Source organism: Streptomyces sp. NPDC093984 (assembly GCF_044764595.1).
GTDB lineage: Bacteria > Actinomycetota > Actinomycetes > Streptomycetales > Streptomycetaceae > Streptomyces > Streptomyces cynarae.
Window position 1 is genome coordinate 1051385 of sequence record NZ_JBIWIM010000001.1, and the last position, 57076, is coordinate 1108460.

Consider the following 57076-nt stretch of genomic DNA (forward strand, 5'->3'; position numbering starts at 1 on the left):
GTTGGCCCGGTCCCAGGGGGGTTTTTTCTCGTCATACCGCCGGATGGTGCGGCCGCTGCTGCGGGGTGTGACCCCGGGAGAGGTGGGTGGGGGGGCGGGGTCTGGTGACCCGGCCCGCCCACCGTCGTCTTCGTCTTGCTCAGTACGTCGGTTTCAGCCACGGCGGCGCAGGCCGGCCGCCGTGACCGCGGCACCCAGGCCCCCGGCCAGGATCCCCGCGCCGATACGCGTCCGGTTGCGGGACAGCCACTCCTCCACGCTGTCCGGACGGGACTCCGCGTCGAATCGGCCGTGGGCACCGTAGTCGTGGCCGTGCGGTCCGTCCGCCGGCGACCACAGGTTGCCCGCGGTGCCCTGCTGGCCCTCGTCGCGCTGCGAGTCGAACCCCGTACGGGCGAGGTAGCGGTCCAGCAGCCCCGGGAACACGGCGTTGGCGACAAGGGTGGCCGCCGTGGACCCGCCCACCCAGTACTCCCGGCGCCGCGGGTGCCCCGCCGCATGGACGATCGCGCGCGCGGCGACCTCCGGCTGGTAGACCGGCGCCACCGGCCGCGCCCGGCCCGGCATCCGGCTGAGCACCCAGTCGAACTGCGGGGTGTTGAGCGCCGGCATCTGCACCATCGTCGTGCGCACCTTCGAGCCGTCGTGCAGCAGCTCGCAGCGCAGCGACTCGTTGAAGCCCTGGATCGCGTGTTTGGCCCCGCAGTACGCCGACTGCAGCGGGATGCCCCGGTAGGCCAGCGCGGAGCCGACCTGGACGATCGTCCCGTGGTCCGCGGGCAGCATGTGCCGCAGCGCGGCCCGGGTGCCGAACACATAGCCCAAGTACGTCACTTCGGTGACCCGGCGGAACTCGTCCGGAGCGACGTCCGTGAACCGCGCGAAGACACCGGCGAACGCGTTGTTGACCCAGACGTCGATCCGTCCGAACTCCTCGACGACCTGCTCCGCCGCGTCCTCGACCGCCCGCGCGTCCGACACGTCGACGGGGACGACGAGCGCCTCACCCCCGGCGCGCCGCACCTCGTCCGCGGCCGCGGCGAGGCCCTCGCGTCCCCGGGCGAGCAGAGCGACCCGGTCGCCCCGCTTGGCGAAGGCCACGGCGGTGGCGCGGCCCACGCCGCCGCTGGCCCCGGTCACCACGACTGCCCTGCGGCGCTTCGGCAGGGCTCCCGACCATGCCCTCGCCATGCGGCTCACCGGGCCCGGTGCTGCGGCGCCCGGGGGTCCGCTCCAGGACCCGCGGTACCCGGCGCGGCCGGATCGGTGACGCCCGGCGTGGGCGGGGTGTGCGGCATCGGCGGGTACGGCGTCCCGAGCCCGCTCTGCGGGGCGGCGGGCGGCGTGGTGCGGAGGCCGTGGGCGGCGTGGTGCGCCCCGGTTCCGTGCCCGCCGGCGCGGGCGGCGCCGCGCAGCAGGAAGGCGGCCACACCGAGCACCGCCGCCGTGATCAGCGCGGCGGCCCAGCCGGGCAGGGCCAAGGCCAGCGCCAGACCGAGGGCGAGTGCCACCCCGGCGCCCGCGTACAGTCCGGTGGCGCCCGAGGCCGCGTAGAACGCGGCCGTGCGGCGCTGCTTGCGGGTCTGCTCGCGCAGCTCGTCGCGCACGGCCTCCCGGGCCACCTGCGCCAGCTCGTCGACCAGATGCTTGTCCAGATGTTCCAGGTGATCCAAGCGGTTCATGTCCGCCGGGTACCCGTGCCCGGGCACGCGTAACGGCAGGTGCACGCGCGGATCGGTGCGAAACGATCTCCCGCCCGGCCGACCGCAACTAGGCTCGTCCGCATGGAGATTCTGGGAGCCACGCTGCGGATCTGCGTCGACGACCTGGAGGCTTCGGTCCCGTTCTACGAGAGACTGACGGGCACCCGCGCGCTCCGCTTCGAACGCGGCGGCGTCTCGGTGGCCGCGGTCGGCTTCTTCCTGCTGATGAGCGGGCCCGAGTCCGAACTGGAGATCCTGCGCAAGGTGGCGGCGACGATCGCGGTGGAGGACGTCGAGGAGGCCCACCGGGTGCTGAGCGACCTCGGCGCGCGTATCATCGCCGGCCCGGTGCCGACCCCGGTCGGCCGCAACCTGATCGCCGTGCATCCGGACGGTTCGGTGTACGAGTACGTGGACCGCCGCCAGGCGGAATGACGCACTCCACCGTCGTAAAGCCATCGAAACGGCCGGGAAACAACGCGGCGGGACTCTTCCGTGCAACAGCAACAGCACTGCCCCGCTCGTCGGGGAGGTGACGCGAGCTCGCGGAAGAGGGAAGGTTCATGACGGACATCGTCGACAGGCAGACGCCGCCGGACACCACGAGCCGGACGTACAACGGCTGGACGCGGAACGACACGCTCGAGGACTACTCGCTGCGGTACGCGCCGAAGTCCTTCCGCCGCTGGACGCCGTACGTGGTGGCCACCACGGCCCTGGGCGGCATCGCCTACCTCGCGGACTTCGCCATCGGCGGGTCGATCGCGATCTCCAACGGCTTCTCCAGCGCCATGGTGGCGATCCTGGCGGCGGCGGTGGTCATCTTCCTCACCGGCATCCCGGTCTCGTACTACTCGGCGAAGTACTCCATCGACATGGATCTGCTGACCCGGGGCGCCGGTTTCGGCTATCTGGGCTCGACCCTGACCTCGGTCATCTACGCCAGCTTCACCTTCATCTTCTTCGCCCTCGAGGGCTCGATCATGGCGCAGGCCCTCGAACTCGGCCTGCACATACCGCTCGCGATCGGCTACGTCATCTGCTCCCTGATCATCCTGCCGTTGGTGGTCTACGGCATGACCGCGCTGTCGAAGATGCAGGTGTGGACCCAGCCGATCTGGCTGGTGCTGATGGTCGCGCCGTTCGTGTCCATCGCGATCCAGGAGCCGGGGAAGTTCTCGCAGTTCACCCACTTCGCGGGCAACTCGCCCACCGGGTCGAGCATCAGCATGCTGGGAGTGGGCGCTGGCGCCGGCGTGGCGCTGTCGCTGATCGCGCAGATCGGTGAGCAGGTCGACTATCTGCGCTTCATGCCGGACAAGACGCCCGAGAACGCCAGGCAGTGGTGGGGCGCGGTGCTGTCAGCCGGTCCGGGCTGGGTGGTGCTGGGCGCGGCGAAGCAGATCGGCGGGGCGTTCCTGGCCTTCTACATCGCCGGCAGCGTGGGGCTCGCGAAGGCGAACGAGCCCATCCAGCAGTACGTGCACGGGTTCAGGACGTTCGCGGCGCCGGTCGCCCTGGGGCTGGCGACGTTCTTCGTGATCCTCTCCCAGATCAAGATCAACTCGACGAACGCGTACTCCGGTTCGCTGTCCTGGTCGAACTTCTTCTCCCGGCTGACCCACCGTCACCCCGGGCGCGTCGTCTACATCTTCCTCAACGTCGGTGTCGCGCTCGCACTGATGGAGGGCGGCGTGTTCGGGTTCCTCAACACGGTGCTGGGCTTCTACTCGAACGTCGCCATCGCGTGGATCGGCGCTGTCGTGGCCGACCTGGTGATCAACAAGCCGCTGGGGCTCAGCCCGTCGTACATCGAGTTCAAGCGGGCGCACCTGTACAACTTCAACCCGGTCGGCTTCGGCTCGATGCTGATCGCCTCGGCGGTGTCCATCGCCGCGTACTTCGAGGCGTTCGGCCCGTACGGCAAGGCGTACTCGCCGTTCATCGCCCTGTTCCTGGCCATGGTGCTCTCGCCGCTGTTCGCGGTGGCGACCAGGGGCCGGTACTACATCGCCCGCGTCGACGCCCTCGACGAGCCGCTGCTGGACGAGCGGGGGCTGCCCTCGGCGGCGACGCTGACCTGCTCGGTGTGCGCGGACACCTTCGAGCGCCCCGACATGGCGGGCTGCCCGTTCCACTCCGGCGCGGTCTGCTCGCTGTGCTGCAGCCTGGAGAAGGACTGCCACGACGCCTGCAAGAGCGGCAGGCGCAGCGGGCCGGTGAGCCTCGCCGCGCCCACCGTACGGTCGGCGGACTGACGGCGCACCGCGCGCGGCCGAGGACGGCCGTACAGGGGCCGCACGGGGGCCGATTGAGGGCCGCGTGGGGGGCCATCACCGCTCAGGTACCGCGCAGGTACCGCTCAGGTGCGGAGCATCTCCGCGGTGATGGCCCAGCGCTCGTGGTCCCGCCAGGCCCCGTCGACGAAGATCATGTCGGGTGAGAAGCCCTCCAAGCGGAAGCCACAGCGTCGGGCCAGGCCGATCGATCCGGTGTTGAGGGGCTGCGCGTTGATCTCCAGCCGGTGCAGCCCCAGCGGCCCGAGCGCGTACCGCACCACGAGGTTCAGCGCCTCCGTCATCAGCCCGCGCCCGGCGGCGTGCGCGAAGGCGCCGTAGCCGAGCGCCCCGCTCTGGAAGCCGCCCCGGACGATGTTGTTGATGTTGATGAACCCGGCGATCGCCCCGGTGTCCCTCTCGCACACCAGGAACCCCGCCCTCGTCGGGTCGTCGATCAGCCGCCCCGCGTAGGCGGCGTACTCCTCGGGAGTGGTCGGCGGGAACAGCCACGGGTGGTGCAGCTCCCTGCTCTCCCGCGCCCGGGCGGTGAACTCCGCCGCGTCGTCGTGGGTGAAGGGGCGTATGCCCACGCGGGGGCCCTCGGCGAGGTATTCACGGGGATCGGACACGGCGACACCGTACGTGATCCGCGGTCACCCGCGTCGGCTGACGAGAAGGGCCCCGCACAGCGCCCCGATCAGCCCCGTGCCGAGCAGCGCCAGCCACAGCGGCATGGTCACCAGGGGCACGAGCAGCCGGATCCGGGTGTGCTGGGTGTTCTCGAAGACGAAGACCAGTACGAGCGCGGCCAGCACCAGGACGGCGACCCTGCGCGGCGTGAGGCCCTGCCGCCCCCGGCGTGTCGCGCCGCTCGTCGTGGCCTCGCGGGAGGTCTTCGGGTTCATGGGCCCAGGATGGACGGCACGGCGCGGCGCCGCCCGCCGGGTGGAGCGGACGGGTGACCCGAGCGTTGAGTCCCGTCACGCCAGCGCCGGGACCTCCAGCGTCAGCGTCCCGGTGTCCGCGTCCAGTTCCGCGGCGACGCCGAGCGGCATGGTCAGGGCTCCCTCGCCGTGGCCGAACCCGAACCGCTCCACGACCGGTATCCCGAGCCCGCCGAGCCGGTCGGTGAGGACGGCGCGCAACAGCTCGTACGGGCCGCACTCCTCCCAGGAGCCGAGGGCGATCCCGGTGACCCCCTCGAGCCGGCCCGAGCGCAGGAGCTGGGTGAGGAGCCGGTCCACGCGGTAGGCCTCCTCGCCGATGTCCTCGAGCAGCAGCAGCCCGCCCGTCTCGCCGGAGCGGGCGTGTGGCGTGCCCAGTTCGGCCGCGATCAGGGCGAGGCATCCGCCGGAGGTGACGCCCCGGGCGCGGCCGGGCACGAGCGCGGTGCCGGAGGAGGTGATGGTCGTCACGGACTCCGGCTCGAAGAGGGTGGCCCGCAGGTGGTCCTGCGTCCGCGTGTTCTTGAGGAAGTCGGCGGCCGCCACCATCGGCCCGTGCAGCGTGACCAGGCCGAGGCGGGCCGCGAACGCCTCGTGCAGCGCCGTGATGTCGCTGAAGCCGACCAGCACCTTGGGCCCGGCGGCGCGCAGCGCGTCCCAGTCGAGCAGGTCCATCATGCGCTGCGCCCCGTACCCGCCGCGGGCGCACAGCACCGCGGACACCTCCGGGTCGCACCAGGCGGCCTGGAAGTCGGCGGCCCGGTCGGCGTCCGTACCCGCGAGGTAGGGGAACTCGGGGTGCCGGTCGAGCACGTGCGGGGCCACGACCGGATCGAGGTCCCAGCCGCGCAGGATGTCGAGACCGGCGGCGAGCCGCTCCTCGATGACGGGTCCGCTGGGCGCGACGACGGCGACGCGGGCGCCGGGGGCGAGTCTGGGCGGCCTGATCAGGTGGGTCACTCGGTGAGCTCCAGGGTGGGGATGCCGGGCGGGTTCAGCCCGAAGACCTGCGCGTACAGGGACAGCTCGGCCTCCAGGGCACGCACCATGGTCTCAGCCCGCCGGAAGCCGTGCCCCTCGCCCTCGAAGGCGAGGTAGGCGTGCGGGATCCGCCGGCCCCGGAGCCGGGCCAGGAACCGCTCGCACTGCGCGGGCGGGCAGATCGGGTCATCGAGCCCCTGCAGCAGCAGGAAGGGGACGGTGATCCGGTCGGCGTGCTCCACGGGCGACCGCTCGGCGTACCGGCCGGGCACCTCGGCATACGGTCCGACCAGTGTCTCCAGGTACCGCGACTCGAAGTCGTGGGTCTCCCCCGAGCCCCAGCTCGCCAGGTCCAGGACCGGGTAGACGATCGTGCCGCAGGCGTACACGTCGGTCGACGTCAGGGACGCGGCCGCCGTCCAGCCGCCGGCGCTGCCGCCGCGCACGGCGAGCCGGTCGCGGTCGGCGGTGCCCTCGTCGGCCAGGGCGAGCGCGACGGCCGCGCAGTCCTCGACGTCGACGACGCCCCACTGTCCGCGCAGGCGGTCGCGGTACGCGCGTCCGTAGCCGGTGGAGCCGCCGTAGTTCACCTCGGCGACGCCGATGCCGCGCGAGGTGAAGTAGGTGATCTCCAGATCGAGGACGAGGGGGGCGCGGCTGGTGGGGCCGCCGTGCGCCCAGACGACGTACGGCGGCGGTGCGCCCTCGGGCGCGACGCACTCGGGGTGGCGTGGCGGATGGATGTGCGCGTGGATCTCGCGGCCTCCGGGTCCGGTGAAGGTACGGATCCGGGGCTCGGGGTAGTAGGCGGGGTCGACGGGGTCCTCGTGCGCGGCGCCGATCACGCGGGCGTGGCCGGTGGCGGTGTCGAGTTCGACGACCTCGTGCGCGGTGCGGGGGCCGGCGCCGACGGCGACGACGCGGCTGCCGTGCACGGCGAGCGTGGCGGCGAACTCGGTCCAGGGTCCGGCCACGTCGACGACCTCGCCGCCGACCGGGTCGAGGATCCCGAGCCGGCCCGCTCCCCTGCCGTGCACCACTGCGATGGTGCCGTCGTCCAGGGGAGCGAACCACTGCAGTCCCACCTTCCACAGCGGCCCGCCGAACTCCTCCTCTCGGGGGCACAGCGGCGTTCCGTCCCGGTAGAGGTTCCACCAGCCGGTGCGGTCACTCACGTACAGCAGGGAGCCGTCGGGCGCCCACTCGGCCTGGGCGATCGACTCCTCGGGGCCGCCGGCGACCGTACGCGGCTCCCGCAGCGTTCCCTCGCCGGTGACCTCGGCGACGAGCAGCTCGGTGCCGTCCCACGGCATGCGCGGATGGTCCCAGGCGAGCCAGGCCGCGCGGCGCCCGTCCGGCGAGAGACGGGGGCCGGTGACGAACCGGTGGCGCGCGTCGGTGAGTTCGCGGACGGCGTCCCGGTCCTCGGCCGCCGAGCCGTCCAGCGGAACGGCGGCCGGCAGCCGCCGCACGTCCGTGGGTGCGTCTCCGGTGAACTCCTCCAGGACACACCACACTTCACCACGTTCCAGGTGCAGCCGGGGGTCGACCCAGCGCAGTCCGCCGCCCACCGGTGACAGCGGGGTGAGCGGGCGCGGCCGGCTGCCCGGCGCCGCGGGCTCGTAGGCGTACAGCCGCTGGTCCGCGAAGTGCACGAACACCACCAGCGGCCCCTCGGGGCGCATCGCTGCGGCCCAGGGCCGGCCGCCGTACTCCATGACCCGGCTGCGCACGTTCCACGGCGGGGGCAGGACCGACACCTCCAGGCCGGCCGCCGTGCGCCTGACCAGGGTGCGCCGGCCGCCCTCGGCGGGGCGGGGTTCGGTCCACCACGCCTCCTCGCCCACGAAGCCGACCGCCTCCGGCTGCCCGCCGTGCGCCGCGGCGAGCGCCGCGTCGACGGGCGAGGGCCATGCCCCGTACGGCAGGGTCCGCACCATCCGCCTTGTCCCTCCCTAGGCCGTGCGCAGAAAGCGGTCGAGGACGCGGACGCCGAAGTGCAGCGCCTCTACGGGCACGCGTTCGTCGACGCCGTGGAACATCGCCTGGTAGTCGTAGCCCTCGGGGAGCTTCAGCGGCGTGAACCCGTAGCCGGTGATGCCGAGGCGGGAGAACTGCTTGGCGTCCGTGCCGCCCGACATGCAGTAGGGCACCACGTGTCCTTCGGGCGCGAACTCCTCGACGGCGGCCCGCATCCGCGCGAACGTCGGCGAGTCCACGGGCGCCTGGAGGGCGACCTCCCGGTGGTGGAACTCCCAGTCCACGTCCGGCCCGGTGAGTTCGTCCAGTGTCGTACGGAACTCGTCCTCGGTGCCGTGCAGGTAGCGTCCGTCGACGTGGGCGACGGCCTCGCCCGGGATCACGTTGATCTTGTAACCGGCGCTCAGCATGGTCGGGTTGGTGCTGTTGCGGACGGTCGCCTCGACGAGCGCGGCGGCCGGGCCGAGCTTCTTCAGCAGGCCGTCCACGTCGTCGAGGTCGGCCTCGAGCCCGTACAGGGCGGCGAGTTCGGTGAGCGCGGCGCGCACGGTGGGGGTGAGCCGGAGCGGCCATTCGTGGGCGCCGATGCGGGTCACCGCGGCGGCGAGCCTGGTGACCGCGTTGCTGCGGTTGACCTTGGAGCCGTGGCCCGCCCGGCCGCGCGCGGTCAGCTTCAGCCATCCGGTGCCGCGCTCACCGGCCGCGATCGGGTAGATCTGCCGTCCGTCGCCGTCGTGGAAGGTGAACGCCCCCGACTCGCTGACGCCTTCGGTGCATCCCTCGAAGAGGTCCGCGTGCCGGTGCGCGAGGAATCCGGAGCCGTCCTCGGCGCTGGCCTCCTCGTCGGCGGTGAAGGCGATGACGAGGTCGCGGCGGGGCCTGGTGCCCGAGCGCGCCCAGTGCCGTACGACGGCGAGGATCATCGCGTCCATGTTCTTCATGTCGACCGCGCCCCGGCCCCACACGACGCCGTCGCGCACCTCGCCGGAGAACGGGTGCACGCTCCAGTCCGCCGCCTCGGCGGGCACCACGTCGAGATGGCCGTGGACGAGCAGGGCGTCGGCGGAGGGGTCGGTGCCCTCGATACGCGCGACGACGTTCGTCCGGCCCGGGGTGCGCTCCAGGAGCACGGGCTTTAGGCCGGCCTCGGCCAGGCGTTCGGCCGCGTACTCGGCGGCGGGCCGCTCACGGCAGTCGCCGCCGCCGCGGTTGGTGGTGTCGATGCGGATGAGGTCGGACGTGAACCGCACGACCTCGTCGAGTGCCTGCCGGTCAGCCATACTGTTCCTCCACCGCGGCCGAGACGATCGTGGTGACCGCCTTGAACGTCCGGATCCCCTCGTACATGGTCACGCTCGTGTACGCCACCTTCCGCTCGCCGATGCGGTCCACTCCCGGTACGACGGTGGCGGCCATCGCCAGATGCTCGGCGTCGAACTCCAACGCGATGGTGAACGGACCTCTTGCCACCGGCTCGTGACGCACCGCCAGGGACGCGGCTTCCTTGGCCGCCGCGCGGATGTCGGCGGCGGTCCTGGCCGGGGTGCGGCACACCGCCGCGTACCGTGACACATGGTCCTTGACGGCCACCTTGCGCGCCTCGGGCGCGTACCCGAGCGCGTCCTCGCAGGCCACGTCGTCGCCGGTGACGAGGACGACGGGCACGCCGTACTCGGCGACGACGTGCGCGTTCAGCAGGCCCTCGCTGGCGCGGACGTCATTGAGCCAGACCCCCGTGATGGAGTTGGCGAGGTAGGTGTGGGCGAGCACGCCCTCCATCCCTGCCCCCGCGTGGTAGCCGACGAACGCGACACCGTCCACGTCGCCGTGCTGCACGCCCTCCACCATGGACAGCGACTTGTGCCGTCCGGTGAGCATCTGCGCCCTCTCATCCAGCTGTTCGAGGAGCAGATTGCGCATGGTCGAGTGGGCCTCGTTGATCAGCACCTCGTCGGCACCGCCGTCGAGGAAGCCGAGCACGGCGGCGTTCACGTCGGAGGTGAACATCGCCCGGCACCGCTCCCACTGCGGCGTCCCGGGCATCACGTCGGCCGGCCAGGTCACACCGGTGGCGCCCTCCATGTCGGCGCTGATGAGGATCTTCATGCTCCGTCACGTTACGCGTCGCGGAGCAAGGGGGCCACGAAGGCGAGACGGCCGTCTCAGCCGTTCGGCACCTCCAGGGACAGCGGCCGTCATGCGCGGGCGGCCTGCTGCCGGGGGTGACCGAGGCGTGGCTCGCGGCGGGCGCCCGGCGCGTCCCGCCTCTGTCCACTCGGCGTGTCGAACCACGACCTCGCCCGGATCAGGGCGATCGGCCCCTCTTTCACATACACGTCGTCAATGTGTGTTGCCAGTGCGATAGTTGTGAAGCTCGGCCGGGATGATCCGGCCGATGGGCTGAGGGTCCTGGGGGGACTAGTGACATTCATTCGCCGTGCCGTTACAGCGGCCGCTGCCGCCGCCGTCGTGCTCGTGGTGACGTCCGCGGGCTTCGCGTTGGCCACCGACGAGCAGCAGTCGTACATCGCTGCAGACGGCACGATTCAGGGATGCGTGAACTCGAGCGGTCACCTGCGCCTCGTCGAGGGGGGCTCCGCCTGCCGGCCCGACGAGCAGTCCGTCACCTGGGCGCAGAAGGGCGAGCAGGGGCCCGCCGGACCGAAGGGGGACACCGGAGAGCAGGGGCCGGCGGGACCGGCCGGCCAGCGGGGAGACACCGGGCCGCAGGGTCCGGCCGGAGCGGCCGGACCCACAGGTCCGCAGGGACCCGCCGGAGCCCCCGGCCTGGCGGGCGTGCACGTGGTCACCGTGTCGAAGGACGTCGGGTCCCTGGACATGGTCGACGTCGACGCCACCTGCCCGGACGGGGAGGTCGCCACCGGGGGCGGCTGGTACCTGCCCGGCACCACCGCCCAATCGTATGGTTCGGAGCTGCACTCCAACCCGATTCTCTCCGGCACCACGCCCGTCGGCTGGACCGTCGGGTTCCTGAACGGCGGCTACGAGCCGCACTACACGGCCTCCGTCTACGCGATCTGCGCCAAGGCCGGTTGACCGATCGGATCAACGGCGCGTGACCGGTCCTCCGACCGGTCACGCGCCGACTTGACGATCCGGCGACGCCCGGCCGCTCAGCGGTAGAGCGCCGGGCGCTCGATCAGTTCGACTTCGACGCGCCGTCCCTCCGCCTGCGCGCGCACGCCCGCCTCGCAGACCGCCGCCGCCGCGTAGCCGTCCCAGACGCTCGGGCCGGTGACCTCGCCGCGCCGGGTGGCGTCGACCCAGGCCTGCACCTCGCGGTCGTAGGCCTCGGCGAAGCGCTCCACGAAGTCCGGGGCGATGGTGCCGCCCCAGCGGCCCGCCATGTTGGTGACCATGGCGTGCCCGTCGCCGATCCGGGCGGTGCCCGACTCGCAGACCACCTCGGCCTGCACCTGGTAGCCGAAGCCGCAGTTGACGAAGATCTCCACGTCGACGAGCGCGCCGCCGTCGGTCTCGAAGACGACGAACTGCGGGTCGGACAGCCCGTCAGGCGCGTTGCCCGACGGTGTCGGGCGCAGCACCGTCACCGCCGTGATCTCCTGGCCGAGCAGCCAGCGGGTGACGTCCATCTCGTGCACGACGGAGTCGTTGATGAGCATCGCCTCGGTGAAGCCGGGCGGGCTGCCCGCGTTGCGGTGCCGGTTGTGCAGCATCAGCGGCCGGCCCAGCTGGCCGCTGTCCAGCAGCGACTTGAGCTTGATGTACTCGGCGTCGTAGCGCCGCATGAAGCCGACCTGGACGCGCCGGTGGCCCAGCTTCTGCTCGGCCTGAAGGACGCGCAGCGCGGAGGCGGCGTCCGGGGTGAGGGGCTTCTCGCACAGCACCGGCAGGTCGTGCTCGAAGGCGGTGAGCAGTGCGGCCTCGTGGGCGGGGCCGGGTGAGGCGATCAGTACGGCGTCGACGTCGGCGGCGGCCATCGCGGCGGCCGGTTCGGTGTAGGCGGTGCAGCCCTCGACGCCGGCGGCGACGGACTTGGCGCGCTCCGCGTCGACGTCCACGACGGCGGCCACCCGCGCCCCGCTGATCACCTCGTCGATGCGGCGCACATGGTCGGCGCCCATCCTGCCCGTCCCGATGACGGCGACTCCGAGCGTTCCACGCTGAGTCATGGTCTTGCTGGTCCCTTCGGGGGTCAGGCGCCGCAGGAGCGGAGGAACTTGCGGGTGCGGACGGCGATGGGCAGCGGCTTGTCCGGCTCGCAGGGGTACATGTCCTGCTCGACGATGGCGAACAGGTCGACGCCCAGGCCCTGCGCTGCCGCCAGGACCGGCTCCAGCGCGGGCACGCCGGCCGGGGGCTCGCACATCACGCCGCGCTGCACGGCGGGCCCGAACGGCACCCCGCCCGCGACGACGTCGGCGAGGATCTCCGGGTCGACCTGCTTGAGGTGCAGATAGCCGATGCGCTCGCCGTAGGTCTCGATCAGCTTGACGCTGTCGCCGCCGCAGTAGGCGTAGTGCCCGGTGTCCAGGCAGAGGTTGACGAGGTCGGAGTCGGTGGAGTCGAGGAAGCGCTCGACGTGGTCCTCGGTGTCGATGTGGGTGTCGGCGTGCGGGTGGACGACGATGTCCAGGCCGTACGTCTCCTTGACCTCGTGGCCGAGCCGCTCCATGCCCTTGGTCAGGTGCGCCCACTGTTCGGCGGTGAGCTCGGAGGGCTCGAGGATCTCGGCGGTCTTGTCGTCCCGCCAGAAGGAGGGGATGACCACGAGGTGCTTCGCGCCCATGGCCTGGGTGAGGGCCGCGACCTGGCTGACGTGCTCCCAGGTGGACTCCCACACGGACGGTCCGCGGTGCAGGGAGGTGAAGACCGTGCCGGCCGACACCTTCAGGTCCCGCTTGTTCACCTCGTCGGTGAGCCGCGCCGGGTCGGTCGGCAGGTAGCCGTAGGGGCCGAGCTCGATCCAGGAGTAGCCGGCCTCGGCCACCTCGTCCAGGAAGCGTTCCCAGGGCACCTGCTGCGGGTCGTCGGGGAACCAGACGCCCCAGGAGTCCGGGGCGGAGCCCACCCGGATGCGGTCCAGGGAGGGGACAGTGGTCATGTCAGGAGTTCCCTTCGGGTGATGCCGCCACAGGTGCCTGGAGGTCCTCCGCTTCCGGGAGCCCCTCGACGTCGACGCCGCTGACCTGCGCCAGCTCGTGCTTGAGCGCGGCCAGTTCGGCGCCACCGGCCATGTGGTTGGTGAGTTCCTCGAGGCTGACCTCGCTGCGCGAGGCGGAGAGTTCGAGGGTGCCCAGGCGCAGCACGCTGAAGTGGTCGCCGACCATGTAGGCGTGGTGCGGGTTGTGGGTGATGAAGATGACGCCGAGACCGCGGTCGCGGGCGGCGGCGACGTACTTCAGCACCACGCCGGACTGCTTGACGCCGAGTGCGGCGGTGGGCTCGTCCAGGATGAGGACGCGGGCGCCGAAGTAGACGGCGCGGGCGATGGCGACGCACTGGCGCTGGCCGCCGGACAGGGTGCCGATGGGCTGCTCGAGGTCGTCCAGGACGATGCCCATGTTCCGCAGCTCTTCGTCCGCGGTCTTCTTCATCCGGGCGATGTCGAGGCGGCGGAAGGGCCAGGGGCCCTTGGTCATCTCGGAGCCGAGGAAGAAGTTGCGCCACACCGGCATCAGCGGCACGGTCGCGAGGTCCTGGTAGACGGTGGCGATGCCCTTGTCGAGGGCGTCACGCGGGGTGGTGAACCTCACCGGCTCGCCGTCGACGAGGAACTCGCCCTCGGTGTGCTGGTGCAGCCCGGAGATGATCTTGATGAGGGTGGACTTGCCGGCGCCGTTGTCGCCGAGGACGCAGGTGACCCTGCCGGGGTGGACGGCGAGGTCGACGCCGTGCAGGGCCCGGATGTTGCCGTACGCCTTGCCGGCGCCGCGCAGTTCCACGATGGGCGCCCGGTCCGCCGGGGTGGCCGTGCCGTTGTTCTGGTCGAGGTCAGCGGTCGTCATGGTGGTCACCTCCGGGTCGCGGACTTCTGGACCCACAGATTGATGAGCGTGGCGCCGAGGAGCATCACGCCGAGGAAGGCCTTGAACCAGTCGGGGTTCCAGCCGGCGTAGACGATGCCCTGGCTGACCATGCCGAACATGAAGGCACCGAAGACGGGACCGATCGCCGAACCGTAGCCGCCGGTGAGCAGGCAGCCGCCGATGACCGCCGCGGCGATGTAGATCAGCTCCTGGCCGACGCCCTCGCCCGACTGGACGGTGTTGAAGGCGAACAGCTGGTGCATGCCGACGAACCAGGCACCGAAGCCGACCAGCATGAACAGCGAGATCTTGGTGAACTTCACCGGCACACCGACGGCCCGCGCGCTGTCCTTGTTGCCGCCGACCGCGAAGATCCAGTTGCCGTACTTGGTGCGCAGCAGCACCCAGGTCGCCAGGGCCGCGAAGAACAGCCACCACAGGACGGTGATCTTGAACTGGACGCCGCCGATGGTGAAGCTCGACGAGAAGACCGCCTTGGCCTGGTCGAAGCCGTCCATGTCGCTGATGTCGTCGGTCGCCACGTTGCCGGTGACCAGCTTGGTGACGGCCAGGTTGATGCCCTGCAGGCCGAGGAAGGTGCCGAGGGTGACCAGGAAGCTGGGCAGTCCGGTGCGCACCATCATCCAGCCGTTGAAGGCGCCGATCCCGAGCGAGACCACGAGGGCGACGACCACGCCGACCCAGACGTTCATCGTCAGCTGGAAGCTGACCATGCTCGCGGTCAGCGCCGAGGTGATCACCGCGACACCGGCCGACAGGTCGAACTCGCCGCCGATCATCAGCAGGGCCACGGGCAGCGCCATGATCCCGATGGTGGACGACTGGTAGAGCACGGTGGCCATGGCGCTGCCCGAGCGGAACGTGGGGGCCATGGCGAAGAAGAAGACGAACACGGCGACGGCGCCGAGGAAGACGCCGACCTCCGGCCGGGCGAGCAGCCGCACCACGAGGGAGCGCTGCACGGTCCGGCCGTCGCGTTCCTTGGGGCCGGAGGCCGGCGGTGAGGTCACCGCCGGCACAGCCTGCTGAGTCATGGGATCACCTCGTGCCGTTGGCGGCGAACGTCGCGATGGTGTCGACGTTGGACTTGTCGACGAAGGCCGGGCCGGTCAACACCGGCTGCTCACCGCCGCCGCTGTAGTTGCCGTTGTTCTTGTACAGCCACAGGGAGTCGATCGCCAGGTAGCCCTGCAGGTAGGGCTGCTGGTCGACGGCGAACTGGATGTCGCCCTTCTTGATGGCGTTGGTCAGGTCCTTGTTCAGGTCGAACGTGGCGACCTTCGCCTTGCTGCCGGCGTCGGAGACCGACTGCACCGCGGTCAGTGCGTACGGCGCGCCCAGCGTGGCCACGTAGTCGATGGAGCTGTCCTGCTTGAGCTTCGCACTGATCGTCGACTTCACGGACGGCATGTCGGTGCCGTTGACATACAGGATCTGCGTCTTGCCGGTGAACGTCTTCTTCAGTCCGTCGCAGCGCTGGGTGAGGCCGACGTTCCCCTGCTCCTGGATCACGCACACGGTGTTCTTGGCGCCGAGCTCGTTGAGCCGCTTGCCGAACGCCTCACCCGCCACCGTCTCGTCCTGCCCGAAGAACTCCATCAGGCCGAGCTTCTTCCAGTCGCTCAGACCGGAGTTCAGGCCGACCACGGGTATCTTCGCCTGGGTGGCCTTGCCGATGACGTCCTTCATCGCGTCCGGCTTGGCGAGGGTGACGGCGATGCCGTCGACCTTCTGGTCGATCGCGTTCTGCACCAGGTTGGCCTGGTTGCCCGCGTTGGGGTCGCTGGAGTAGACGAGCTTGATGTTGTCCTTGGCCGCCGCCGCCTCGGCTCCCTTGCGGACGATGTCCCAGAAGGTGTCGCCCGGCGCCTGGTGGGTCACCAGCGCTACCGTCATACGGGGAGTGCTGGCCTTGCCGGCGGAGACGTTCGAACTCGCGTCCTCCGCCTTCTTCCCGCCCGAGCTGCTGGAGCAGCCGGCGACGAGCAGCGCGGAGGCGGCGGCCAGCGCGAGTACGGGGGCGACTCTGCTGGAGCGGCGAGGGTGAAACGTGCGGTCCATCTTTACCTGCACCTCACTGTGCGACCGGGGGAAGGGGAGGGACGGCGCCGCACGGGACCCCCCTCGGGGCCCGGACGGACGTCCGGGTCGTCTGCCGGTGAACCGGCGGTTTCGCTGGCACGGGATACAAACCCCTGTCGCACCCACCTGTCAATACTTTGTTAAGACATCATTTCAGAAGCAGGTCCGAATGTAAGTACAAAGCCTTGACAGGGACTCCTCGTGCGGCCTACACCTGTGAGGCATCCGGCGCCGGATGCCCGCCTTCCCGGCGCCCGGTCGCCCGCATCCCCCGCATGAGGAGCGTCGCACATGCCTGAGCCCGCCGAACATTTCGATCTCATCACCATGGGCCGCATCGGGGTCGATCTCTACCCGCTGCAGACCGGTGTGCCGCTCCCCCGGGTCGAGACCTTCGGAAAGTTCCTCGGCGGCTCGGCGGCGAACGTGGCGGTGGCCGCGGCGCGTCTCGGCCGCAACACGGCGGTGATCACCCGGACCGGGAACGACCCCTTCGGCACCTATCTGCACCAGCAGCTGAAGGAGTTCGGCGTCGACGACCGGTTCGTCACGCCGGTGGACGCCTACCCGACCCCGATCACGTTCTGCGAGATCTTCCCGCCGGACGACTTCCCCCTGTACTTCTACCGCCGCCCCAAGGCTCCCGACCTGGAGATCCACACCGACGAGCTGGACTTCTTCGCCATCCGCTCGGCCCGGATCTTCTGGATCACCGGTACCGGCCTGAGCGAGGAGCCCAGCCGCTCGGCCACGCTCGCCGCCCTCAAGGCCCGTGACAAGGCCGGCATCACGGTGTTCGACCTGGACTGGCGCCCCATGTTCTGGCACGACCCCGACACCGCCCGCCCGTACTACCGCGAAGCGCTGCGCCACGCCACCGTGGCCGTCGGCAACCTCGACGAGTGCGAGATCGCCACCGGCGTACGCGAGCCGCGCGCCTGCGCCGAGGCGCTGCTGGAGGCCGGTGTGGAGCTCGCGGTCGTCAAGCAGGGCCCCAAGGGCGTGCTCGCCGTGCACCGCGACGGGACGACGGCCGAGGTGCCTCCCGTGCCGGTGGAGGTCGTCAACGGGCTCGGCGCCGGGGACGCCTTCGGCGGCTCCCTGTGCCACGGACTGCTCGCAGGCTGGCCGCTGGAGAAGACCATGCGGTACGCCAACGCGGCCGGTGCGCTCGTCGCCTCCCGCCTCGCCTGCTCCTCCGCGATGCCGACCGAGTCGGAGGTCGCCGACCTCGTCGCCCGCGGCTGACCGCCGCCTCGAGGCCTCTCGCACGCGGCCCCACGGCCGCCACCCCTGAACGGAGCCTGTCTTGAGCATCAGCATCCCCGACCTCGCCACGGTGCGCGCCCGGCACCCGGAGGCCATCGCCGAGGCCGCCGCCCGCCGTGTCCGCCGCCCGCTGATCGGCGACAGCGGCCGCCTCATGATCGTGGCGGCCGACCACCCGGCCCGTGGCGCCCTCGGCGTCGGCGATCACCACCTGGCCATGGCCAACCGCGCGGACCTGCTGGAGCGCCTGTGCGTCGCGCTGTCCCGGCCCGGCGTGGACGGGGTGCTGGCCACCGCGGACATCCTGGAGGACCTGCTGCTCCTCGGCGTCCTGGACGACAAGGTCGTCATGGGCTCCATGAACCGCGGCGGTCTCGCGGGCGCGTCCTTCGAGATGGACGACCGCTTCACCGGGCACCGCGCCGAGGACATCGAACGGCTCCGCTTCGACGCGGGCAAGCTGCTGCTGCGCATCGACTACGACGACCCGGGCTCGCTGAAGACCCTGGAGTCCACGGCGAGGGCCGTGGACGACATGGCGGCGCGCCGGCTGCCGCTGTTCATCGAACCGTTCATATCCCGCCGTGTCGACGGCCGCGTGCGCAACGACCTGAGCGGCCAGGCCGTGACCCGGTCCATCGCCATCGCCTCCGGTCTCGGCGGCACCTCCGCCTACACCTGGCTGAAACTGCCCGTCACCGACGACATCGACGACATGGCCGAGGCGCTGGAGGCCTCCACGCTGCCCGCGGTGCTCCTCGGCGGCGAGGTCGGCAAGGACCAGGAGGGCGCCTACGAGAAGTGGCGCAAGGCGCTGCGCCTGCCCACCGTGCAGGGGATGGTCGTCGGCCGGTCCCTGCTGTACCCCGCGGAGGGCAGCGTGGAGACCGCGGTGGACACCGCGGTCGGACTGCTGTGACACCGCCCCGAGCCCCCGCCCCGAACGCCACGACGCCATGAACGTCCCGAAGCCACGAAGAAGGGCACCATGACCACCGCGAACCACCTCCCCGCGGGCAAAGCCGCAACCGGCGCCTACGCGGTCGACGTCACCCCCGAGTCGGCCGGCTGGGGCTACTCCAGCCTGAAGGTGCTCGAACTGCCGTCCGGCGGCTGGCACTCCTTCGACACCGGCGACAGCGAGTGGATCGTGCTCCCGCTGTCGGGCTCCTGCACCGTCGCCGTCGGCGGTGACACGTTTCGCCTGCACGGCCGCGAGAGCGTCTTCAGCGGCGTCAGCGACTTCGCGTACGTGCCGCGCGACGCACAGGTCGCGATCGCCTCCCGCGACGGCGGCCGCTTCGCGCTCACCGGCGCCCGCTGCGAGCGCCGGCTGCCCGCCCGCTACGGGCCCGCCTCGGCCGTCCCGGTCGAGCTGCGCGGCACCGGCAACTGCTCCCGCCAGGTCAACAACTTCGGGGCCGCCGGCGTCTTCGAGTGCGACAAGCTCATCGCCGTCGAGGTGATCACGCCGGGCGGCAACTGGTCGTCCTTCCCGCCGCACAAGCACGACGAGCACCGGCCCGGCGAGGAGTCGGAGCTGGAGGAGATCTACTACTTCGAGTTCGCGGCCCACGAGGGCACCCCCGGACTCGGCTACCAGCGGGTCTCCCCCTCCGGCCACGGCACCGGCACGGACGTGCTGGCGGAGGTGCGCGACGGTGACGTCGTGCTCATCCCGGACGGCTGGCACGGACCGTCCATGGCCGTGCCCGGCCACGACATGTACTACCTCAACGTCATGGCGGGCCCCGACCCCGACCGCGCCTGGCTGATCTGCGACCACCCCGACCACGCGTGGATCCGCGACACCTGGCCGGCCCAGCCGGCCGACCCCCGTCTCCCCCTCTACACGGCACCGGAGAAGCCCTGATGAGCAGCACTACCCGCCGTCTGACCGTCGCCCAGGCGCTGGTGCGGTTCCTGTCCGCGCAGTACACCGAGCGCGACGGCGTACGCCACCGCCTGATCGCCGGCACCTGGGGCATCTTCGGCCACGGCAACGTCGCCGGCATCGGCCAGGCGCTGCTCGAGGCCGGCGAGGGCACCATGCCCTTCCACCAGGGCCGCAACGAGCAGGCCATGGTGCACGCCGCCGTCGGCTACGCCCGCCAGCGGAACCGGCTCTCCGCACAGGCGGTCACCACCTCCATCGGCCCGGGCGCCACCAACCTGGTCACCGGCGCCGCGCTGGCCACGATCAACCGCCTGCCGGTGCTGCTGCTGCCCGGCGACTACTTCGCCACGCGCGCCGCCGACCCGCTGCTCCAGCAGCTGGAGCACCCGGTGGAGGCCGATGTGTCGGTCAACGACACGCTGCGCCCGGTCTCCCGCTACTTCGACCGGATCACCCGCCCGGAGATGCTGATCCCGTCCGCGCTGAACGCCATGCGCGTCCTCGCCGACCCGGCGGAGACCGGCGCGGTCACCCTGGCCATGCCGCAGGACGTGCAGGCGGAAGGCTTCGACTGGCCGGAGGAGTTCTTCGCCGAGCGCGTCTGGCACGTACGCCGTCCGGCCCCCGACCCGTTGGAGCTGGCGGAGGCGGTGCGCGCGATTCGCGAAGCCGAGCGGCCGCTGATCGTGGCGGGCGGCGGCGTCCACCACAGCGAGGCCGAGGAAGCCCTCAAGGCGCTGGTCGACGCGACCGGCATCCCGGTCGCCTCCACCCAGGCCGGCAAGGGCTCACTGCGCCACGACCACCCCGCCGACCTGGGCGGGATCGGCCACACCGGCACGGCGGTCTGCGACGACATCGCCCGCACCGCCGATCTGGTCATCGGCGTCGGCACCCGCTACAGCGACTTCACCACCGCGTCGAACACCCTGTTCCAGAACCCCGGTGTGCGGTTCGTGAACCTCAACATCACGGCCTTCGACGCCCACAAGCTCTCGGCCCTCACCGTGGTCGCGGACGCCCGGGCGGGCCTCTCCGCGCTCGCCGAGGGCCTGGCCGGCCATCGGGTGAGCGAGGCGTACGAGGCCGAGTACCGGGCGGGCAAGGAGCGCTGGGAGCAGGTCGTCGAGGCCGCCTACCGCGCCGGCGACGAGAACTCCGTGCCGACCCAGACCCAGGTCCTCGGTGCCCTGGACGCGGTCGTGGGCGACGACGACGTGGTGATCAACGCGGCCGGCTCGCTCCCCGGGGACCTGCACAAGCTGTGGCGGGCCCGTTCGCCGCGCCAGTACCACCTGGAGTACGGCTACTCCTGCATGGGCTACGAGATCCCGGCCGGCATCGGCGTCCAGCAGGCCGCGCCCGGTACACCGGTGTGGTCGCTGGTCGGCGACGGCACCTACCTGATGATGCCGACGGAGATCGTGACCGCCGTCCAGGAGGGCCTGCCGGTCAACCTGGTCCTGATCCAGAACCACGGCTACGCCTCCATCGGCGGCCTGTCGGAGGAGACCGGCGGTGAGCGGTTCGGCACCGCCTACCGCTACCGGGCCGCCGACGGCACTTTCACCGGGGCCCCGCTCCCGGTGGACCTGGCCGCCAACGCCGCCAGCCTCGGCATGGACGTGCTGCGCGCCAAGACCGTACGGGAACTGCGCGACGCGCTGGCCGCGGCGCGCGCCTCCGACCGGCCGACCTGCGTGTACGTCGAGACCGACCCGACGCCGACCGCTCCGCCCGCCGAGGCCTGGTGGGACGTGCCCGTCGCCGAGGTCGCCACCCGCGAGGCCGCCGTGTCCGCCCGCGAGCGCTACGACCGGCACGCCGCCGACCGCCGACGCCACCTCTGACTCCCCCGCTGAACGAAAGGTCCCACACCGCGCCATGAAGACCATCACCCACTGGATCGGCGGCAAGCCCGTCGAGGGCACCTCGGGCCGCTTCGGCCCGGTCTACAACCCGGCCACCGGCGCCCAGGAGAAGCAGATCGCGTTCGCCACGGTCGACGAGGTCGACGCCGCGGTCGCCACCGCCAAGGCCGCGTTCGAAAGCTGGGGACAGAGCTCGCTCGCCAAGCGCACGGCGATCCTCTTCAAGTTCCGCGAGCTGCTGGACGCGCACCGCGACGAGATCGCCGAGCTGATCACCGCGGAGCACGGCAAGGTCCACTCCGACGCGCTCGGCGAGGTCGCACGCGGCCTGGAGGTCGTGGAGCTGGCCTGCGGCATCTCCGAGAAGCTGAAGGGCGAGCTGTCCACCCAGGTCTCCACCCGGGTCGACGTCGCCTCGATCCGCCAGCCGCTCGGCGTGGTCGCCGGCATCACGCCGTTCAACTTCCCGGCGATGGTCCCGATGTGGATGTTCCCGATCGCCATCGCGACCGGCAACACCTTCGTGCTCAAGCCGAGCGAGAAGGACCCGTCGGCCTCCTACCGCCTCGCCGAGCTGCTCGCCGAGGCGGGCCTGCCGGACGGGGTGTTCAACATCGTCCAGGGCGACAAGGTGGCCGTCGACCGGCTCCTGGAGCACCCGGACGTCGCCGCGGTCTCGTTCGTCGGCTCCACCCCGATCGCCAAGTACATCCAGCTCAAGGCGGTCGAGCACGACAAGCGCGTGCAGGCCCTCGGTGGCGCCAAGAACCACATGCTGGTCCTCCCGGACGCGGACCTGGACTTCGCCGCCGACCAGGCGATCAACGCGGCGTACGGTTCGGCGGGCGAGCGCTGCATGGCCGTGTCCGTCGTCGTGGCGGTGGGCGACACCGGTGACGAGCTGGTGGCGAAGATCGCCGAGCGTGCGAAGAACCTCCGCATCGGCCCCGGAAACGACCCGGCCTCGGAGATGGGACCGCTGATCACGCGCGAGCACCGCGACAACGTGGCGTCGTACGTGACGAGCGCGGCGGAGCAGGGCGCCGAGGTCGTGGTCGACGGCACGGGCTATTCGGTCGAGGGCCACGAGAACGGCTTCTTCATCGGTGTCTCGCTGCTGGACAAGGTGCCGGTGACGGCGGACGCGTACAAGGACGAGATCTTCGGCCCGGTCCTGTGCGTGGTGCGCGCGGAGACGTACGACGACGCGATCAAGCTGATCAACAGCTCCCGCTGGGGCAACGGCACCGCGATCTTCACCCGGGACGGCGGCGCGGCCCGCCGCTTCCAGCTGGAGGTGCAGGCGGGCATGGTCGGCGTCAACGTGCCGATCCCGGTGCCCGTCGGTTACCACTCCTTCGGTGGCTGGAAGGACTCGCTCTTCGGTGACCTGCACATCTACGGCAACGACGGCGTCGCCTTCTACACCCAGGGCAAGGTGATCACCACGCGCTGGCCGGACCCGGCCGACGGCGGCATCAACCTCGGGTTCCCCAGCAACTCCTGATGAGAGCGGCGGCCGGTGCGGGAGGGGGCGTGTGGCCTCCCGCACCGGCCGCACTCTCCCTGATTGTCAGGACAAGATGATGACAAGTGTTCCGGTCAACCAGTCGGCGGCATATTCTCCCACCGTGACCACTTCCGCACCCGGCGCCCTCGATTTCGCCCTCGACCGCAGCAGCCCGGTGCCCCTCTACTACCAGCTGGCGCAACAGCTGGAGGCGGCGATCGAGCACGGCGTGCTGGGCCCGGGCAGCCTGCTGGGCAACGAGATCGAGCTCGCCGGGCGGCTCGGCCTGTCGCGGCCCACGGTGCGCCAGGCCATCCAGTCGCTGGTCGACAAGGGCCTGCTGGTCCGCCGCCGGGGCGTGGGCACGCAGGTGGTGCACAGCCAGGTCAAGCGCCCCCTGGAGCTGAGCAGTCTCTACGACGACCTGGAGTCCGCGGGGCAGAAGCCGGCGACCCAGGTGCTGCGCAACGAGGTGGTGCGGGCGTCCGCCGAGGTCGCGGCCGCGCTGGGGATCGCCGAGGGCGGCGAGGTGCACCATCTGGAGCGCCTGCGCCTCGCCCACGGAGAGCCGATGGCGTTCCTGTCCAACTACGTGCCGACGGGCCTGCTGGACCTCGACACCGACCGGCTCCAGGCCACGGGCCTGTACCGGATGCTGCGGGGCGTCGGCATCACCCTGCACAGCGCCCGGCAGACCGTCGGCGCCCGCTGCGCCACGGCAGAGGAGGCGGAGCGGCTGGGCGAGCCGGAGGGCGCGGCCCTGCTGACCATGCAGCGCACGGCGTACGACGACACCGGCCGCGCCGTCGAGTACGGCACCCACATCTACCGCGCCTCGCGCTACTCCTTCGACTTCCAGCTGCTGGTGCGGCCCTGACCGGCCGGGCTCACGCCAGGTCCACCCAGCCGCGCCGCTCGGCCGAGCGGCTCATGGCGTCCAGGGCGGCGGCGCTGCGCACGGCGTCCTCGAGGGTCGGGCCGTGGGCCGTGCCCTCCGCGACGGAGCGCAGGAAGTGGTACGCCTCGATGACCTTGAGGTCGTCGTAGCCCATGCTGTTGGCCGAGCCGGGCTGGAAGGCGGCGTACTCGCCGTGCCCGGGGCCGACGTAGAGGGTGCTGACGGGCTGGTCCTGGTACGCCGTACCGCGGCTGACGCCGAGTTCGCCCATGCGGCGGAAGTCCCAGAAGAGGGCGCCCTTGGTGCCGTGGACCTCGAAGCCGTAGTTGTTCTGTTCGCCGACCGAGACCCGGCTCGCCTCGAGCACGCCGCGGGCGCCGGAGGAGAAGCGCAGCAGGCAGCCCACGTAGTCCTCGTTCTCCACGGGGCCCGGCTCGCCGCCGGTCGCTCGGGCGTGGCCGGCGGTGGCCCCTGTGGGGCGGGCGCGTTCGGGGATGAAGACGGCGGTGTCGGCGGCCAGCGACTCGATCTCGCCGAGCAGGAAGCGGGCCAGGTCCACGCCGTGCGAGGCGAGGTCGCCGAGGACTCCGCTGCCGCCGCGCTCCCGCTCGTACCGCCAGGTCAGGGCGCCCTCCGGGTGGGCGGCGTAGTCGCTGAAGAGGCGGATGCGGACGTGGGTGACGGTGCCGATCTCACCGGAGGCGATCAGTTCGCGGGCGGTGGCGACGGCGGGCGCACCCCGGTAGTTGAACCCGACCGTGCCCTGCACGCCGGCCTTGGCGACCGCGCCCGCGACCGCGCGGGCGTCCTCGGCGGTCAGGCCGACCGGCTTCTCGATCCAGATGTGCTTGCCCGCCTCGGCCATGGCGACGCCGATCTCGCGGTGCAGGAAGTTCGGGGCGGCGATGCTCACCGCCCGCACCCGTGGATCGGCGGCGATGTCGCGCCAGTCCCGGACCGGGGTGGCGAAGCCGTACTGAGCGGCGGCCTCCTCCGCCCGGCCTGGAACCTCGTCGGCGACGGCGACCAGTTCGGGGCGCAGGGGCAGCTGCGGGAAGTGGTGCGGCAGGCGGACGTAGGCCTGGGTGTGCACCCGCCCCATCCAGCCGAATCCCACGACGGCGACGCCGAGCGTACTCACCATGACTGCCCCTCTTGGACCGTTCCAGAACGTGCGCGGCCCACACTGGAGGGCATATCCCCACTTGTCAATCCCTTTGACAAGCGCGTCCACCGTATGGAACGGTCCACGCATGAGACCGCCGACGATCCGCGATGTGGCCGAACGGGCCGGAGTGTCGAAGTCGCTGGTCTCCCTGGTGCTGCGCGGCTCCGACCAGGTGCGCCCGGAGAAGCGGCAGGCGGTGCTGGCCGCCGTCGAGGAGCTGGGGTACCGGCCCAACGCCGCCGCACGCAGCCTCAGCGAGCGCCGCACCCGTACGGTCGGCGTCCTGCTCAACGACATGCGCAACCCCTGGTTCGTGGAGCTGCTCGACGGCCTGAACTCCCGGCTGCACGACGCCGGTCTGCGCATGCTGCTGGCCGACGGCCACCTCAACCGGCGCCTCGGCGAGGACCTGACCCGCACCTTCACGGACCTGCGGGTCGACGGGTTGATCGCGGTCGGCACCCTGCCGCCCTCCGAGGCCCTGCGCCAGGCCGCCGCCCGGATCCCCACCGTCGTCGCCGGGGCCCGCGAGCCGGAACTGCCCGCCGTCGACATCGTCGCGAACGACGACGAGCACGGCGCCCGCCTCGCCACCGAGCACCTGATCGGTCTCGGCCACCGTCGCATCGCCCACATCGCCGGGCAGGGCGTGGTCGGCGCACTGCGCCGGCGCAGTTTCGAGACCGTGATGCGCGAGCACGGCCTCGCCGACTCGGCGATCGTGGAACAGGGCGACCTGACGGAGGAGGGCGGCTACCGGGCCGCGATCCGCCTGCTCAGCGCCCGCCGACGCCCCACGGCCGTCTTCGCCTTCAACGACATCGCCTGCGTAGGCGCCCTCTCGGCGGCGGAGGAGCTGGGGCTGCGGGTGCCGCGCGACCTCTCCCTCGTCGGCTACGACAACACCTACCTCTCGCGTCTGCGGCACCTGTGGCTCACCACGGTGGACAACGGCAGCCACGACGTGGGCCGCCGCGCCGCCGGGCGCCTCCTGGACCGCATCGCCGACCCGGCCCGCCCGGCGGAACTGGTCCTGACGACACCGGCGCTGGAGGTGAGGGGGACGACGAGCGGGCCGTCGGCCTGACACATGGCTTCCGGTAACGCGGCGGCCGGTCAGCGTCGGGCGGCGCGTGGCAGCGTCAGTTCGAACCAGACCGTCTTTCCGGCGCTCGTCCGGCTGGTCCCCCACTCGCGGGCCAGCGTGCTCACCACGCGCAGGCCGCGGCCGGACTCGTCACCGGGTCCGGCGCTGAGCAGCGTGGGCAGCGTGTGGTCGTCGTCGTCCACCTCGCACAGCAGGGTGTCGCCGCGCACGAGCCGCAGTTCGACCGGGCGGCCGTGGGAGTGCCGTACGGCGTTGGTGACCAGTTCGCTGACCATCAACTCGGCGTTGTGCGCGAGCGCGTCGAGCCCCCAGTCGTGGAGCTGTTCACGGACCACCGCGCGGGCCCGGCCCACCTCGACGGGGTCCAGGGTGAACCGCCACACGGCGACGTCCTCGGGTTCGATGCCGGCCAGCCGGGCCATGAGCAGCGCCACGTCGTCCTTGCGGCCGCCGCACGTGTTGAGGGCGCGGATGATCGTGTCGCAGGCGTCGTCCATGGAGGCCGCCGGGTGCGCGGCGGACTCGCACAGCGTGGCGAGCCCGACACCGATGTCCTCGCCGCGCACCTCGACCAGTCCGTCGGTGCACATCACCAGCCGGTCGCCGGGCGCCACCGGCACCCGTACCGACTCGAACGGCACCCCACCGACGCCGATCGGCGCACCCGTGGGCAGGTCGAGCAGTTCACTGCGCCCGTCCTCCGCGCGGACGATCACCGGTGGGATGTGGCCGGCGTTGGCGAGGTGCAGTTCGCTCGCGATCGGGTCGTAGACGGCGTAGAGGCAGGTCGCGAGGTAGGTGTCGCCGAGTCGCTGGGCGAGGTCGTCGAGGTTGCGCAGCAGCTGGGCGGGCGGCAGGTCGAGCGCGGCCATGGTCTGTACGGCCGTGCGCAACTGGCCCATCATGGCGGCGGAGTTGAGCCCGTGTCCCATGACGTCGCCGACGACGAGGGCGGTGCGGGCGCCGGGCAGTTTCACGGAGTCGAACCAGTCGCCGCCGACGCGTCCGAGCAGGGTGCCCGGGAGGTAGCGGGTGGCGATGTCGCAGCCCGTCATGCGCGGTGCGATGTGCGGCAGCATGCTGTCCTGGAGGGTCTCCGCGACGTTCTCCTGGTACGTGTACATGCGCGCGTTGTCCAGCACGAGGGCCGCGCGGGCGGCGAGTTCGGCACCCGTGACCCGGTCCATGTCGTTGAACTCGGGACGCTCCGGATGGCGCATCAGCGCCATGAACCCGAGGACCACCTGGCGCGCCTTCAGCGGCACGATCAGCATGGAGCGGTGGGTGATGAGAGGCCGGATGTCGCGCTTGTCGAACTGGGAGGCGATGGCGTGCCCCATCTCCTCGCTGATGCGCGGGATGACGACGGGCTGCCCGGTGGTCATGCACTGGAAGAAGGGCGTCTCCGCCGGGAACGGCATGGCCTCGCCGACCGGCACGACGTCTTCCCAGCGGCCCGGCTCGTCGGTGTGCTCCAGGGCGACCCGGTGCCACATGGTGGTGGTGTCGGGCACGCCGTCGGGGAACCCCTCGCCGGCGACGACCTGCTCGCGCAGATACGTGCAGGCCACGTCGGTGAAGCGGGGCACCACGGCCTTGCTGACCTCGATGATGGTCTGCGCCAGGTCGAGGGAGGTGCCGATCTTGCCGCTGACCTCGTTGAGGAACTCCAGCCGCTCGCGCACCGCGGCGTACTCGAGGTCCTCGCCCTCGTCCTGGACGTCCTGCGGCACCGGCTGCCCGGCCGCCACGGCGCGCGCCGCCCGCTCCCGGCGCTCCCTGCGCTCCGCGCGCCGGGGCACGCCCCAGTCGGGGGTGACGGGAACCCGGTCGTTCTGGCTGAACTCCAGGATCGGATAGCCGAGTTCGAGGACCTGCGAGACGATGCGAGCGCTTTCGCCCACGCTCATGCTGGGCAGGATCTCCGGCAGCCTGCGGGCGAGTTCCTCCGCGCCGGGGAAGTCGGTGTGCAGGGCGAAACCGGGCGCGATGCGCTCGACCGCCATGCCGTCGTCCTGGTGATGCAGCGCGCCCGCGTCGGCGGCCAGCACCAGCAGCCGCTCCGGGCCCGGACCCACCAGGGGGTACGCCCACCACAGCACGTCCACGCGCTCGGTGTCGGGCACGGAGAGCCGGGCGCGCCCCGCGGCCGGGTACGACAGCCGCCCGTCGAGCGAGGACTCCAGGCCGGGGCCGAGTCCGTCGTACGCCACGTACGCCCCGTAAGGCCCGGTGTCCTCACCTTCGGGCAGGGCGCCGGAGACGGGCAGCAGATCGACGGCGGGCCGCCCGAGCGCGTCCTCCCTGGGGATGCCGAACAACCTTCGCGCACCCCGGCTCCAGTGCGAGACCAGCCCCTCGCGGTCCACCACGACCACGGCCAGCGGGATACGGCCGGCCGCGGCGTACTCCGCCGCTCCGTGCCCGGCCGAGGCGCCCGTCTCGGTGCCATGGTCCATGGCCCAGGCCCTTTCTCCCCGCTTGCAAGATCTGTGCCGCCACCAACACGGTAGGGCCCCTACTGGTTGGGATGTGCAGCATTACGCGAATTGGTCCCACAGGGGCGCACAGGCACGCCCCAAGGGGCGCGCGGCGGTGACATTCTGCGGCTCCGCCGCGCGGGCGCGACCGGCCACGAACAGCCCGCGGCCGACAGACCTGTGAGCCCCCACCCCCTTAGTCCTCATGCCCCAACTGCAGATCACGCTCGGTCCGACCGCCCCCGGCGACCTGCAACACCGTGGCCACCGGCGGGTAACCGGCCGCGATGACCGTGTACTCCCCTGACGACAGATCGATGAATCGATAGGTCCCGTCGGCCCCGGTGGTCAGCGTGTCGACGACGTTGCCCGCGGCGTCCAGCAGCGTCACCCGCGCGTCCTCGACCGGCCGTCCGTCCCCCGCACGGACCGTGCCCCGCAGCACCGCGCCGCCCGCGAGTTCGACGTCCTGCCGGGTCTCGCGCGAGGCCTGCACGCTGACGGGGAGCGCGGCCGGGCGGAATGCGGGGGCGCTCGCGGCGAGGGTGTACTCACCGGCCACCAGCTCGGTGATGACGTAGCTTCCCTCGCGCCCGCTGCGGGTGGTCGCGACCACCTCTCCGTGCACGTTGGTGAGCGTGACGGCGGCGTCGCGCACCGGGGTGCCGTCGGCCGTGACCACGCTGCCCGCCAGCCGTCCCGCGCCGCCGAGCACGACGTCCAGTTCGACCGGGCGCTCCCCGACGGTCACCGAGACGGCCTGCGGCTGGTGGCCGCCGGCCGCGGCGATGAGGACGTAGGACCCGGAGCCGGGCGTGGACAGCGCGTACCGCCCGTCCTCGCCGCTCGCGCCCCGCCCGATCTGCACGCCCGCGACGTCGATGAGGGTGAGCGCCGCGCGCGGGACGACGGTGCCGTCGGGGTGCTGGACCGTGCCGCAGACGGGCACGCCGGCGGCGTACGGCGCGCGCGCCTGCGGGACCTGGACGGAGGGCGGGCAGTCGGCTGGGGCGTTGTGGGACACCAGTGGTTTCTCCTTGAGGAAGAAGGCGATGAGCAGGCCGAGGACGATCACCGGGACGAGGTAGAGAAAGATCCGCGGCATGGCCTCGGCGTACGCCTCGATGTACGCGTTCCGCAGCGTCGGCGGCAGTGCGTGGACGAGTTGCGGCGTGATGGACTCGGGGTCGGGCAGACGGGCGCCCGAGCTCGCCGGGAGGCGTTCGCGCAGGGCGTCCGAGAGCCGGTGGGCGAACAGGGTCCCGAAGACGGCGGCACCGACGCTGCCGCCGATCTGCCGGAAGTAGTTGTTGGCGCTGGTCGCGGTGCCGAGGTCGGCCGGGCGGACGGAGTTCTGCACGGCGAGGATCAGCACCGGCATCACCAAGCCGATACCTGCGCCGAGGACGGCCATCCACACGCTGTACTCCAGCCGGGGCGTGTCCACGTCGAGCCGGGACAGCAGCCACATGCCGATCGCGGCCAGGACGCTGCCGAGGAGCGGAAAAACCTTGTAGCGGCCTGTGTGGCTGATGAGCTGCCCGCTGATGATCGAGGCGCCGACGATTCCGGCCATCATCGGCAGCATCAGCAGCCCGGACTCGGTGGCGCTCGCCCCGTCGACCATCTGCAGGAAGGTGGGCAGGTAGCTGGCGGCACCGAACAGGGCGACGCCGATGACGAGACCCACGAGCGCGGTGACGTTGAAGACGGGGTCCCTCAGCAGCCGCAGCGGGATGAGGGGTTCGACGGCGAACCGCTCGACGACCAGGAAGAGGACGCATCCGAGGGCCGCGCCCGCGCCGAGGCCCAGGATGACCCGCGAGTCCCAGGCGTACTCGGTGCCGCCCCAGCTGGTCAGCAGCACCAGGCAGGTCGACGTCGCTGCCAGCAGCAGGGTGCCGAGGACGTCGAGGCGGGCCTTGACGGCGGGCCTCGGCAGTTTCAGCACCGCCGTGACGACGGCGAAGGTGACCAGGCCGAAGGGCACGTTGACGTAGAAGCACCAGCGCCAGGAGAGGTGGTCCGTGAAGTAGCCGCCCAGCAGGGGCCCGGCGACGGAGGCGAGACCGAAGGCGGCGCCGATGATGCCCATGTAGCGGCCGCGTTCGCGGGGCGGGACGATGTCCGCGATGATCGCCTGCACACCGATCATCAGGCCGCCGGCGCCGATGCCCTGGATCGCGCGGAAGGCGATGAGCTGGTCCATGGTCGACGCCCGGCCGGCGAGCGCGGAGCCGACGACGAAGACGCCGATCGCGAACTGGAAGACGCCCTTGCGGCCGAAGAGGTCACCGCACTTGCCGTAGACCGGAAGGCCGACGGTGGAGGTCAGCAGGTAGGCGGTGATCGCCCAGGACATCCGGTCCAGGCCGTGCAGCTCGCCGACGACCTTGGGGAGCGCGGTTGCCACGATCATCTGGTCGAGGGCTGCGAGCAGCAGCGCGAGCATGAGCCCGACGAAGACCAGCCGGATCCGGCGGGGGCCGAGCGCCACGGGCACCTCGGGCGGCTCGACGCCGGCCGGCTCCCGGTGCGCGTCCGGGACCACGGACAGCACGGCCCGCTCGTCGTCCACGTCCACCGCAGTCGTCCCGCCCACGTACCGCTCCCCTCGTCGCGTCTGCGCCGCACATTTCTCGCATTGCGCGACAACAGGGAGCAACCGCGACGAGTCGCCCGTGAGACGGGCCGTGGAAGGTATGCGCCGGTCGGAGCGCTACGGCGCACCACCGCGCCCCACGGAAAACCACTCGAAACGGTGAGCGCGAGAATCAGCCCGTCGACTGACGGCGCGCGCTCCGGGGAGCGGAGAACCGGTCCCGAGCCCCCCGGAGCGCACAGGGAGTCATGGCGGCGCGAACGGACTCCCGCCGTTCGCGCCCGACGCCGTACGCCCCGTCACTTCTCCACGTCGGCGGCGAGCTTCGCGAGGATCGCGTCGTAGATCCGGGCGAGGCCCTTGGGCGCGAAGGTCTTCTCAAAGAAGCCACCGATGCCGCCGGCGCCCTTCCAGGTGGTGGTCACGACGACCCGGGACCTGCCCTCGCCGGCCGGGGTGACCCGCCAGGTGGTGACCATGGAGGAGTTGCGGTCCTTCTCGACGAGTTCGCCGTCGGTCGGCTCGCTGACCTCCAGCAGGCAGTCACGGACGCGCTTGCTGGTGGCCTGGAGCTTCCAGTGCACGAGGGTTCCCTCCCCGTCGCCGCCCTCGCGCACCTCGTACTCGCTGAACTGTTCGGGCAGCAGCCGCGCGCGGGTGCCGCTGTAGTCGGCGAGCGCGTCGAACACCGTCTCCGCGTCCGCCGCGATGGTCCGCTCCGTGGTGGCCTCGACCTGCGCCATGACCTTCCTCTTCCCTGTACGTGTGATGGGGTGTGCGCCATCCCATCACACCCGGGGCGTGGCCCCGGACCGCACCCGTGCCGTCAACTGCCGCTCATCCTCCGCGGACACCGACAGGCGCTCCTCGAAGAACGCGAGCGCGCGCAGGTGGTACGCGCGCGCCGCCCAGCCCAGGCTGATGTTGTGGCCCGCCGCAGGCTGGCGTTCGACGCGGACCACGGGCGTCGCGGCGAGGCGCGCGGTGAGGTCGGCGAGGTCCCGTTCCCCGTGCAGCCACCACGCCTCGTGCTCGGCGAAGGTCAGCCTCACGGGGATCCGGACGCGCGGCGCCAGGTCCTCGAACAGCGATGGCCAGTGGGCGACTTCGGCCGTCTCGCGGGCCGGCATGGGAGCGATGAGCGAGCCGATCGAGCGGAACGTCCCCGGCGGATACAGCCACAGCGGACCCCAGTTGCGGCCCCGGTGCGCGCCGCGCCCGATGTCGAGCAGTTCGGCGGGCTCGACGCCGTAGCGGTGGCCGCAGCCGGAGACGTCCAGTGCGAGCAGCCCGTCGGCGCGCGCGGCCGTCACGAGGGCGAGTTTGCCGCCGTAGGAGTGCGCCAGCAGGAAGAAGCCCGCTCCGGTGGCATACCGCGCCGCGAACGCCTCCAGGGCGGCCTGGAGCACCTCGGCCTGTTCGGCGAGGGTCTGCCCGTCGGGCAGCCGGCCGGCGGACAGCCCGTAGCCGGGCCGGTCCACCGCGAGCACCGTGAAGCCGAGGCGGGCGCCGAGGGTCAGGAGGGACAGGTCGGGGTGGGCCTGCCCGTCGAAGTAGCCCGCCGTCATGCCGCCGCCGTGCAGGGCGACCACGGTGGCGCGCGGCTCGCCGTCCGGCACCTCGGCGAGCAGGCAGGACAGGGTGACGCCCGCGGCTTCCAGGGTGAGGTGACGTACGCCCGTGGAGATGCTCCCCGGCGGTCTCGACTGCTGCATCTCTCTGTTATGACGCAGACGGAGCCACGGGGCTGAGGGGCGCGCCGACGTCCCGCGCGCGGTGCACGACTGCCTGCCCCGGAAAGCCGCAGGCCGGGGTCGACCTTCCGCTAATTCGAACGTGCAACCGAATCCACCTCGCGATCAAGGGAACGTGTGTTCTATTCTGTGGCGCAGTACTACCGAGGAGGCGCCCATGCGCTGGGATCATCTGGCCGAGAACCCCGCCGCGGCCCGGGGCGCCGCGCTGTTCGACGCGGACGCGGTGACCACCCGCACATTCGACACCCCGGAGTTCCGCGGCATCACCTTCCACGAGGTGCGGGCGCGTTCGATCGTGAACCGGGTGCCGGGCGCCTCCCGCATGCCCTTCGAGTGGACGGTCAACCCCTACCGGGGCTGCACACACGCGTGCGTGTACTGCTTCGCCCGCAAGACGCACAGCTACCTCGACCTCGACACGGGGCTCGGCTTCGACACCCAGGTCGTGGTGAAGGTCAACGCACCCGAACTGCTGCGCGCCCACCTCGGCTCACCCCGCTGGCACGGCGAGCACATCGCGATGGGCACCAACGTCGACTGCTACCAGCGGGCCGAGGGCCGCTACCGGTTGATGCCGGGCATCATCGCGGCGCTGCGCGACCACGCGAACCCCTTCTCGATCCTCACCAAGGGCACCCTGATCCTGCGCGACCTCGACCTGCTGAAGCAGGCCGCCGAGGTCACCGACGTCGGCATCTCCGTCTCCGTCGGCTTCACCGACCAGGAGCTGTGGCGCACCGCCGAACCGGGCACTCCCGCCCCGGAGCGCCGGCTGGACGTCGTGCGCACGCTCGGCGAGCACGGCATCGGCTGCGGTGTCCTGATGGCCCCCGTGATCCCCTTCCTGAGCGACGACCCGGCCCAACTCCGCGCCACCGTACGGGCGATCGCCGCCTCGGGGGCGACCTCGGTGACCCCGCTGGTGCTCCATCTGCGCCCGGGCGCGCGCGAATGGTTCATGGCCTGGCTGGAGCGCCGGCATCCGTATCTCGTACGCCGTTACGAACGGCTGTACGCGGACGGCGCCTACGCCCCGAAGTGGTACCAGCGCCGGATCACCGGCCAGGTGCACGAGCTGGCCCAGGAGTACGGCATCGGCCCGACGCGCCCCGGGATGCCGCACAGGATCCGCCGGCCCGAGCCCGAGCCGGTTGCGGCGGAGCCGACCGTGACGGGGCCGACGCAGCTCTCGCTCCTGTGATCGACGCGCATACGAGCGACTCTTGACTCCATGCCGGTCCGGCGAACTTTTCGGGGCCCGTTCCCGGCACCAGATGGCGCCGGGAACGGGCCCCTCCCGACGTGCGTCAGGTCAGTGCAGGTTCTGCACCGCCGGGTCGGTGAAGCCGACGGCGAAGACCGTGCGCAGGGACGAGGTCGTCGAGCCGTTGTAGCCGTAGCAGGCGTCCAGCGTGCTCGTCGGCGTGTGCTCGTCGTACCGCGGGTCGCTCGGGCTGTAGCAGATGCCCTCGGTCAGCCCCCACAGCTCGTCGACCTGGGTCGCGTCGAGCTTCGGCCAGTAGCTCAGGGCCTGCGGCGGACCGGCCGCCCAGTTGCCGCCGGCCGCGCAGGTCGTTCCGGCCCTGGTGTCGCCGATCCACGTGTGGGAGTACACGCCGGGCTGGGTGCCGCAGCCCTTGTGGAAGGCGAAGTTCAGCACGCCCTGGTCGTCGGTCCAGGTCATGCCGCCCTGCAGGCCCCGGTAGCGGGAGGCCGCGTAGGCGTCCTGGATGACGGTCTTGCCACTGGACATGTTGAGCAGCCCCGGGTAGGTCGAGGAGCTCGTCGGGTTGAGCTGGTAGCGCACCACGCGGCCGCCGTCGACGCCGCCGTACCACTCGCCGGTGACCAGCTTGTACGGGCTGCCGCCGGTCTTGTCGAGGGAGAGCCAGGAGTAGCAGAGGTGGTCGGGGTCGAGGGTGCCGGCGTTCGCGTCGGAGTCGCACGAGGTGGGTGTGCCCGACTGCTGGTAGTAGTGCACCTCGGGCAGCACGTACGGGTAGCCGCACGCGCTGGAGCGGCCGCCGCTGATGCCGTAGGTGCTGACGCCGGAGCCGTAGTCGTCGACCTTGGCGAGCTTGTTGATGTCGAACACCCGGATGCCGTGCGCGGTGTCCGTGACGTAGATGTAGTTGGCGTACCAGACGATGCCGCCGCCGTGGCCCGTGACGAACTTGAAGTTCGACGCGCTCGACGAGGTGCTGGTCGGCTCGGCGAGCAGGACGTGGCGGTACTTGCCGGTGTCACGGTCGATGAAGGTGAGCTTCAGCAGGTTGTCCGTCTTGCAGCCGCTGGAGGTCTCCCCGGACAGCGTCTCGTAGTGCCAGGAGACCGCGGCGACGTGGTCTCCCTGGATCGCGCCGTCGCTGCCGTCGGCCGTACCGGTGGTGCTCAGACCCTGCGGGTACCAGTGCTGGGTGGTGTCGTCGCCGTGCGCCGACGACCAGCACCAGGCGACCTTGGTGGTCACCGGCGGCAGCGCCTTGGTCTCGTTGCCCGAGCAGGTTCGCATCGAGCGCAGGTTCAGCCAGGAGTCGGTGGCGCCCGACGAGTTCGTGGTGTAGTTCGTGGTGATGACGTCCGTCAGACTGGCGTGGTCCGTCAGGTAGTTGTTGTAGAGGTTGTTCGTCGCGGCGACGTAACTGGTGTCCGTCATCTTGAACTGGTCGCCGCTGAGCGTCAGTTGCGTCACCGTGGGGGTGTCCGCAGCCGTCGCCGACTGCCCCGTCAGCCCGGCGAACAGGGCGGCCGCGGCCGCGACCACGGCCAGCTGTCTGAATCTTCCTATGGGCGCCACGCGCACCTTCCATGGAGCGAACCGTGGGCATGTCTCGTCTGGAGCATGCCAATCATGCAAACGCATAGAGCATAGGCGAGGCGTGCTGAAGGCACGGCGCGGATGCGGCATTCGGCCCGGAATCGGTGGTGACCACCGGAGCCCGCGACCGGGACACGCGGGCGATCGCCTGTCCGCCGTCACCCGTCCGCATCCCACCCCGGGATCGTCGGCAGCACCTTCTGGGCGCCGCGGAGCAGCATGGCCTGTTTGACACTCGTTGCACTCACATCACTTCCCCTATACCTCGTCATGACCAATGGCCAGAAGGGGGAACACTCATGAAATCGATCAATACGACCGGAAGAGTCGGCAGGCTCCGCGCGGCGACGGCCGTACTGGCGGCGACGGGGGCCCTGTTGGCGGGCGGAACCGTCACAGCTCGGGCGGCGGAGCAGAGCGCCACAGCGACCTGCTCCTATCCCTACGTCTGCTTCATCAAGAACGGAACCGTCATAGGCCGGTTCAAGGACGTGACGTCGGGCTGGCAGGCCCTGCCGTCGAAGCCGAGTGCACCGCTCAGCGTGGTGAACACCCGGCATGACGACGTGGCGTACATCCGCTGGGTGGGCGGCTCCACCGCGTGCCTCCCGCCGCAGAGCACATTCAACGTCTCCGGCGGACAGCTCGACGCCGTGCGCATTTCCAGCGCGGCGACCTGCTGACGGAACGTGAGGCCCGGGGCAGTGTGCCGTCTGCCCTGGGCCCTTGGCGGTCGGGCGAGCTGCCGGCCGGCCCGAGGCCGTCGCGGCGGACCCCACGGTGACCCGCCCGCCGCAGCTGTCGCTCCTGTGATCGACGCGCATACGAGCGGCTTGCACGGCCCAATCGGGTCAACCGCAACCTGAACAACGCTCTTCCGGACGGCCTTTCCGGGACGATGCGGCAAGGACCCGGCACTCGCGGTCCGAACCCCTCCGTACTGGGAGGTCCGACATGACACACCGCGCAGCCGTGCTGTGCGGCGCCGCCCTGGTCGTCGCCGGGATGCTCACCGCGGTCCCGGCCGACGCGAGCACACCGCGCACCACGGACACCGCACCGGCGGCGCCCCTCACCTGGAAGAAGTGCGGCACCACCAAGTATCCGACGCTCCAGTGCGCGACCGTCACGGTGCCGCTGGACCACGCCGACCCGCGCGGAGCGCAGATCACGCTGGCCCTGTCCCGCGTTCCGCACACCGCGAAGACGTATCAGGGACCGCTGCTGGTCAACCCGGGCGGGCCCGGAGGCAGTGGTCTGGCCCTCGCCGGATACGTCGCCTCCTCGCTGCCCAAGGCGGTGGCGGCGCAGTACGACGTCATCGGCTTCGACCCGCGGGGCGTGGGAAAGAGCAAGCCGGCCCTGAACTGCACGCCCGGCTACTTCACCCCGGTCCGCCCCGACACGATTCCCCTCACCCCTTCCCGGGAGAAGGCGAACCTGGCCCGCGTCGCCTCCTTCGCCCGGGCGTGCGCCACCAAGTACGCGGACGTCCTGCCGTACATCGACACGGTGAGCACCGCGCGCGACCTGGAGGCGATCCGGCAGGCGCTGGGGGCCGAGAAGGTCAGCTACTTCGGCTACTCGTACGGGACCTACCTGGGCGCCGTCTACGCGAAGCTCTTCCCCCAGCGGGTGCGTCGTCTGGTGCTCGACTCCATTGTCGACCCCGAGGGGGTGTGGTACGAGAACAACATCCGGCAGGACTACGCCTTCAACGACCGTCACCGGGCGTTCCTGGCGTGGGTGGCGCGACACGACGCGGCGTACGGGCTCGGCACCGATCCGGCCGTCGTCGAGGTCAAGTGGAAGGCGATGCGGGCGGCGCTGGCCATGAAACCGGCCGAGAAGAAGGTGGGTGCCTCGGAATTGGAGGACACCTTCATGCCGGGCGGCTACTTCGACGGCTACTGGCCGCACCTCGCCGAGGCGTTCGCGGCCTATGTGAACGACAAGGACCCCCATCCGCTGGTCGAGGCGTACAAACGCTACGGCGCGGTCGACGCCTCTGGGGACAACAACTACTCCGTCTATGCCGCGGTGCAGTGCCGTGACGCCTCCTGGCCGCGCGACTGGTCGCGGTGGCGCGCGGACACGTGGGCGGTGTACGCCAAGGCACCGTTCATGACCTGGAGCAACGCCTGGTACAACGCGCCGTGCGCGTTCTGGCCGACGGGATCGCTGCGGCCGGTGGACGTGTCCAACGACGCGCTGCCGCCGACGCTGCTGTTCCAGGCGACCGACGACGCCGCGACGCCGTACCGAGGTGGGCTGACGGTGCATCACCTGCTACGCGACTCCCGGCTGGTGGTCGAACAGGGCGGCGGCAACCACGGCGTCACCCTGAGCGGGAACGCCTGCCTGGACAGATATCTGGCGGCTTACCTGACCGACGGTACGGTGCCGCGCGGCACCGGCGACATCGACGCGGTGTGCCAGAAGCTCCCCGAACCCAAGCCGCTGACCGGCAAGACCGCGTCCCCGGAGGTGTCCGGGGCGGGGCACGGTTCGACGCTGCACGGGCTGCTGGGCTTCCACGGCTGAGCGGACGGGGGCCCGTCGGGGGCGTCGGAGGTCACTGTCAGACCCGTGGTCCACCATGGGACCCATGAGCGAGCTGACCAGGATTCCCGCCCCCGACGGGGTCGCCCCCGCCGCCCCTTACTCCCACGTCGTGACGGGCACCGGTCGCTTCGTCGCGATCTCCGGCCAACTCGCCCTGGACGAGGACGGCAAACCGGTCGGCGAGGGCGACCCCGCGGCACAGGCCCGGCAGGTCTTCGAGAACCTGCGCCGCTGCCTGGCGGCCGCCGGAGCCACATTCGACGACGTCGTCAAACTCACCTATTTCGTGACCGACATGGCATATATGCCCGCGATCCGCGAGGCCCGCGCCGCGCACATACCCGACGACCGGCTGCCCGCGTCGTCTGCGGTGCAGGTGGCGGCCCTGGTGCGCCCGGAGTTCCTGATGGAGATCGAGGCGTACGCGATCGTGGCGGGCTGATCCGTGACTCGGTGATCCGGCGCGGTGGTCACCGCCCGCCGGATGACTCGGTGATCCGGCGCGGTGGTCACCGCCCGCCGGGGATGCGAGCCAGTGCGTGGACCGCCGCCTCCGCCAGGACCGGGTGGGCGAGGGCCTCGTTCAGGACGGGTCTGGCGCGGGGGTCGCCGAGCGCGCCCAGCCCCTCCACGCAGGCGAGCGCCACTTTGCGGTAGGGATCGTGCGGGCGGAGCCGGCGCTGCAGCGTGGTGATCAGCGCGGGCACGGCCTCGGGGGCGCGCAGTTCGACGAGCAGGCGCACGGGATGCAGGGCGTAGGCGACGCGGAGCTCGTTGGTGGCGAGGGCGGCCGCCGCGCGGGCTGTGCGCGGGTCGCCGAGCCGGGCCAGGGCGTGGGCGGCCGACGCGCAGCGCTGCGGGTCGCGGTGGTTGAGCAGCAGGACGAGTGTCTCGAAGGACCGCCGGTCGCCCGCGACGCCGAGCCGGAAGGCGGCCAGTTCCCGGGCCCACAGCGGCTGCCCCGGCTCGGTCAGCACGGCGGCCAGCTCGTCCGGATCACCGGTCGCCACCAGCCGCTCGCAGGCCGGGGACCCGCCGCTCTCGGCCCGCACACGCTCCGTGAGTGATCGCAACGCTTCGTCCATGCTCCCGAGCCTAGGCGCGCGGCCGGTGCGGCGGGACCCAGATCACAAACCCGAGGGCTGGCGCGCTCGTTACCCGCCGGTTAAGCTCAGACGAGCGAGTTACCCACTCGCGAGACTCGCGGCGGCCTGGTGACGCAGCCGTCGTGAGTGCTGGTCGGTTCGGTACATCGCGTACCTCAGTACGACTCGGCTCCGGGACAGGGCCGGTCGGTATCGCCGTTCCGGGCGTGTGCACGTCCGTGACACGGCGCCGGGCGTGTGCGCTCGTCAGCCCGGCAAGCACCCGCACTCTCCGCCCTGCGGTGCGCCCTCGGCGCACCCAGGTGCGCTCCCTCAGTCGTCACCCTCATTCCCTGGAGTCCCGCGATGGCCACTCCCTTCTCCGACACCGCCCTGTCCCCGCTCAAGACCATTGCCGTCGTCGGCCTCGGCACCATGGGTACCGGTATCGCCGAGGTGCTCACCCGGGCCGGCCGCGAGGTCGTCGGCATCGACATCGACGAGGCCGCAGCCTCGAAGGCCGTCGCCACCCTGGAGACCGCCACCGCCCGCGCCGTCAGCCGCGGCCGCATGACCGAGCGGGAACGCGAGGACGCCCTCGCCCGCTTCCGCACCTTCACCGACCTGCGGGCCGCCGCCGACGCCGACCTGGTGATCGAGGTGGTCCCGGAGTCGTACGAGATCAAGCAGCAGGTCTTCCGGGCCCTCGACGACATCGTGCGCCCGGACACCATCCTCGCCACCGGCACCAACGCCCTCTCCGTGACCCGGCTCGCCGCCGACTCGGCCCGCCCCGAGCGCGTCCTCGGACTGCACTTCTTCAACCCCGCCCCGGCGATGCGGCTGGTGGAGATCGTCTCGTCCGTGCTGACCGCGCCCACGGTCGTCACCGCGGTCACCAACCTCGCCCTCGACCTCGGCAAGGAGCCCGTCGCGGTGGGCGACCGGCCCGGTTTCGTCGCCGACGGCCTGCTGTTCGGCTACCTGAACCAGGCCGCCGCGATGTACGAGTCCAAGTACGCCTCGCGCGAGGACATCGACGCCGCGATGAAGCTGGGCTGCGGGCTGCCCATGGGCCCGCTCGCCCTGCTCGACCTGATCGGCATCGACACCGCCCGCACCGTCCTGGAGGCCATGTACGCCGCCTCCCACGACCGTCTGCACGCGCCCGCGCCGATCCTCAAGCAGCTCAGCGAGGCAGGCCTGACCGGCCGCAAGGCGGGGCGCGGCTTCTACACCTACGAGGCGCCGGGCAGCCCGGTCGTCGTCCGCGACGCGCTGACCCCGCTGGAGGGCGACTTGCTCGTCCCGGGTCGCACGGTCCGCTCGGTCGGTGTCGCGGGCTCGGGCACGATGGCGTCCGGGATCGCCGAGGTCTTCGCCAAGGCCGGGTACGAGGTCGTGCTAGCGGCCCGCACCGAGGAGAAGGCCCAGGCCGCCAAGGCCCGTATCGGCAAGTCGCTGGCGCGCTCGGTCGACAAGGGCCGGATGACCACGGAGGCGGCCGCGCAGACGCTGGACCGGATCCGGCCCACGGGCTCCTACGACGACTTCGCGGACGTCGACCTGGCCCTGGAGGCCGTCGCCGAGGACCTGGAGGTCAAGCGGCAGCTGTTCGCCACGTTCGACAAGGTCTGCAAGTCCGGCGCGATCCTCGCCACCACCACCTCCTCGCTGCCCGTCGTCGCCTGTGCACGCGCCACCTCGCGCCCGCAGGACGTGATCGGCATGCACTTCTTCAACCCGGCGCCGGCGATGAAGCTCGTCGAGGTCGTCCGCACGGTGCTGACGGCGGAGGACGTCCACGCGACGGTGCGCGCACTGTGCGGCTCGATCAGGAAGCACCCCGTCGACTGCGGCGACCGCGCCGGATTCATCGTCAACGCGCTGCTGTTCCCGTATCTGAACAACGCCGTGAAGATGGTGCAGGAGCACTACGCGTCCCTGGACGACATCGACGCGGCGATGAAGCTGGGCGGCGGCTACCCGATGGGTCCGTTCGAACTGCTTGACGTGGTCGGACTCGATGTCTCGCTCGCCATCGAGAAGGTGCTGCACCGGGAGTTCCGCGACCCCGGCCTGGCGCCCGCGCCGCTTCTGGAACACCTGGTGGCCGCGGGCTGCCTCGGCCGCAAGACCGGCCGCGGCTTCCGCGAATATGCCAAGCGCTGACCGGCGCGGCGACCGGCTCCACGGCGGCGCCGACTGGGGCGGACTGCTCGACCCGGCCGGTCACCCCCCGCCCGCGCGGGGCGGGGGGAACCCGGGACATGCGCACCATCCTGCGCAGATGCAGTACGTTCGGGTCATGTCCCAGCCCGCCAAGTCCTCACGTACACCAGCTACGCCCGACGCGCCGGAGAGTGCCGCAGGCTCTCGCGCCGCGGCCCAGCGGCTCAAGATGCGCCGGGAACTGGCGGCCGCGGCGATGGAGCTGTTCGCCACCAAGGGGTACGAAGCGACCACCGTCGACGAGATCGCGGCAGCCGCGGGGGTCGCCCGGCGCACCTTCTTCCGCCACTTCCGCTCCAAGGAAGAGGCGATCTTCCCGGACCACGACGACACCCTGATCCGGGCGGAGGCGGTGCTCAACGCCGCGCCCGCGCACGAGCACCCGCTCGACACCGTGTGCCGCGGCATCAAGGAAGTCATGAAGATGTACGCGGCCCGGCCGGAGATCTCCGTGCAGCGCTACAAGCTGACCCGCGAGGTGCCGACGCTGCGCGAGGCGGAGATCGCCTCGGTCGCCCGCTACGAGCGCCTCTTCACCCGCTACCTCCTCGGCCACTTCGACGAGCACGCGCACGACGACGACGCGAACGACGACCCGCTGCTCGCCGAGGTCGCCGCCTCAGCGGTGGTCACCGCGCACAACCACGTCCTGCGGCGCTGGCTGCGGGCGGGCGGCCAGGGAGACGTGGAGGCGCAGCTGGACCACGCCTTCGCGATCGTCCGCAAGACGTTCGGAACGGGGATCGGGGCCGGGCGGGACACCGCGCCCCGGACGGCGAAGACCTCCGCGACCACGCACGGGGAGGTGCTGGTCACCGTGGCCAGGACGGACGCGCCCCTGGACGAGGTCATGCGCACCATCGAGCAGGCGCTCAAGGAACGTTCGTAACCTCAGCTCGGCCGTTCTGCTCGGCCCACAGGCCGGCCGCGGCGCCCGGTCGCGACGCAGGGAACGGCTCGGAGCGGGGCGCGCCGCCGGCTCCGGGTCCGCTCCCCCGCTCACCGTCTGCACCACCGGACCCGGGTCCGCTCCCCCGCTCACCGTCTGCACCACCGGACCCCCTGTCGCCGGGCGCGGCACGTTGTGCCCGGCGGCGAGCACCACCCGTGGATGCCTGGGCACCGGGGCCGACCAGCGGCAGCCCGTCCAGTGCCGTCGGGCGCGGGCCCATCCGCTCCTGCTCCCTCCCGGCCCCGGGAGCTGCGCACCAGACCCCGGCTGTCGGCCTGACGGCCTCGTCCTCAAACTCCCCGTCCTCAAACTCCCCCGAGCTCTTCGAGCAGGGAACCCCGGACGGGGTTCGGCGGAGCCCCGCGAGCGGCGCACCGGACGCAGTCCCCGCCGAGGGTCCGGGGGCGGAGCCGGCGATCCGAGTAAGGCCCCCGACAGATGCGGGCGCACCGCCCGGGCGATCGCCTCGTGGGTCTCCGTGGCGTCTACCCAGCGGTAGCTTTGATCGATCATCGCTCATTTGTTACGTAAAGATTTCATCTGAGTGCACTTTCTGGCACCCAGTGCCTTGCGGGGTGACACGGGGTGCCATACGGTGATGGTGTCCGGGCGGCCGGCGTGCAGAGACCTTTCGTACGTCGGCTGTCCCCGCAAGCCTTTCGGCGAGCGCGCCCGGACGCCTGCGTCACAGGCAACTTCCGCGCCACAAAGCGCTGCCCAGCACCACCTTCGCCGAACCGACGGCACCCCTCTCACCAGCAGCAGCACACCGACGTAACCCTCAGCGTCTCCCCTCAAGACGCCATTCGCCGGAGGCACCACCGTGAAGGACATCCTGGACGCCATTCAGTCGGGGACCGCCACGTCCGCCGACTTCGCCGCCCTCCCCCTCCCCGAGTCCTACCGCGCGGTCACCGTGCACAAGGACGAGACGGAGATGTTCGCGGGCATGCCCACCCGCGACAAGGACCCCCGCAAGTCACTGCACGTGGACGAGGTCCCGCTGCCCGAGCTCGGCCCGGGTGAGGCCCTGGTGGCCGTCATGGCCTCCTCGGTCAACTACAACTCGGTGTGGACCTCGATCTTCGAGCCCCTGTCGACGTTCGGCTTCCTCGAGCGCTACGGCAAGCTCTCGCCGCTGACCAAGCGGCACGACCTGCCGTACCACATCATCGGCTCCGACCTCGCGGGCGTCGTCCTGCGCACCGGCCCCGGCGTCAACGCCTGGAAGCCCGGTGACGAGGTCGTCGCGCACTGCCTGAGCGTCGAGCTGGAGTCGCCCGACGGGCACGACGACACCATGCTCGACCCCGAGCAGCGCATCTGGGGCTTCGAGACGAACTTCGGCGGTCTGGCAGAGATCGCACTGGTCAAGTCCAACCAGCTGATGCCGAAGCCGGACCACCTGAGCTGGGAGGAGGCCGCGGCCCCCGGCCTGGTCAACTCCACCGCGTACCGCCAGCTGGTCTCCCGCAACGGCGCCCAGATGAAGCAGGGCGACAACGTCCTGATCTGGGGCGCGAGCGGCGGCCTCGGTTCGTACGCCACGCAGTTCGCGCTCGCGGGCGGCGCCACCCCGATCTGTGTCGTCTCCTCGCCGCAGAAGGCGGAGATCTGCCGCAAGATGGGCGCCGAGCTGATCATCGACCGCAACGCCGAGGACTACCGGTTCTGGAAGGACGAGAACAACCAGGACCCCAAGGAGTGGAAGCGCTTCGGCAAGCGCATCCGTGAGCTCACGGGCGGCGAGGACGTCGACATCGTCTTCGAACACCCCGGCCGCGAGACCTTCGGCGCCTCGGTGTACGTCACGCGCAAGGGCGGCACGATCGTCACCTGCGCCTCCACGTCCGGCTACATGCACCAGTACGACAACCGCTACCTGTGGATGTCGCTGAAGCGGATCATCGGCTCGCACTTCGCCAACTACCGCGAGGCGTACGAGGCCAACCGGCTCATCGCCAAGGGAAAGATCCACCCGACGCTGTCGAAGGTGTACTCCCTGGAGGAGACCGGCCAGGCCGCCCACGACGTCCACCGCAACGTCCACCAGGGCAAGGTCGGCGTCCTGTGCCTCGCGCCCGAGGAGGGCCTGGGCGTGCGCGACCACGAGATGCGCGCCAAGCACATCGACGCGATCAACCGCTTCCGGAACGTCTGAGAGGCGCATATGAGCGAGCGTCAGAAGGACCGGCCGTGGCTGATGCGGACCTACGCCGGTCACTCCACGGCCGAGGCGTCCAACGAGCTGTACCGGCGCAACCTCGCCAAGGGACAGACGGGTCTGTCGGTGGCGTTCGACCTGCCGACGCAGACCGGCTACGACCCCGACCACATCCTCGCCCGCGGCGAGGTCGGCCGGGTCGGGGTCCCCGTCGCGCACCTCGGTGACATGCGCCGGCTGTTCCAGGACATCCCCCTGGAGCAGATGAACACCTCGATGACCATCAACGCCACGGCCATGTGGCTGCTGGCGCTCTACCAGGTCGTCGCGGAGGAGCAGGGTGCGGACATCACCAAGCTCCAGGGGACGACCCAGAACGACATCGTCAAGGAGTACCTGTCCCGCGGGACGCACGTCTTCCCGCCGGGACCGTCCCTCCGCCTGACGACGGACATGATCGCGTACACGGTCTCCCACATCCCGAAGTGGAACCCGATCAACATCTGCAGCTACCACCTGCAGGAGGCGGGCGCCACGCCGGTCCAGGAGATCGCGTACGCGATGTCCACCGCGATCGCCGTCCTCGACGCCGTCCGCGACTCCGGCCAGGTGCCGCAGGAGCGCATGGGCGATGTCGTCGGCCGTATCTCCTTCTTCGTGAACGCGGGCGTCCGCTTCGTCGAGGAGATGTGCAAGATGCGGGCCTTCGGCCGCATCTGGGACAGGATCACGCGAGAGCGGTACGGCATCGAGGACCCCAAGCACCGCCGCTTCCGCTACGGCGTCCAGGTCAACTCGCTCGGCCTGACCGAGGCGCAACCGGAGAACAACGTCCAGCGGATCGTGCTGGAGATGCTGGCCGTCACCCTGTCCAAGGACGCACGCGCGCGTGCCGTGCAGCTTCCGGCCTGGAACGAGGCGCTGGGCCTGCCCCGCCCCTGGGACCAGCAGTGGTCGCTGCGCATCCAGCAGGTGCTGGCGTACGAGAGCGACCTGCTGGAGTACGACGACATCTTCGAGGGCTCGAAGGTGATCGAGGCGAAGGTCAACGAGCTGGTCGAGGCGGCGCTCGCCGAGATCGACCACATCCAGGAGATGGGCGGCGCGATGGCGGCCGTCGAGTCCGGCTACCTCAAGTCGCAGCTCGTCGCCTCGCACGCCGCGCGCCGGGCCCGTATCGAATCGGGTCAGGAGAAGATCGTCGGCGTCAACATATTCGAGGGCACCGAGCCGAACCCGCTGACCGCCGACCTGGACACCGCGATCCAGACGGTCGACCCGGCGGTCGAGGCCCGTGTCATCGAGTCGCTGCAGCACTGGCGTGACACCCGCTACCAGCCGCCCTTCAACCACCCGCGCCCCTGCAAAGCGCTGGAGCGGCTGAAGGAGGCCGCCAAGGGCACCGAGAACCTCATGGAGGCCACCCTGGAGTGCGCCCGCGCCGGGGTCACGACCGGCGAGTGGGCCGGGGCCCTGCGGGAGGTGTTCGGCGAGTTCCGCGCCCCGACCGGCGTGTCGTCCGCGCCCGTCGCGGTGGCCCCCGAGGAGGGCACCAAGCTGGCCGAGGTCCGCCGCCGGGTGGACGCCACCGCCCGCGACCTCGGCGTCGGCAAGCTCCGCTTCCTGGTCGGCAAGCCGGGCCTGGACGGGCACTCCAACGGCGCCGAGCAGATCGCCGTGCGGGCCCGTGACGCCGGGTTCGAGGTGGTCTACCAGGGCATCCGGCTCACTCCCGAGCAGATCGTGGACGCGGCCCTCGCCGAGGACGTGCACGCGGTCGGCCTGTCCATCCTGTCCGGATCGCACGCCCAGCTGGTGCCCGACGTGCTGGAGCGGCTGCGGGAGGCCGGTGCGGCCGACATCCCGGTGATCGCCGGCGGGATCATCCCGAACGGCGACGCCGAGCAGCTCAGGGCCGCTGGAGTGGCCGCGGTCTTCACCCCGAAGGACTTCGACATCACCGGGATCATCGGCCGTATCGTCGACGAGATCCGGAAAGCGAACAAGCTCGACCCCCTGGAGGTCCCCGCATGACCACGCCCGCCCCGCAGGTCAACCGCCTTCGCCCGCGGCGCTCCTGCCTGGCCGTACCGGGCTCGAACCCCCGCTTCCTGGAGAAGGCGCAGGGCCTCCCCGCCGACCAGGTCTTCCTGGACCTGGAGGACGCCTGCGCGCCGCTCGCCAAGCCGGAGGCGCGGCACACCATCGTCAAGTTCCTCAACGAGGGCGACTGGACGGGCAAGACCAGGGTGGTCCGGGTCAACGACTGGACGACCGAGTGGACGTACCGGGACGTCGTGACGGTGGTCGAGGGCGCGGGCCCGAACCTCGACTGCATCATGCTGCCGAAGGTGCAGAGCGCCGAGCAGATCGTCGCCCTGGACCTGCTGCTCACGCAGATCGAGAAGACGATGGGCTTCGAGGTCGGCCGCATCGGCATCGAGGCGCAGATCGAGAACGCCCAGGGCCTCAACAACGTCAACGCGATCGCGCAGGCGTCCCCGCGCATCGAGACGATCATCTTCGGCCCGGCCGACTTCATGGCGTCGATCAACATGAAGTCGCTGGTCGTGGGCGAGCAGCCGCCCGGCTACCCGGCGGACGCCTACCACTACATCCTGATGAAGATCCTGATGGCCGCCCGCGCCAACAACCTCCAGGCGATCGACGGCCCCTACCTCCAGATCCGCAACGTCGACGGCTTCCGCGAGGTCGCCGGCCGCGCCGCCGCGCTCGGCTTCGACGGCAAGTGGGTGCTCCACCCGGGTCAGGTCGACGCCGCCAACGAGGTGTTCTCGCCCTCCCAGGAGGACTACGACCACGCCGAGCTGATCCTGGACGCGTACGAGTACTACACGTCGGAGGCGGGCGGCAAGAAGGGCTCCGCGATGCTCGGCGACGAGATGATCGACGAGGCCAGCCGCAAGATGGCCCTGGTCATCGCGGGCAAGGGACGCGCCGCCGGCATGCAGCGCACCAGCAAGTTCGAGATCCCGGAGGCGTGAGCGGCATGCAGTTCGGACGGACCTACGAGGAGTTCGAGGTCGGGGCGACGTACAAGCACTGGCCGGGCAAGACGGTCACCGAGTACGACGACCACCTGTTCTGTCTCCTCACCATGAACCACCACCCGCTCCACATGGACACGAACTATGCGGAGAAGACGACGGACTTCGGCAGGAACGTCGTCGTGGGCAACTACATCTACTCGCTGCTGCTCGGCATGTCCGTGCCGGACATCTCCGGCAAGGCGATCGCCAACCTGGAGATCGAGTCGCTCAAGCACGTGGCGCCGACCTTCCACGGCGACACGATCTACGGCGAGACGACCGTGCTCGACAAGTGGCCCTCGAAGTCGAAGAACGACCGCGGCATCGTCCACGTCGAGACCAAGGGCTACAAGCAGGACGGCACCCTCGTGTGCGTGTTCCGCCGCAAGGTGATGGTGCCCACCGAGACGTACATCAAGGAGCGCGGCGGCGAGCAGCCCGGCCGCCCGGAGCTGAAGTCGCAGGAGAAGTAGCCATGGCACGACTCGCCCAGACCGCAGGTCTGACGGACATCCAGCAGGAGATCATCTCCACGGTCCGGGACTTCGTGGACAAGGAGATCATCCCGGTCGCGACCGAGCTGGAGCACCGCGACGAGTACCCGCAGCAGATCGTCGACGGCCTCAAGGAGCTGGGCCTGTTCGGTCTGATGATCCCCGAGGAGTACGGGGGTCTGGGCGAGTCGCTCCTGACCTACGCGCTGTGCGTGGAGGAGATCGCCCGGGGCTGGATGTCGGTGTCGGGCATCATCAACACGCACTTCATCGTGGCGTACATGCTCAAGCAGCACGGCACGCAGGAGCAGAAGGACTACTTCCTGCCGAAGATGGCGCTCGGCGAGATCCGGGGCGCCTTCTCGATGTCGGAGCCGGCGCTGGGCTCCGATGTGTCGGCGATCACGTCGAAGGCGGTCAAGGACGGCGACGAGTACGTCCTGACCGGCCAGAAGATGTGGCTGACGAACGGCGGCACGTCCTCGCTCGTCGCCGTGCTCGTCCGGAGTGACGAAGGACACCCCGAGGGCACCGCGCCCCACAAGTCGATGACGACCTTCCTCGTCGAGAAGGAGCCCGGCTTCGGCGAGGTCCGCCCCGGCCTCACCATCCCCGGGAAGATCGACAAGATGGGCTACAAGGGGGTCGACACCACCGAGCTCATCATGGACGGCCTGCGGATTCCGGCCAATCGGGTGCTCGGCGGGGTCACCGGCCGGGGCTTCTACCAGATGATGGACGGCGTCGAGGTCGGCCGGGTGAACGTCGCGGCGCGTGGCTGCGGGGTCGCTCAGCGTGCCTTCGAGCTCGGCGTGTCGTACGCGCAGCAGCGGCACACCTTCGGCAAGCCGATCGCCCAGCACCAGGCCATCCAGTTCAAACTGGCGGAAATGGCCACCAAGGTCGAGGCGGCGCATGCCATGATGGTGAACGCGGCACGCAAAAAGGACTCCGGCGAACGAAACGATCTCGAGGCAGGGATGGCGAAGTACCTCGCCTCCGAGTACTGCAAGGAGGTCGTGGAAGACGCCTTCCGGATCCACGGCGGCTACGGCTTCTCCAAGGAGTACGAGATCGAGCGCCTCTACCGTGAGGCCCCGATGCTGCTGATCGGTGAAGGTACCGCCGAAATCCAGAAAATGATCATCGGTCGCCGACTGCTCGAAGAGTATCGACTCCAGGGTTAGATATGCCGATACGGGGTGTTTTCTTCGCGAAGAAGATCACACCCCGTCAACACTCTTCGGCCGCCGACTCGGCCTTCTGGCTTGCCCAGTTGTGGTCCGTGACCGGTACGATCGGCCGGAAAGCCGCCGTCCCCCATTGAAGCGCGGCATCACCCGCTACGAAGGTCATCCATGCCCCACAGCCAAACCTCTGCACCACGCGGCCGGGTCCGCCTCGCGCGCGGAGCATCGCCGTGGCTTCTCCCGACCGTTGCCACCGCAGCCCTCAGCCTGGCCCGCGCGCGCCGCTCCGGCGCCGCGAAGGCCGTGGCCGTGCCCGCCACCGCACTCGCGGCGGGCATGCTGTGGTTCTTCCGCGACCCGGAGCGCGAGATCACCCAGGGCCGGGTCATCTCGCCCGCCGACGGTGTGGTGCAGAGCATCATGCCGTGGAAGGACGGCCGCACCCGCGTCGCGATCTTCATGAGCCCGCTGAACGTCCACGTCAACCGTGCGCCGCTGGCCGGCACGGTCACGTCGGTCGAGCACATCCCGGGCGGTTTCGTTCCCGCTTTCAACAAGGAGAGCGAGAACAACGAGCGTGTCGTCTGGCACTTCGACACCGAGCTCGGCGACATCGAGATGATCCAGATCGCCGGCGCGGTGGCCCGCCGCATCGTCCCGTACGTCCCGCAGGGCACGAAGGTGGAGCAGGGTGACCGTATCGGCCTGATCCGCTTCGGCTCGCGTGTCGACATCTACCTCCCCGAGGGTGTCGAGATCGCGGTGGAGGTCGGCCAGAAGACCGTGGCTGGGGTGACGCGCCTTGACCGTGATTGATCCCGATACCCAGTCCGGCTGGGTGCCGGAGGCCGCCGAGGTGGACGACGAGGAGGAGATGCCCCTCTCGCTCCGCCTCTCAATAGCGGACACCCTCACCCTCGGCAACGCCACGTGCGGGTTCATGGCGGTGTACTTCACCACCACCGGGATCCTCATCCCGCACCTGACGGGCAACGACGAGTCGGCGGGCATGGCGCGGCACAGCGCGGCCACGGCGGTCATCCTGATGTTGTGCGCGGCGGTCTTCGACCTGTTCGACGGCTTGGTGGCGAGGAAGCTGCGGTCGTCGCCGATGGGCGCAGAGCTGGACAACCTCTCCGACCTGATCAGCTTCGGCCTGGCACCGGCGTACTTCGTGCTGGTCTACGGCATGGTGGCGGACGACGCGCACCAGAGGGTGGCGGCGGTCGGCGCGATCGTGGTGCTGCTGGCGGTGGTGCTTCGCCTTGCTCGCTTCTCGTGCGTGACGATGAAGGACGGGATGTTCCAGGGGATGCCGTCGCCGTTCGGCGCGCTGACGGTCGTCTCGATCGTCCTGCTGGAGCTGCCGTTCTTCGCCACGCTGCTGGCGATCCTGGGGACGGCGTGGCTGATGGTGAGCCGGGTGGAGTACCCGAAGCCGCGGGGCCGGCTCGCGGTGGCGATGCTGTCGTGGATCGTCCTGTCGATGGGGCTGCTGGCGGCGTGGGCCTTCGACGCGCCTAGCGGTCAGCTGCTGCTGCAGACGGGCTGCGCGCTGCAGCTGGTCATGGGCGCGGTGATCCCGCTGTTCGCCACGGCACGCCGGGTGAACAACTTCCGTGACAATCGCCGGGAGGCGCGGGCGGCGCAGCTGCCGTAGCGCGCGACGCTGCGCTTGGCGGAGGGCCCCGAACCCGGTTGGGTTCGGGGCCCTCCGCGTTGGTGCCCGGGGCGCGCACCTGGGGGTTGTCTCGCCCCCGCCGCCCCTACCCTTCCCGTCCTCCAGGGGCTGCGCCCCTTCAACCCCCACCGGGGCTCCGCCCCGCACCCCGCCGGGGCTCCGCCCCTGGACCCCTCTGGGGGCGAGGGACCCCGCTGGGGCTCCCGTCCCTGGACCCCGTTCGGGGACCAGCCCCCGGACCCCGGTGGGGACTCCCTCCCCGTGCGCCACTCGCGGGGCTCCACCCCGGACCCCGTCCGGGAACCGCAGCCCCCGGACCCCCGCTCCTCAAACGCCGGAGGGTCTGAATTTCAGCCCGTCCGGCGTTTGAGGACGAGGCCGTAGGCCGACAACGGGGGTCTGGGGGCGCAGCCCCCAGGGACGGGAAGGGTAGGGGCGGCGGGGGCGAAACCCACCCCGCCTCAGCCCAGGTGGTCCCGCGCGATCCGTTCCGCCACCCGCTCCAGGATGGGCCCCGCCTCCGCGATGCACCGCGCCACGTCCGGCTCCACCTCCGTCAGGGGGTAGGCCCGCCCGATGCCCGCACTCTCCAGCGCCTCCGGCGGCAGGGCCAGGCGGCCGCAGACCGCCACGACCTCCTTGCCCGCCGCGCGCGCCGCCGCCGCGACCCCCGCCGGGGCCTTCCCGTGCAGCGTCTGCTCGTCCAGCGAGCCCTCGCCCGTGATCACCAGCGAGGCCCGCTCCAGCGCCGGCGCGAAGCCCAGGACGTCCAGCATCACCTCGATCCCGGGCCGGAACCGCGCGCCGAGGAGCAGGGCCCCGTACCCGATGCCGCCCGCGGCCCCGGCCCCCGGCGCCACCGCGTACTCCGCGGCCCGCGCGCCGATCGCCTCCTCCAGCACCTTCGCGCAGTGCGTGAGCGCCGCGTCCAGCGTCTCCACGTCGTCCGGCGAGGCCCCCTTCTGCGGTCCGTACACGGCCGGGGCGCCCTTCGGCCCCGTCAGCGGGTTGTCCACATCGCTCGCGAGGATCAGGTCGACCGAGGCCAGCCGCGGATCCAGGCCCGACAGGTCGGCACGGGCCAGCTCCGCCAGTCCCCCGCCCCCGGGCGCCACCGGCTCCCCCTCCGCATCCAGGAACCGCGCCCCGAGCGCGGTGAGCATCCCCGCGCCCCCGTCCGTCGTCGCGCTCCCGCCGACCCCGAACACGATCGTCCGCGCCCCCGCGTCCAGCGCAGCCCGCAGCAGTTCACCGGACCCGTACGTCGACGCCGTCAGCGGCGCGAACACCCCGGCGGGCAGTCGCTGCAGCCCGCTCGCCTCCGCCATCTCCACGACCGCCGTGTCACCGCGCAGCGCGAACGCCGCCGTCACCTCGTGCCCGAGCGGCCCCGCGACCCGCACCTCACGTCGTTCGAACCCGGCCGCGACCGCCGCGGCCACCGTCCCGTCGCCCCCGTCGGCCACGGGCAGCGCCTCCACCTCGAGGTCCGGCACGACCCTGCGCAGCCCCGTGGTCACCCGCTCCGCGACCTGGACGGCCGTCAGCGACCCCTTGAACTTGTCCGCGGCGACGAGCACCCGCCGTGCCGTTCGCGTGTCGTTCACTGCAGCGTCCGCCACCTGCAATCCCCTCGCTCTCCGAGCCCCGCGCACGTCGAACACGCCGGGGCAGTCGCGCCGCTGTGACCCTAACCGCACCGCACCTGCCCCGTCATGCCCCGTCCGGCCCCCGGAATCCGCGCGAGCGCGCCCGGAATCGGGTAGACCTTCAGCCATGACCCCTGTGGGCACCGATCTCGCGGACCGCGTCCTCGGCGGCTGGCTGGGCCGGATCGCCGGCAACATGCTCGGCAAGCCGGTCGAGCGGGGCGATGTGTGGACGCGGGAGCGCATCGACCGTTATCTGCGGCGGGCCTCGGCGCTGCCGCTCACCGACTACCTGCCCGAGCCCGCCACCGAGAGCGACGCCCTCGACCTGCGCCCCGAGTGGCGTCAGTGCGTACGCGGACGCATCCACGGCAGCTGCCGCGACGACGACGTCGACTACGCCGTCCTGGGCCTGGACCTGCTGGAGACGCACGGCTTCGGCTTCAGCACCGAGCAGGTCGGCGACCAGTGGCTGCTCAGGCTGCCGTATCTGCAGACGTTCACGGCCGAGCGGGCCGCCTACCGCAATCTCGCGGGCGGCCTCAAACCCCCGCTGACGGCCACCTACGACAACCCCTACCAGGAGTGGATCGGCGCCCTGATCCGCGCCGACGTCTACGGCTGGACCTGCCCGGGCGTCCCGCGCCGCGCCGCCTCGCTGGCTCGCCGGGACGCGGTCCTGTCCCACACCGGGAACGGGGTGTACGGGGCGATGTGGGCGGCCGCGCTGATCTCGGCGGCGTTCACCGCGCCCACCGTCCGGCACGCGCTCGACACCGCGCTGACGGTGATCCCCGCGAGCAGCCGCCTCGCCCGCACCGTACGCCGGGTGATCTCGCTCCACGAGACCCGGCTGAGCTGGGAGGAGACGCTGGACGCGGTCTCCGAGGAGACCGCCGGACTCGGCTGGATCCACACCGTTCCGAACGCGGGGGTCCTCACGGCCGGGCTGTTGTACGGCGACGGCGACTTCACCCGCACGATCGCGCTGACCGTGCGCGGCGGCCTGGACACCGACTCCAACGGCGCGACCGCGGGCTCGGTCGCGGGCGTCCTCGCCGGCGCGGAAGCGATCCCCGCGCGGTGGAAGGACCCCCTGGAGGACACGGTCCGCAGCGCCGTCTTCGGCTTCGACGGCGTCCACATCAGCGAGCTGGCGGAACGGACCCTGCGGCTCGCGGAGGCCGAGGCCGCCTGATCCGGCCGGCAGACGCAGAGATCCGACCCGCGATCAAGACTGCTGTGCACCATACGGGTCCAAGAAGGAGGCCCCGACTCCTCTGCGAGTCGGGGCCGTTGATCCTGAACGGCGACACTGATCGCTAGGTCGACCTCATCTGCGATCCATGCGGCCACGAGGCTGACGAAACCGTCACGCCCAGACGTCTTCCTTCGTGGAGCACTTCGACCACGAGCCCTTCACCACGCACACCCACATCAGGTAGTGGTTGCCCTCGGGAAGGTCGCCCGAAGTCGTGTCCTGGTACTTGGCGCTGTGGCCACGGGTGGTCGCGGTCCGTCCCGTGCTCAGGTGAGACTCGATGCCGTAGCCGTCCGCCAGGTTGTCGTACGCCACCAGGGTGTCCCCGGGTTCACCGCTCGTGCCCGGGTCGGCCCACCAGCCGCCCCACCCCGCGAGACGGCCCTCCATGGAGTCGTTGAAGACGTTGATGTAGGTATCGCTTCCCATGTGCTGGAGCTCGAAGTGGAAGCTGTCCTCCGCGGCCGAGGCCGGTCCCGCCCCCGCCGCCAGCAGCCCGGCAGTGAGCGCGGCGGCCCCCGCCATCGCCGCCAGGCGCGCCTTGATGTTCGGCACGTGTTCCCCCTGTCTGTGGTCTTGGCATGCTCCTGACGAGCATGCTGATCACAGATCCTCTCCCAGACCATACCTGTCCAGCAACTCCCAAACCTTTTCGCGCCGTTGGTCACGGGGAGCAGCCAGTGATGATCCGGTGGCGCGGGGAACGGGCCCTGCCGCTCGAGGAAGTCGAGGCCCGCCTGAGTGAGCCGGAGCCCGTCCGAGAAACGTTCGACTTCCGCGCGACGGACGGCCCGTACCTCCCCGTAGAGCAGACGAAGGCACCACCCGTACCGCCCCGCACCACCGCCCTTCGTCCGACTCGCGACCCCTCGAGGTACTTGTGGCTCTCTTCTCCGTGCTCCGTCACCGCCAGCCGCGGTCGCGGTGGCCTGTCGCCGTGGGATTGGTGGCTCTCCTGGCCGGCGCCCTGCCCGGTGTGTCGGCCGACGCCGCCACTCCACCCTCCGGATCGGTCAGCGACACCGCGCCCTCCACCACATGGAGCGGCGGGCCCTTCGCCGTTCCGAACGTCTCCGGCACCACGGGCACCGTCAGCTGCGGCGACCCGCAGCTGTGCGACGACTACGCGCTGAAGGTGACGGTGCCCACCGGCTACGACACCGGTCACAGCCTGCGCATCGGCATCAAGTGGCCCGACACCGCCGCCGACTTCGACCTGTACGTCCTCGGCCCGAACGGTCACGTCGTGGCCGCCTCGGCCTCCAGCAGCGACCCCGAGACGGTACTGCTCCCGGCGGTGACGGCGTCGTACACCGTGCGTGTGGTGCCGTACGCACCGCTCGGCGACAGCTTCACCGGCACCGCGAGCCTGGTCACCGACCCGGCCGATCCGCCGCCGAGTACGGCGACCCCGCCGGCGTACGCCGACTCCTCGGCACCGGACAGCATCGCGGACGCGCACGACGCCGGTGAACCCTCGATCGGTGTCGACCGCGCGACCGGCGCCGCGATGTTCCAGGCGTACACCTCGACGCTCAAGGTCACCTACGACAGCGCCGGCACCGCCACCTGGCAGGACAAGAGCGCGAACGCGGCGGACGGCTGCCCCCAGGGCAGCCTCACCAGCCTCGACCCGATCCTGTTCACCGACCCGGCCACCCATCGCACCTTCGAGTCGCAGCTCGCCGGCAAGACCGCCCTGACCTGCTACACCGACGACGACGGCGAGACGTGGACGCCGACGGGCGGCTCGGGCATCAACTCCGGAGTGGACCACCAGACGATCGGCGGCGGCCCCTTTGCGCCGGGCGGTCCCGGTGCCCTCACGTCGTACCCCAACGCCGTCTACTACTGCTCCCAGGACATCGCCGACGCCTCCTGCGCGGTCAGCCGGGACGGCGGGCTGACGTACGGGCCCGCCGTCCCGATGTACTCGCTGCTGGACTGCGGCGGACTGCACGGGCATGTGAAGGTCGCCCCGGACGGCACGGTCTACGTGCCCAACAAGGGCTGCGGCGGCAACCAGGCCGTGGCCGTGTCCGAGGACGACGGCCTGACGTGGACCGTCCGCAAGAACCCCTCCAGCACCCCTGGCGACTCCGACCCGAGCGTGGGAGTCGGCGCGGGCGGGACCGTCTACATGGGCTACCAGAACAGCGACGGCACCGCGCGGATCGCCGTCAGCCACGACAAGGGCAGGACGTGGCTGTACGACCAGAACGTCGGCGCGGCCCTCGGCATCAAGAACATCGTCTTCCCGGCCGTGACCGCGGGCGACGACAACCGCGCCGCCTTCGCCTTCCTGGGCACCACCACGGGGGGCGGCTACCAGGACACGGCCGGCTTCAAGGGCGTCTGGCACCTGTACGTGGCCACCACCTACGACGGCGGCCAGTCCTGGGTCACCGTCGACGCCACCCCCACCGACCCGGTCCAGAAGGGGTCCATCTGCACCGGCGGCACCACCTGCGGCCAGGACCGCAATCTCCTGGACTTCATCGACGTCACCCTCGACGCCCAGGGCCGCGTGCTCGTCGCCTACGCCGACGGCTGCACCGGCGCCTGTGCCACCGAAGGCGCGCAGAACTACGACGCGCTGGCCTCCATCGCCCGCCAGTCCTCCGGCAACACGCTGTACGGCGCGTACGACGCCGTGGTCGCCGGCAACCACAAGAAGACCAAGGGAGGCCGATAAGTGAAGCCGTTCCCGCCCGCCGCCGCGCTGGCCGGCTGCGTCCTCGCCCTGGCGGCCGTCACCGGCTGCTCGGCTGCGAGTGAGCCGTCGGAGCGGCCGGCCGTGGAGGCAACCGCCGCACCGGCGCCCGGCGGCTGCCCCACCGCCGCCTCACTTCCGCTGCCCAAGGACTTCCCGGCCGACCTGCCGGTGCCCGAGGGCGCGGTCGTGACCTCGGTGGAGCACCGCACCGGCGACCGGCTGGTCGTGTCCACCGTCGTCCGCGGCGGCTTCGACTCCGCGCTCACCTTCCTGCAGAAGCAGCTCCCCAAGGCCGGATACGCGCTGAAGGAGGGCGAGGTGGAGGAGGACGACGCCGAGTCGAACTTCTCCTCCCGGTCGGTGGAGGGCCGCTGGACTCTTCGGACGATGCCCGACTGCGCGGGAGGTGTGTACCTGACGTACCTGACGTCCGCCGTCTCCTGACCAGGCAGTGGTTACCCTTCCTGGATGACGACTCCAGACTTCGCCGCGTACATCGCGTCCCTCCCCCGTGTCCTGTCGGGCGCGGCCGCCCTCTTCCGCGACGCCGAGGGCCGGGTGCTGCTCGTCGAGCCCAACTACCGTGAGGGCTGGGCGCTCCCGGGCGGCACGATCGAGTCGGACGACGGCGAGACCCCGCGTCAGGGAGCGCGCCGCG

General features: G+C 71.1%; 49 protein-coding genes (1 of these 49 only partly in view). 27 read left to right on the plus strand and 22 right to left on the minus strand.

The features are described from left to right. Positions 1–153: 153 nt before the first annotated feature. Positions 154–1191, minus strand: a complete 1038-nt coding sequence (locus ACIRC0_RS04745; protein WP_403611213.1) for an SDR family oxidoreductase — start codon at positions 1189–1191, stop codon at positions 154–156. A gap of 5 nt (positions 1192–1196) precedes the next feature. Continuing rightward, complete coding sequence (locus tag ACIRC0_RS04750) at positions 1197–1682, minus strand: phage holin family protein (RefSeq protein WP_403611216.1); 486 nt, start codon at positions 1680–1682, stop codon at positions 1197–1199. Between the two features lie 102 nt (positions 1683–1784). Here ACIRC0_RS04750 and ACIRC0_RS04755 point away from each other — a divergent pair, with 102 nt between their 5' ends. Both ACIRC0_RS04755 and ACIRC0_RS04760 read left to right on the plus strand, forming a co-directional pair. After that, positions 1785–2138: a VOC family protein gene (locus tag ACIRC0_RS04755; RefSeq protein ID WP_403611218.1), complete on the plus strand. Its 354-nt coding sequence runs from the start codon at positions 1785–1787 to the stop codon at positions 2136–2138. A gap of 128 nt (positions 2139–2266) precedes the next feature. Then, positions 2267–3961 carry a purine-cytosine permease family protein gene (locus ACIRC0_RS04760; RefSeq protein WP_403611220.1) on the plus strand — a complete coding sequence of 565 codons (1695 nt, stop codon included), beginning with the start codon at positions 2267–2269 and terminating at the stop codon, positions 3959–3961. Between the two features lie 104 nt (positions 3962–4065). Here the strand turns inward: ACIRC0_RS04760 and ACIRC0_RS04765 are convergent, their stop codons facing one another. The 6 genes from ACIRC0_RS04765 to ACIRC0_RS04790 all read right to left on the minus strand — a co-directional run bounded on the left by ACIRC0_RS04765 (position 4066) and on the right by ACIRC0_RS04790 (position 9993). After that, positions 4066–4611: a GNAT family N-acetyltransferase gene (locus ACIRC0_RS04765; RefSeq protein WP_403611222.1), complete on the minus strand. Its 546-nt coding sequence runs from the start codon at positions 4609–4611 to the stop codon at positions 4066–4068. 24 nt (positions 4612–4635) lie between these two features. Then, positions 4636–4887, minus strand: coding sequence for a LapA family protein (locus ACIRC0_RS04770; RefSeq protein WP_403611225.1), 252 nt, complete (start codon positions 4885–4887; stop codon positions 4636–4638). Positions 4888–4962: 75 nt separating this feature from the next. Then, positions 4963–5886, minus strand: a complete 924-nt coding sequence (locus tag ACIRC0_RS04775; RefSeq protein WP_403611228.1) for an LD-carboxypeptidase — start codon at positions 5884–5886, stop codon at positions 4963–4965. After that, the gene (locus tag ACIRC0_RS04780; protein WP_403611231.1) at positions 5883–7847 is read right to left on the minus strand and encodes an LpqB family beta-propeller domain-containing protein; all 1965 of its coding nucleotides are present in this window, start codon (positions 7845–7847) and stop codon (positions 5883–5885) included. The genes ACIRC0_RS04775 and ACIRC0_RS04780 overlap by 4 nt, the downstream gene beginning before the upstream one ends. 15 nt (positions 7848–7862) lie before the next feature. Continuing rightward, entirely contained in the window at positions 7863–9167 is a 1305-nt protein-coding gene (locus ACIRC0_RS04785) for a M20/M25/M40 family metallo-hydrolase (protein WP_403611233.1), read from the minus strand. Beyond that, on the minus strand, positions 9160–9993 hold the full coding sequence (locus tag ACIRC0_RS04790) for a M55 family metallopeptidase (protein WP_403611236.1): 834 nt from the start codon (positions 9991–9993) through the stop codon (positions 9160–9162). The genes ACIRC0_RS04785 and ACIRC0_RS04790 overlap by 8 nt, the downstream gene beginning before the upstream one ends. A 315-nt stretch (positions 9994–10308) precedes the next feature. Here ACIRC0_RS04790 and ACIRC0_RS04795 point away from each other — a divergent pair, with 315 nt between their 5' ends. Continuing rightward, positions 10309–10944, plus strand: a complete 636-nt coding sequence (locus ACIRC0_RS04795; RefSeq protein ID WP_403611238.1) for a hypothetical protein — start codon at positions 10309–10311, stop codon at positions 10942–10944. Positions 10945–11021: 77 nt separating this feature from the next. Here ACIRC0_RS04795 and ACIRC0_RS04800 read toward each other — a convergent pair whose 3' ends face one another. From ACIRC0_RS04800 to ACIRC0_RS04820, 5 genes are read right to left on the minus strand one after another with little or no spacing between them, the layout of a single operon-like run. Then, positions 11022–12041 (minus strand): Gfo/Idh/MocA family protein, encoded by a 1020-nt coding sequence (locus ACIRC0_RS04800; protein WP_403611240.1) that lies wholly within the window; start codon positions 12039–12041, stop codon positions 11022–11024. A gap of 23 nt (positions 12042–12064) precedes the next feature. Continuing rightward, positions 12065–12973 carry a sugar phosphate isomerase/epimerase family protein gene (locus ACIRC0_RS04805; protein WP_403611243.1) on the minus strand — a complete coding sequence of 303 codons (909 nt, stop codon included), beginning with the start codon at positions 12971–12973 and terminating at the stop codon, positions 12065–12067. A 1-nt stretch (position 12974) separates the two neighbouring features. Next, the gene (locus ACIRC0_RS04810) at positions 12975–13877 is read right to left on the minus strand and encodes an ATP-binding cassette domain-containing protein (protein ID WP_403611246.1); all 903 of its coding nucleotides are present in this window, start codon (positions 13875–13877) and stop codon (positions 12975–12977) included. 5 nt (positions 13878–13882) lie between these two features. Next, positions 13883–14953 carry an ABC transporter permease gene (locus tag ACIRC0_RS04815; protein ID WP_403611248.1) on the minus strand — a complete coding sequence of 357 codons (1071 nt, stop codon included), beginning with the start codon at positions 14951–14953 and terminating at the stop codon, positions 13883–13885. A gap of 4 nt (positions 14954–14957) precedes the next feature. Beyond that, a complete protein-coding gene (locus tag ACIRC0_RS04820) occupies positions 14958–15980 on the minus strand; it encodes a sugar ABC transporter substrate-binding protein (RefSeq protein WP_403611250.1) in 1023 nt (340 codons plus the stop codon). 312 nt (positions 15981–16292) lie between these two features. Between ACIRC0_RS04820 and iolC the strand changes: the two genes are divergently transcribed. From iolC to ACIRC0_RS04850, 6 genes are all read left to right on the plus strand, one after another. After that, positions 16293–17249: a 5-dehydro-2-deoxygluconokinase gene (iolC, locus tag ACIRC0_RS04825; protein ID WP_403611253.1), complete on the plus strand. Its 957-nt coding sequence runs from the start codon at positions 16293–16295 to the stop codon at positions 17247–17249. A gap of 61 nt (positions 17250–17310) precedes the next feature. Further along, on the plus strand, positions 17311–18189 hold the full coding sequence (locus ACIRC0_RS04830; protein WP_403611255.1) for a deoxyribose-phosphate aldolase: 879 nt from the start codon (positions 17311–17313) through the stop codon (positions 18187–18189). A 69-nt stretch (positions 18190–18258) separates the two neighbouring features. Next, on the plus strand, positions 18259–19143 hold the full coding sequence (gene iolB / locus ACIRC0_RS04835; RefSeq protein WP_403611257.1) for a 5-deoxy-glucuronate isomerase: 885 nt from the start codon (positions 18259–18261) through the stop codon (positions 19141–19143). Beyond that, positions 19143–21017 carry a 3D-(3,5/4)-trihydroxycyclohexane-1,2-dione acylhydrolase (decyclizing) gene (gene iolD, locus ACIRC0_RS04840; protein ID WP_403611259.1) on the plus strand — a complete coding sequence of 625 codons (1875 nt, stop codon included), beginning with the start codon at positions 19143–19145 and terminating at the stop codon, positions 21015–21017. Before iolB ends, iolD begins: the two co-directional genes overlap by 1 nt. Before the next feature lie 34 nt (positions 21018–21051). After that, the gene (locus tag ACIRC0_RS04845; RefSeq protein WP_403611262.1) at positions 21052–22545 is read left to right on the plus strand and encodes a CoA-acylating methylmalonate-semialdehyde dehydrogenase; all 1494 of its coding nucleotides are present in this window, start codon (positions 21052–21054) and stop codon (positions 22543–22545) included. Between the two features lie 79 nt (positions 22546–22624). After that, positions 22625–23425, plus strand: coding sequence for a GntR family transcriptional regulator (locus ACIRC0_RS04850; RefSeq protein WP_403612710.1), 801 nt, complete (start codon positions 22625–22627; stop codon positions 23423–23425). A 10-nt stretch (positions 23426–23435) separates the two neighbouring features. On the opposite strand, the gene ACIRC0_RS04855 is transcribed toward ACIRC0_RS04850, so the two are convergent. Then, positions 23436–24590, minus strand: a complete 1155-nt coding sequence (locus ACIRC0_RS04855) for a Gfo/Idh/MocA family protein (protein WP_403611264.1) — start codon at positions 24588–24590, stop codon at positions 23436–23438. 109 nt (positions 24591–24699) lie between these two features. On the opposite strand from ACIRC0_RS04855, the gene ACIRC0_RS04860 reads away from it, so the two are divergent. Next, positions 24700–25701, plus strand: coding sequence for a LacI family DNA-binding transcriptional regulator (locus tag ACIRC0_RS04860; protein ID WP_403611267.1), 1002 nt, complete (start codon positions 24700–24702; stop codon positions 25699–25701). A 29-nt stretch (positions 25702–25730) separates the two neighbouring features. Here ACIRC0_RS04860 and ACIRC0_RS04865 read toward each other — a convergent pair whose 3' ends face one another. The 4 genes from ACIRC0_RS04865 to ACIRC0_RS04880 form a co-directional block, all read right to left on the minus strand. After that, entirely contained in the window at positions 25731–28181 is a 2451-nt protein-coding gene (locus ACIRC0_RS04865; protein WP_403611270.1) for a SpoIIE family protein phosphatase, read from the minus strand. A 217-nt stretch (positions 28182–28398) separates the two neighbouring features. Beyond that, positions 28399–30804, minus strand: coding sequence for an MFS transporter (locus ACIRC0_RS04870; protein ID WP_403611273.1), 2406 nt, complete (start codon positions 30802–30804; stop codon positions 28399–28401). A 299-nt stretch (positions 30805–31103) separates the two neighbouring features. After that, the gene (locus ACIRC0_RS04875) at positions 31104–31547 is read right to left on the minus strand and encodes an SRPBCC family protein (RefSeq protein ID WP_200418015.1); all 444 of its coding nucleotides are present in this window, start codon (positions 31545–31547) and stop codon (positions 31104–31106) included. Between the two features lie 45 nt (positions 31548–31592). Beyond that, positions 31593–32519, minus strand: coding sequence for an alpha/beta hydrolase (locus ACIRC0_RS04880; RefSeq protein WP_403611277.1), 927 nt, complete (start codon positions 32517–32519; stop codon positions 31593–31595). A gap of 196 nt (positions 32520–32715) precedes the next feature. Here ACIRC0_RS04880 and ACIRC0_RS04885 point away from each other — a divergent pair, with 196 nt between their 5' ends. Then, entirely contained in the window at positions 32716–33762 is a 1047-nt protein-coding gene (locus ACIRC0_RS04885; protein ID WP_403611279.1) for an Rv2578c family radical SAM protein, read from the plus strand. A gap of 111 nt (positions 33763–33873) precedes the next feature. Here ACIRC0_RS04885 and ACIRC0_RS04890 read toward each other — a convergent pair whose 3' ends face one another. Next, positions 33874–35358 (minus strand): hypothetical protein, encoded by a 1485-nt coding sequence (locus ACIRC0_RS04890; RefSeq protein ID WP_403611282.1) that lies wholly within the window; start codon positions 35356–35358, stop codon positions 33874–33876. Positions 35359–35678: 320 nt separating this feature from the next. Between ACIRC0_RS04890 and ACIRC0_RS04895 the strand changes: the two genes are divergently transcribed. From ACIRC0_RS04895 to ACIRC0_RS04905, 3 genes are all read left to right on the plus strand, one after another. After that, on the plus strand, positions 35679–36062 hold the full coding sequence (locus tag ACIRC0_RS04895) for a hypothetical protein (RefSeq protein ID WP_403611284.1): 384 nt from the start codon (positions 35679–35681) through the stop codon (positions 36060–36062). Positions 36063–36333: 271 nt separating this feature from the next. Beyond that, positions 36334–37923, plus strand: coding sequence for an alpha/beta hydrolase (locus tag ACIRC0_RS04900; protein ID WP_403611286.1), 1590 nt, complete (start codon positions 36334–36336; stop codon positions 37921–37923). Between the two features lie 64 nt (positions 37924–37987). Then, positions 37988–38386, plus strand: a complete 399-nt coding sequence (locus ACIRC0_RS04905) for a RidA family protein (protein WP_403611288.1) — start codon at positions 37988–37990, stop codon at positions 38384–38386. 67 nt (positions 38387–38453) lie between these two features. On the opposite strand, the gene ACIRC0_RS04910 is transcribed toward ACIRC0_RS04905, so the two are convergent. Next, positions 38454–39029: an adenylosuccinate lyase gene (locus ACIRC0_RS04910; protein ID WP_403611291.1), complete on the minus strand. Its 576-nt coding sequence runs from the start codon at positions 39027–39029 to the stop codon at positions 38454–38456. A 366-nt stretch (positions 39030–39395) separates the two neighbouring features. On the opposite strand from ACIRC0_RS04910, the gene ACIRC0_RS04915 reads away from it, so the two are divergent. From ACIRC0_RS04915 to pssA, 9 genes are all read left to right on the plus strand, one after another. Then, complete coding sequence (locus ACIRC0_RS04915; RefSeq protein ID WP_403611294.1) at positions 39396–41201, plus strand: 3-hydroxyacyl-CoA dehydrogenase family protein; 1806 nt, start codon at positions 39396–39398, stop codon at positions 41199–41201. Positions 41202–41337: 136 nt separating this feature from the next. Continuing rightward, entirely contained in the window at positions 41338–42150 is an 813-nt protein-coding gene (locus ACIRC0_RS04920) for a TetR family transcriptional regulator (protein WP_403611296.1), read from the plus strand. A gap of 886 nt (positions 42151–43036) precedes the next feature. Beyond that, positions 43037–44374, plus strand: a complete 1338-nt coding sequence (ccrA, locus tag ACIRC0_RS04925) for a crotonyl-CoA carboxylase/reductase (protein WP_403611298.1) — start codon at positions 43037–43039, stop codon at positions 44372–44374. Positions 44375–44383: 9 nt separating this feature from the next. After that, positions 44384–46411 carry a protein meaA gene (locus tag ACIRC0_RS04930; RefSeq protein ID WP_403611301.1) on the plus strand — a complete coding sequence of 676 codons (2028 nt, stop codon included), beginning with the start codon at positions 44384–44386 and terminating at the stop codon, positions 46409–46411. After that, on the plus strand, positions 46408–47382 hold the full coding sequence (locus tag ACIRC0_RS04935) for an HpcH/HpaI aldolase/citrate lyase family protein (protein ID WP_403611303.1): 975 nt from the start codon (positions 46408–46410) through the stop codon (positions 47380–47382). The genes ACIRC0_RS04930 and ACIRC0_RS04935 overlap by 4 nt, the downstream gene beginning before the upstream one ends. 5 nt (positions 47383–47387) lie before the next feature. Further along, on the plus strand, positions 47388–47900 hold the full coding sequence (locus ACIRC0_RS04940) for a MaoC family dehydratase (RefSeq protein ID WP_388572818.1): 513 nt from the start codon (positions 47388–47390) through the stop codon (positions 47898–47900). A gap of 2 nt (positions 47901–47902) precedes the next feature. Next, complete coding sequence (locus ACIRC0_RS04945) at positions 47903–49108, plus strand: acyl-CoA dehydrogenase family protein (protein ID WP_403611305.1); 1206 nt, start codon at positions 47903–47905, stop codon at positions 49106–49108. A gap of 171 nt (positions 49109–49279) precedes the next feature. Then, positions 49280–49927 carry a phosphatidylserine decarboxylase gene (locus ACIRC0_RS04950; RefSeq protein ID WP_200418028.1) on the plus strand — a complete coding sequence of 216 codons (648 nt, stop codon included), beginning with the start codon at positions 49280–49282 and terminating at the stop codon, positions 49925–49927. A 22-nt stretch (positions 49928–49949) separates the two neighbouring features. Next, on the plus strand, positions 49950–50771 hold the full coding sequence (gene pssA / locus ACIRC0_RS04955) for a CDP-diacylglycerol--serine O-phosphatidyltransferase (RefSeq protein WP_403612713.1): 822 nt from the start codon (positions 49950–49952) through the stop codon (positions 50769–50771). Between the two features lie 482 nt (positions 50772–51253). On the opposite strand, the gene ACIRC0_RS04960 is transcribed toward pssA, so the two are convergent. Continuing rightward, positions 51254–52372 (minus strand): glycerate kinase, encoded by a 1119-nt coding sequence (locus ACIRC0_RS04960; protein WP_403612715.1) that lies wholly within the window; start codon positions 52370–52372, stop codon positions 51254–51256. Positions 52373–52568: 196 nt separating this feature from the next. On the opposite strand from ACIRC0_RS04960, the gene ACIRC0_RS04965 reads away from it, so the two are divergent. Then, complete coding sequence (locus ACIRC0_RS04965; RefSeq protein WP_403611307.1) at positions 52569–53639, plus strand: ADP-ribosylglycohydrolase family protein; 1071 nt, start codon at positions 52569–52571, stop codon at positions 53637–53639. A gap of 174 nt (positions 53640–53813) precedes the next feature. Here ACIRC0_RS04965 and ACIRC0_RS04970 read toward each other — a convergent pair whose 3' ends face one another. After that, a complete protein-coding gene (locus tag ACIRC0_RS04970) occupies positions 53814–54257 on the minus strand; it encodes a hypothetical protein (protein WP_403611310.1) in 444 nt (147 codons plus the stop codon). Between the two features lie 382 nt (positions 54258–54639). Between ACIRC0_RS04970 and ACIRC0_RS04975 the strand changes: the two genes are divergently transcribed. The 3 genes in view from ACIRC0_RS04975 to ACIRC0_RS04985 are tightly spaced (at most 24 nt apart) and all read left to right on the plus strand, a layout consistent with a single transcriptional unit that may run on beyond the window. Further along, positions 54640–56397 carry a sialidase family protein gene (locus ACIRC0_RS04975; protein WP_403611312.1) on the plus strand — a complete coding sequence of 586 codons (1758 nt, stop codon included), beginning with the start codon at positions 54640–54642 and terminating at the stop codon, positions 56395–56397. After that, positions 56398–56862, plus strand: a complete 465-nt coding sequence (locus ACIRC0_RS04980) for a hypothetical protein (RefSeq protein WP_403611314.1) — start codon at positions 56398–56400, stop codon at positions 56860–56862. A 24-nt stretch (positions 56863–56886) separates the two neighbouring features. Continuing rightward, positions 56887–57076, plus strand: the 5' portion of a protein-coding gene (locus tag ACIRC0_RS04985; protein WP_403611317.1) for an NUDIX domain-containing protein. It continues 302 nt past the right edge of the window; the window shows 190 of its 492 coding nt (coding positions 1–190); its start codon is at positions 56887–56889; the stop codon falls past the right edge of the window.

What these genes read in the sequence shown, in the direction of transcription:
- ACIRC0_RS04745 (WP_403611213.1), bottom strand. Translation starts at nt 1,191, where the DNA reads ATGGCGAGGGCATGGTCGGGAGCCCTGCCGAAGCGCCGCAGGGCAGTC.
- ACIRC0_RS04750 (WP_403611216.1), bottom strand. Translation starts at nt 1,682, where the DNA reads ATGAACCGCTTGGATCACCTGGAACATCTGGACAAGCATCTGGTCGAC.
- ACIRC0_RS04755 (WP_403611218.1), top strand. Translation starts at nt 1,785, where the DNA reads ATGGAGATTCTGGGAGCCACGCTGCGGATCTGCGTCGACGACCTGGAG.
- ACIRC0_RS04760 (WP_403611220.1), top strand. Translation starts at nt 2,267, where the DNA reads ATGACGGACATCGTCGACAGGCAGACGCCGCCGGACACCACGAGCCGG.
- ACIRC0_RS04770 (WP_403611225.1), bottom strand. Translation starts at nt 4,887, where the DNA reads ATGAACCCGAAGACCTCCCGCGAGGCCACGACGAGCGGCGCGACACGC.
- ACIRC0_RS04780 (WP_403611231.1), bottom strand. Translation starts at nt 7,847, where the DNA reads ATGGTGCGGACCCTGCCGTACGGGGCATGGCCCTCGCCCGTCGACGCG.
- ACIRC0_RS04785 (WP_403611233.1), bottom strand. Translation starts at nt 9,167, where the DNA reads ATGGCTGACCGGCAGGCACTCGACGAGGTCGTGCGGTTCACGTCCGAC.
- ACIRC0_RS04790 (WP_403611236.1), bottom strand. Translation starts at nt 9,993, where the DNA reads ATGAAGATCCTCATCAGCGCCGACATGGAGGGCGCCACCGGTGTGACC.
- ACIRC0_RS04800 (WP_403611240.1), bottom strand. Translation starts at nt 12,041, where the DNA reads ATGACTCAGCGTGGAACGCTCGGAGTCGCCGTCATCGGGACGGGCAGG.
- ACIRC0_RS04805 (WP_403611243.1), bottom strand. Translation starts at nt 12,973, where the DNA reads ATGACCACTGTCCCCTCCCTGGACCGCATCCGGGTGGGCTCCGCCCCG.
- ACIRC0_RS04810 (WP_403611246.1), bottom strand. Translation starts at nt 13,877, where the DNA reads ATGACGACCGCTGACCTCGACCAGAACAACGGCACGGCCACCCCGGCG.
- ACIRC0_RS04815 (WP_403611248.1), bottom strand. Translation starts at nt 14,953, where the DNA reads ATGACTCAGCAGGCTGTGCCGGCGGTGACCTCACCGCCGGCCTCCGGC.
- ACIRC0_RS04820 (WP_403611250.1), bottom strand. Translation starts at nt 15,980, where the DNA reads ATGGACCGCACGTTTCACCCTCGCCGCTCCAGCAGAGTCGCCCCCGTA.
- iolC (WP_403611253.1), top strand. Translation starts at nt 16,293, where the DNA reads ATGCCTGAGCCCGCCGAACATTTCGATCTCATCACCATGGGCCGCATC.
- iolB (WP_403611257.1), top strand. Translation starts at nt 18,259, where the DNA reads ATGACCACCGCGAACCACCTCCCCGCGGGCAAAGCCGCAACCGGCGCC.
- iolD (WP_403611259.1), top strand. Translation starts at nt 19,143, where the DNA reads ATGAGCAGCACTACCCGCCGTCTGACCGTCGCCCAGGCGCTGGTGCGG.
- ACIRC0_RS04845 (WP_403611262.1), top strand. Translation starts at nt 21,052, where the DNA reads ATGAAGACCATCACCCACTGGATCGGCGGCAAGCCCGTCGAGGGCACC.
- ACIRC0_RS04850 (WP_403612710.1), top strand. Translation starts at nt 22,625, where the DNA reads ATGACAAGTGTTCCGGTCAACCAGTCGGCGGCATATTCTCCCACCGTG.
- ACIRC0_RS04855 (WP_403611264.1), bottom strand. Translation starts at nt 24,590, where the DNA reads ATGGTGAGTACGCTCGGCGTCGCCGTCGTGGGATTCGGCTGGATGGGG.
- ACIRC0_RS04860 (WP_403611267.1), top strand. Translation starts at nt 24,700, where the DNA reads ATGAGACCGCCGACGATCCGCGATGTGGCCGAACGGGCCGGAGTGTCG.
- ACIRC0_RS04865 (WP_403611270.1), bottom strand. Translation starts at nt 28,181, where the DNA reads ATGGACCATGGCACCGAGACGGGCGCCTCGGCCGGGCACGGAGCGGCG.
- ACIRC0_RS04875 (WP_200418015.1), bottom strand. Translation starts at nt 31,547, where the DNA reads ATGGCGCAGGTCGAGGCCACCACGGAGCGGACCATCGCGGCGGACGCG.
- ACIRC0_RS04880 (WP_403611277.1), bottom strand. Translation starts at nt 32,519, where the DNA reads ATGCAGCAGTCGAGACCGCCGGGGAGCATCTCCACGGGCGTACGTCAC.
- ACIRC0_RS04885 (WP_403611279.1), top strand. Translation starts at nt 32,716, where the DNA reads ATGCGCTGGGATCATCTGGCCGAGAACCCCGCCGCGGCCCGGGGCGCC.
- ACIRC0_RS04895 (WP_403611284.1), top strand. Translation starts at nt 35,679, where the DNA reads ATGAAATCGATCAATACGACCGGAAGAGTCGGCAGGCTCCGCGCGGCG.
- ACIRC0_RS04900 (WP_403611286.1), top strand. Translation starts at nt 36,334, where the DNA reads ATGACACACCGCGCAGCCGTGCTGTGCGGCGCCGCCCTGGTCGTCGCC.
- ACIRC0_RS04905 (WP_403611288.1), top strand. Translation starts at nt 37,988, where the DNA reads ATGAGCGAGCTGACCAGGATTCCCGCCCCCGACGGGGTCGCCCCCGCC.
- ACIRC0_RS04910 (WP_403611291.1), bottom strand. Translation starts at nt 39,029, where the DNA reads ATGGACGAAGCGTTGCGATCACTCACGGAGCGTGTGCGGGCCGAGAGC.
- ACIRC0_RS04915 (WP_403611294.1), top strand. Translation starts at nt 39,396, where the DNA reads ATGGCCACTCCCTTCTCCGACACCGCCCTGTCCCCGCTCAAGACCATT.
- ACIRC0_RS04920 (WP_403611296.1), top strand. Translation starts at nt 41,338, where the DNA reads ATGTCCCAGCCCGCCAAGTCCTCACGTACACCAGCTACGCCCGACGCG.
- ACIRC0_RS04930 (WP_403611301.1), top strand. Translation starts at nt 44,384, where the DNA reads ATGAGCGAGCGTCAGAAGGACCGGCCGTGGCTGATGCGGACCTACGCC.
- ACIRC0_RS04935 (WP_403611303.1), top strand. Translation starts at nt 46,408, where the DNA reads ATGACCACGCCCGCCCCGCAGGTCAACCGCCTTCGCCCGCGGCGCTCC.
- ACIRC0_RS04940 (WP_388572818.1), top strand. Translation starts at nt 47,388, where the DNA reads ATGCAGTTCGGACGGACCTACGAGGAGTTCGAGGTCGGGGCGACGTAC.
- ACIRC0_RS04945 (WP_403611305.1), top strand. Translation starts at nt 47,903, where the DNA reads ATGGCACGACTCGCCCAGACCGCAGGTCTGACGGACATCCAGCAGGAG.
- ACIRC0_RS04950 (WP_200418028.1), top strand. Translation starts at nt 49,280, where the DNA reads ATGCCCCACAGCCAAACCTCTGCACCACGCGGCCGGGTCCGCCTCGCG.
- ACIRC0_RS04965 (WP_403611307.1), top strand. Translation starts at nt 52,569, where the DNA reads ATGACCCCTGTGGGCACCGATCTCGCGGACCGCGTCCTCGGCGGCTGG.